The sequence below is a fragment of the Sporomusa sp. GT1 genome, from assembly GCF_014634905.1.
GTDB lineage: Bacteria > Bacillota > Negativicutes > Sporomusales > Sporomusaceae > Sporomusa > Sporomusa sphaeroides.
Genome location: NZ_BMBX01000003.1, coordinates 287,649 through 345,319, shown reverse-complemented (window position 1 = coordinate 345,319; position 57,671 = coordinate 287,649). Strand labels below are relative to the sequence as shown.

The 57,671-nt window shown below is 45.1% G+C and carries 66 protein-coding genes and 1 other RNA gene (2 of these 67 cut by a window edge); 64 read left to right on the top strand and 3 right to left on the bottom strand.

Annotation, left to right across the window (positions count from 1 at the left end; translation table 11 throughout):
- From GT1_RS07345 to GT1_RS07280, 14 genes are all read left to right on the top strand, one after another.
- Positions 1-9, top strand: the end of a protein-coding gene (locus GT1_RS07345; RefSeq protein WP_188398146.1) for a DUF456 family protein. The gene continues 432 nt to the left of window position 1, outside the view; 9 of the gene's 441 nt are visible here — the last part of the coding sequence; its start codon lies off the left edge, out of view; the stop codon is at positions 7-9.
- Positions 10-230: 221 nt separating this feature from the next.
- Positions 231-548 carry a lipopolysaccharide assembly LapA domain-containing protein gene (locus GT1_RS07340; protein WP_188398145.1) on the top strand — a complete coding sequence of 106 codons (318 nt, stop codon included), beginning with the start codon at positions 231-233 and terminating at the stop codon, positions 546-548.
- 85 nt (positions 549-633) lie between these two features.
- Positions 634-2,685 (top strand): single-stranded-DNA-specific exonuclease RecJ, encoded by a 2,052-nt coding sequence (gene recJ, locus GT1_RS07335; RefSeq protein WP_188398144.1) that lies wholly within the window; start codon positions 634-636, stop codon positions 2,683-2,685.
- 20 nt (positions 2,686-2,705) lie between these two features.
- On the top strand, positions 2,706-3,218 hold the full coding sequence (locus GT1_RS07330) for an adenine phosphoribosyltransferase (RefSeq protein WP_075755559.1): 513 nt from the start codon (positions 2,706-2,708) through the stop codon (positions 3,216-3,218).
- Positions 3,219-3,262: 44 nt separating this feature from the next.
- A complete protein-coding gene (locus tag GT1_RS07325) occupies positions 3,263-5,476 on the top strand; it encodes a bifunctional (p)ppGpp synthetase/guanosine-3',5'-bis(diphosphate) 3'-pyrophosphohydrolase (RefSeq protein ID WP_075755560.1) in 2,214 nt (737 codons plus the stop codon).
- A gap of 10 nt (positions 5,477-5,486) precedes the next feature.
- A complete protein-coding gene (dtd, locus tag GT1_RS07320) occupies positions 5,487-5,936 on the top strand; it encodes a D-aminoacyl-tRNA deacylase (protein ID WP_188398143.1) in 450 nt (149 codons plus the stop codon).
- A gap of 146 nt (positions 5,937-6,082) precedes the next feature.
- Complete coding sequence (locus GT1_RS07315; RefSeq protein WP_188398142.1) at positions 6,083-6,703, top strand: MBL fold metallo-hydrolase; 621 nt, start codon at positions 6,083-6,085, stop codon at positions 6,701-6,703.
- Positions 6,704-6,730: 27 nt separating this feature from the next.
- Positions 6,731-7,180: a Fur family transcriptional regulator gene (locus GT1_RS07310; protein ID WP_075755563.1), complete on the top strand. Its 450-nt coding sequence runs from the start codon at positions 6,731-6,733 to the stop codon at positions 7,178-7,180.
- Complete coding sequence (hemZ, locus tag GT1_RS07305; protein ID WP_223226101.1) at positions 7,170-8,768, top strand: coproporphyrinogen dehydrogenase HemZ; 1,599 nt, start codon at positions 7,170-7,172, stop codon at positions 8,766-8,768. Before GT1_RS07310 ends, hemZ begins: the two co-directional genes overlap by 11 nt.
- A complete protein-coding gene (hisS, locus tag GT1_RS07300; RefSeq protein WP_188398141.1) occupies positions 8,762-10,027 on the top strand; it encodes a histidine--tRNA ligase in 1,266 nt (421 codons plus the stop codon). The genes hemZ and hisS overlap by 7 nt, the downstream gene beginning before the upstream one ends.
- A 35-nt stretch (positions 10,028-10,062) precedes the next feature.
- Complete coding sequence (aspS, locus tag GT1_RS07295; RefSeq protein WP_075756048.1) at positions 10,063-11,850, top strand: aspartate--tRNA ligase; 1,788 nt, start codon at positions 10,063-10,065, stop codon at positions 11,848-11,850.
- A gap of 80 nt (positions 11,851-11,930) precedes the next feature.
- Positions 11,931-12,108: non-coding RNA, 6S RNA (gene ssrS / locus GT1_RS07290), on the top strand.
- 177 nt (positions 12,109-12,285) lie between these two features.
- Positions 12,286-13,317: a low-specificity L-threonine aldolase gene (ltaE, locus tag GT1_RS07285; protein WP_188398140.1), complete on the top strand. Its 1,032-nt coding sequence runs from the start codon at positions 12,286-12,288 to the stop codon at positions 13,315-13,317.
- A gap of 4 nt (positions 13,318-13,321) precedes the next feature.
- Positions 13,322-14,647, top strand: a complete 1,326-nt coding sequence (locus tag GT1_RS07280) for a replication-associated recombination protein A (RefSeq protein WP_223226100.1) — start codon at positions 13,322-13,324, stop codon at positions 14,645-14,647.
- Between the two features lie 144 nt (positions 14,648-14,791).
- Here GT1_RS07280 and GT1_RS07275 read toward each other — a convergent pair whose 3' ends face one another.
- Positions 14,792-15,409 (bottom strand): acetate uptake transporter, encoded by a 618-nt coding sequence (locus GT1_RS07275; protein WP_188398139.1) that lies wholly within the window; start codon positions 15,407-15,409, stop codon positions 14,792-14,794.
- 307 nt (positions 15,410-15,716) lie between these two features.
- Between GT1_RS07275 and GT1_RS07270 the strand changes: the two genes are divergently transcribed.
- The 47 genes from GT1_RS07270 to GT1_RS07045 all read left to right on the top strand — a co-directional run bounded on the left by GT1_RS07270 (position 15,717) and on the right by GT1_RS07045 (position 53,951).
- A complete protein-coding gene (locus tag GT1_RS07270; protein WP_075756049.1) occupies positions 15,717-16,151 on the top strand; it encodes an Rrf2 family transcriptional regulator in 435 nt (144 codons plus the stop codon).
- Position 16,152: 1 nt separating this feature from the next.
- Positions 16,153-17,364 carry a cysteine desulfurase NifS gene (gene nifS / locus GT1_RS07265; RefSeq protein ID WP_075755569.1) on the top strand — a complete coding sequence of 404 codons (1,212 nt, stop codon included), beginning with the start codon at positions 16,153-16,155 and terminating at the stop codon, positions 17,362-17,364.
- A 24-nt stretch (positions 17,365-17,388) separates the two neighbouring features.
- A complete protein-coding gene (gene nifU, locus GT1_RS07260) occupies positions 17,389-17,760 on the top strand; it encodes a Fe-S cluster assembly scaffold protein NifU (RefSeq protein WP_075755570.1) in 372 nt (123 codons plus the stop codon).
- 7 nt (positions 17,761-17,767) lie between these two features.
- On the top strand, positions 17,768-18,862 hold the full coding sequence (gene mnmA, locus GT1_RS07255) for a tRNA 2-thiouridine(34) synthase MnmA (protein WP_188398138.1): 1,095 nt from the start codon (positions 17,768-17,770) through the stop codon (positions 18,860-18,862).
- A 66-nt stretch (positions 18,863-18,928) separates the two neighbouring features.
- The gene (locus GT1_RS07250) at positions 18,929-19,444 is read left to right on the top strand and encodes a PRC-barrel domain-containing protein (RefSeq protein WP_188398137.1); all 516 of its coding nucleotides are present in this window, start codon (positions 18,929-18,931) and stop codon (positions 19,442-19,444) included.
- Positions 19,445-19,455: 11 nt separating this feature from the next.
- Positions 19,456-19,653 (top strand): hypothetical protein, encoded by a 198-nt coding sequence (locus GT1_RS07245; RefSeq protein ID WP_075755573.1) that lies wholly within the window; start codon positions 19,456-19,458, stop codon positions 19,651-19,653.
- Positions 19,654-19,732: 79 nt separating this feature from the next.
- Positions 19,733-19,855 carry a hypothetical protein gene (locus GT1_RS22515; protein ID WP_255430415.1) on the top strand — a complete coding sequence of 41 codons (123 nt, stop codon included), beginning with the start codon at positions 19,733-19,735 and terminating at the stop codon, positions 19,853-19,855.
- A 60-nt stretch (positions 19,856-19,915) separates the two neighbouring features.
- Complete coding sequence (locus GT1_RS07240) at positions 19,916-20,941, top strand: AI-2E family transporter (RefSeq protein ID WP_188398136.1); 1,026 nt, start codon at positions 19,916-19,918, stop codon at positions 20,939-20,941.
- A gap of 110 nt (positions 20,942-21,051) precedes the next feature.
- Entirely contained in the window at positions 21,052-23,670 is a 2,619-nt protein-coding gene (alaS, locus tag GT1_RS07235; RefSeq protein ID WP_188398135.1) for an alanine--tRNA ligase, read from the top strand.
- Positions 23,671-23,816: 146 nt separating this feature from the next.
- Entirely contained in the window at positions 23,817-24,074 is a 258-nt protein-coding gene (locus GT1_RS07230) for an IreB family regulatory phosphoprotein (RefSeq protein ID WP_075755577.1), read from the top strand.
- Complete coding sequence (locus GT1_RS07225) at positions 24,075-25,022, top strand: aldo/keto reductase (RefSeq protein ID WP_188398134.1); 948 nt, start codon at positions 24,075-24,077, stop codon at positions 25,020-25,022.
- A gap of 37 nt (positions 25,023-25,059) precedes the next feature.
- The gene (gene ruvX / locus GT1_RS07220) at positions 25,060-25,494 is read left to right on the top strand and encodes a Holliday junction resolvase RuvX (RefSeq protein WP_075755579.1); all 435 of its coding nucleotides are present in this window, start codon (positions 25,060-25,062) and stop codon (positions 25,492-25,494) included.
- Between the two features lie 67 nt (positions 25,495-25,561).
- Positions 25,562-25,900 (top strand): DUF1292 domain-containing protein, encoded by a 339-nt coding sequence (locus tag GT1_RS07215; protein WP_075755580.1) that lies wholly within the window; start codon positions 25,562-25,564, stop codon positions 25,898-25,900.
- A 101-nt stretch (positions 25,901-26,001) separates the two neighbouring features.
- Positions 26,002-27,015 (top strand): endolytic transglycosylase MltG, encoded by a 1,014-nt coding sequence (gene mltG / locus GT1_RS07210; RefSeq protein ID WP_223226099.1) that lies wholly within the window; start codon positions 26,002-26,004, stop codon positions 27,013-27,015.
- 1 nt (position 27,016) lies between these two features.
- On the top strand, positions 27,017-27,628 hold the full coding sequence (locus GT1_RS07205) for an O-methyltransferase (protein WP_223226098.1): 612 nt from the start codon (positions 27,017-27,019) through the stop codon (positions 27,626-27,628).
- Positions 27,625-28,860: a U32 family peptidase gene (locus GT1_RS07200; protein ID WP_188398133.1), complete on the top strand. Its 1,236-nt coding sequence runs from the start codon at positions 27,625-27,627 to the stop codon at positions 28,858-28,860. The genes GT1_RS07205 and GT1_RS07200 overlap by 4 nt, the downstream gene beginning before the upstream one ends.
- Complete coding sequence (locus tag GT1_RS07195; protein WP_188398132.1) at positions 28,857-29,072, top strand: DUF4911 domain-containing protein; 216 nt, start codon at positions 28,857-28,859, stop codon at positions 29,070-29,072. The genes GT1_RS07200 and GT1_RS07195 overlap by 4 nt, the downstream gene beginning before the upstream one ends.
- A 61-nt stretch (positions 29,073-29,133) precedes the next feature.
- Positions 29,134-30,807: a penicillin-binding protein 2 gene (locus GT1_RS07190; protein ID WP_188398131.1), complete on the top strand. Its 1,674-nt coding sequence runs from the start codon at positions 29,134-29,136 to the stop codon at positions 30,805-30,807.
- Positions 30,808-30,956: 149 nt separating this feature from the next.
- A complete protein-coding gene (aroQ, locus tag GT1_RS07185) occupies positions 30,957-31,415 on the top strand; it encodes a type II 3-dehydroquinate dehydratase (RefSeq protein ID WP_188398130.1) in 459 nt (152 codons plus the stop codon).
- Entirely contained in the window at positions 31,415-32,482 is a 1,068-nt protein-coding gene (locus GT1_RS07180; RefSeq protein ID WP_349305842.1) for an aminopeptidase P family protein, read from the top strand. Before aroQ ends, GT1_RS07180 begins: the two co-directional genes overlap by 1 nt.
- A 23-nt stretch (positions 32,483-32,505) precedes the next feature.
- The gene (gene efp, locus GT1_RS07175; protein ID WP_188398128.1) at positions 32,506-33,063 is read left to right on the top strand and encodes an elongation factor P; all 558 of its coding nucleotides are present in this window, start codon (positions 32,506-32,508) and stop codon (positions 33,061-33,063) included.
- Positions 33,064-33,336: 273 nt separating this feature from the next.
- Positions 33,337-33,819, top strand: coding sequence for a CD1247 N-terminal domain-containing protein (locus GT1_RS07170; protein ID WP_188398127.1), 483 nt, complete (start codon positions 33,337-33,339; stop codon positions 33,817-33,819).
- Between the two features lie 184 nt (positions 33,820-34,003).
- Positions 34,004-35,005, top strand: coding sequence for a stage III sporulation protein AA (gene spoIIIAA, locus GT1_RS07165; RefSeq protein ID WP_188398126.1), 1,002 nt, complete (start codon positions 34,004-34,006; stop codon positions 35,003-35,005).
- The gene (gene spoIIIAB / locus GT1_RS07160) at positions 34,996-35,511 is read left to right on the top strand and encodes a stage III sporulation protein SpoIIIAB (RefSeq protein ID WP_188398125.1); all 516 of its coding nucleotides are present in this window, start codon (positions 34,996-34,998) and stop codon (positions 35,509-35,511) included. Before spoIIIAA ends, spoIIIAB begins: the two co-directional genes overlap by 10 nt.
- 33 nt (positions 35,512-35,544) lie before the next feature.
- A complete protein-coding gene (gene spoIIIAC, locus GT1_RS07155; RefSeq protein WP_223226097.1) occupies positions 35,545-35,745 on the top strand; it encodes a stage III sporulation protein AC in 201 nt (66 codons plus the stop codon).
- Positions 35,746-35,762: 17 nt separating this feature from the next.
- Positions 35,763-36,149 (top strand): stage III sporulation protein AD, encoded by a 387-nt coding sequence (gene spoIIIAD / locus GT1_RS07150; protein ID WP_075755591.1) that lies wholly within the window; start codon positions 35,763-35,765, stop codon positions 36,147-36,149.
- A gap of 12 nt (positions 36,150-36,161) precedes the next feature.
- A complete protein-coding gene (gene spoIIIAE / locus GT1_RS07145) occupies positions 36,162-37,322 on the top strand; it encodes a stage III sporulation protein AE (protein WP_188398124.1) in 1,161 nt (386 codons plus the stop codon).
- A gap of 4 nt (positions 37,323-37,326) precedes the next feature.
- Positions 37,327-37,965, top strand: a complete 639-nt coding sequence (gene spoIIIAF / locus GT1_RS07140; RefSeq protein ID WP_083945469.1) for a stage III sporulation protein AF — start codon at positions 37,327-37,329, stop codon at positions 37,963-37,965.
- 14 nt (positions 37,966-37,979) lie between these two features.
- Positions 37,980-38,594 carry a hypothetical protein gene (locus tag GT1_RS07135; RefSeq protein WP_075755595.1) on the top strand — a complete coding sequence of 205 codons (615 nt, stop codon included), beginning with the start codon at positions 37,980-37,982 and terminating at the stop codon, positions 38,592-38,594.
- Between the two features lie 10 nt (positions 38,595-38,604).
- A complete protein-coding gene (locus GT1_RS07130; RefSeq protein ID WP_109298194.1) occupies positions 38,605-39,147 on the top strand; it encodes a SpoIIIAH-like family protein in 543 nt (180 codons plus the stop codon).
- A 302-nt stretch (positions 39,148-39,449) separates the two neighbouring features.
- Entirely contained in the window at positions 39,450-39,845 is a 396-nt protein-coding gene (locus GT1_RS07125; protein ID WP_075755596.1) for an Asp23/Gls24 family envelope stress response protein, read from the top strand.
- A gap of 190 nt (positions 39,846-40,035) precedes the next feature.
- The gene (gene amaP, locus GT1_RS07120; RefSeq protein WP_075755597.1) at positions 40,036-40,575 is read left to right on the top strand and encodes an alkaline shock response membrane anchor protein AmaP; all 540 of its coding nucleotides are present in this window, start codon (positions 40,036-40,038) and stop codon (positions 40,573-40,575) included.
- 2 nt (positions 40,576-40,577) lie between these two features.
- The gene (locus GT1_RS07115) at positions 40,578-40,814 is read left to right on the top strand and encodes a DUF2273 domain-containing protein (protein ID WP_223226096.1); all 237 of its coding nucleotides are present in this window, start codon (positions 40,578-40,580) and stop codon (positions 40,812-40,814) included.
- 22 nt (positions 40,815-40,836) lie between these two features.
- Entirely contained in the window at positions 40,837-41,256 is a 420-nt protein-coding gene (gene nusB / locus GT1_RS07110) for a transcription antitermination factor NusB (protein WP_075755599.1), read from the top strand.
- Positions 41,253-42,215 (top strand): O-sialoglycoprotein endopeptidase, encoded by a 963-nt coding sequence (locus GT1_RS07105; RefSeq protein WP_188398123.1) that lies wholly within the window; start codon positions 41,253-41,255, stop codon positions 42,213-42,215. The genes nusB and GT1_RS07105 overlap by 4 nt, the downstream gene beginning before the upstream one ends.
- Before the next feature lie 194 nt (positions 42,216-42,409).
- A complete protein-coding gene (gene xseA, locus GT1_RS07100; protein WP_188398122.1) occupies positions 42,410-43,624 on the top strand; it encodes an exodeoxyribonuclease VII large subunit in 1,215 nt (404 codons plus the stop codon).
- Positions 43,614-43,868, top strand: coding sequence for an exodeoxyribonuclease VII small subunit (gene xseB, locus GT1_RS07095; RefSeq protein ID WP_075755602.1), 255 nt, complete (start codon positions 43,614-43,616; stop codon positions 43,866-43,868). The genes xseA and xseB overlap by 11 nt, the downstream gene beginning before the upstream one ends.
- Before the next feature lie 2 nt (positions 43,869-43,870).
- Positions 43,871-44,758 carry a polyprenyl synthetase family protein gene (locus GT1_RS07090; RefSeq protein ID WP_188398121.1) on the top strand — a complete coding sequence of 296 codons (888 nt, stop codon included), beginning with the start codon at positions 43,871-43,873 and terminating at the stop codon, positions 44,756-44,758.
- A gap of 10 nt (positions 44,759-44,768) precedes the next feature.
- Positions 44,769-45,227, top strand: coding sequence for a divergent PAP2 family protein (locus GT1_RS07085; RefSeq protein ID WP_188398120.1), 459 nt, complete (start codon positions 44,769-44,771; stop codon positions 45,225-45,227).
- Between the two features lie 107 nt (positions 45,228-45,334).
- On the top strand, positions 45,335-47,227 hold the full coding sequence (gene dxs / locus GT1_RS07080) for a 1-deoxy-D-xylulose-5-phosphate synthase (RefSeq protein WP_188398180.1): 1,893 nt from the start codon (positions 45,335-45,337) through the stop codon (positions 47,225-47,227).
- Positions 47,224-48,042 (top strand): TlyA family RNA methyltransferase, encoded by an 819-nt coding sequence (locus GT1_RS07075; RefSeq protein WP_188398119.1) that lies wholly within the window; start codon positions 47,224-47,226, stop codon positions 48,040-48,042. Before dxs ends, GT1_RS07075 begins: the two co-directional genes overlap by 4 nt.
- 14 nt (positions 48,043-48,056) lie before the next feature.
- A complete protein-coding gene (locus tag GT1_RS07070; RefSeq protein WP_188398118.1) occupies positions 48,057-48,926 on the top strand; it encodes an NAD(+)/NADH kinase in 870 nt (289 codons plus the stop codon).
- A complete protein-coding gene (locus GT1_RS07065) occupies positions 48,913-49,488 on the top strand; it encodes a class I SAM-dependent methyltransferase (protein ID WP_188398179.1) in 576 nt (191 codons plus the stop codon). The genes GT1_RS07070 and GT1_RS07065 overlap by 14 nt, the downstream gene beginning before the upstream one ends.
- The gene (gene argR / locus GT1_RS07060; RefSeq protein ID WP_075755609.1) at positions 49,485-49,946 is read left to right on the top strand and encodes an arginine repressor; all 462 of its coding nucleotides are present in this window, start codon (positions 49,485-49,487) and stop codon (positions 49,944-49,946) included. Before GT1_RS07065 ends, argR begins: the two co-directional genes overlap by 4 nt.
- Before the next feature lie 22 nt (positions 49,947-49,968).
- Complete coding sequence (gene recN / locus GT1_RS07055) at positions 49,969-51,678, top strand: DNA repair protein RecN (protein WP_188398117.1); 1,710 nt, start codon at positions 49,969-49,971, stop codon at positions 51,676-51,678.
- A 182-nt stretch (positions 51,679-51,860) separates the two neighbouring features.
- On the top strand, positions 51,861-53,276 hold the full coding sequence (gene spoIVB / locus GT1_RS07050; RefSeq protein ID WP_308507629.1) for a SpoIVB peptidase: 1,416 nt from the start codon (positions 51,861-51,863) through the stop codon (positions 53,274-53,276).
- A gap of 93 nt (positions 53,277-53,369) precedes the next feature.
- A complete protein-coding gene (locus GT1_RS07045) occupies positions 53,370-53,951 on the top strand; it encodes an AAA family ATPase (protein ID WP_188398115.1) in 582 nt (193 codons plus the stop codon).
- A gap of 35 nt (positions 53,952-53,986) precedes the next feature.
- On the opposite strand, the gene GT1_RS07040 is transcribed toward GT1_RS07045, so the two are convergent.
- Together GT1_RS07040 and GT1_RS07035 are read right to left on the bottom strand one after the other, a co-directional pair.
- Positions 53,987-55,510, bottom strand: coding sequence for a recombinase family protein (locus tag GT1_RS07040; protein WP_188398114.1), 1,524 nt, complete (start codon positions 55,508-55,510; stop codon positions 53,987-53,989).
- Positions 55,511-55,531: 21 nt separating this feature from the next.
- The gene (locus GT1_RS07035) at positions 55,532-55,690 is read right to left on the bottom strand and encodes a hypothetical protein (RefSeq protein ID WP_188398113.1); all 159 of its coding nucleotides are present in this window, start codon (positions 55,688-55,690) and stop codon (positions 55,532-55,534) included.
- Positions 55,691-56,003: 313 nt separating this feature from the next.
- On the opposite strand from GT1_RS07035, the gene GT1_RS07030 reads away from it, so the two are divergent.
- From GT1_RS07030 to GT1_RS07020, 3 genes are all read left to right on the top strand, one after another.
- A complete protein-coding gene (locus GT1_RS07030) occupies positions 56,004-56,516 on the top strand; it encodes a hypothetical protein (protein WP_188398112.1) in 513 nt (170 codons plus the stop codon).
- Between the two features lie 203 nt (positions 56,517-56,719).
- Positions 56,720-57,124 carry an AAA family ATPase gene (locus GT1_RS07025; protein ID WP_188398111.1) on the top strand — a complete coding sequence of 135 codons (405 nt, stop codon included), beginning with the start codon at positions 56,720-56,722 and terminating at the stop codon, positions 57,122-57,124.
- On the top strand, positions 57,109-57,671 hold the 5' portion of the coding sequence (locus tag GT1_RS07020; protein ID WP_075755614.1) for a GTPase. It continues 43 nt past the right edge of the window; only the first 563 of its 606 coding nucleotides appear in the window; its start codon is at positions 57,109-57,111; its stop codon lies off the right edge, out of view. The genes GT1_RS07025 and GT1_RS07020 overlap by 16 nt, the downstream gene beginning before the upstream one ends.

Below are 57,671 nucleotides of genomic sequence, written 5' to 3'. Positions count from 1 at the left end.
TTACCCTAACAGAAAGTATAACTTTCTTAAGAGCAGGATAAACATCGGCTTCTGTCGTCGCCAAAGGTTTGGCGCAGGGCCATGTTTTCTTTATAACTCACATCCCAAAGGACTCAACAGGCGGTTGCCTGTTTTTGCTTTTATTTGCCGAAATCGCTAATTTTAAAAGGAATATTCAAGTTTTTGCGAGAATACTACCGTTAAGATATATTTGTGGATGGTGATAAAATATGATGAATTTATTATTTGCTTTTGTGTTCGCCTTATTGGTTGCCGTTTTTGCTGTGCAAAATTCGCTGCCGGTGACTGTAAGCTTTTTAATGTGGAGTTTTCAAACCTCGCTGGTTATCATTATTTTGGGAGCAGCTACCTTTGGTGCGATGACTATTCTGTCACTTTCATTGCTGGTACAGTTCAAGCTTAGACGCACCATCACTAAGTTAAACGAAACACAGCGGCAATTAGAAGCGGAAAATCATGAACTAAAAGCTAAGCAGGAAATCCAGCAGGAAACTCCTCAGGAGATCCAGCCGCAAAATCAGCAATAATTGCTAAGAACAGGCAAAGTTGCAAAATGTTACACTGTATACTACAATTATCTAATATAGCATTACGGAGGTCTGCAAACTTTATATGGCTAGGCTGCAAAAGGCATGGAGGTTATTTCCAGTTAAGGGTGAACTGGCAAGTGAACTCAGCCGGAAACTTAATATATCCAGGCATATTGCACAGGCGCTAATAAATCGTGGCATTACAGACGAGCAGAAGGCTGTTGAATTTTTATATGCCGGTATGGAACATATTGCGGACCCATATTTACTCAAAGATATGGGACCTGCTGCCCTGAGAATTGCTCATGCGCTGGAAGCCCGGGAGAAAATTACGATCTACGGCGACTATGATGTAGATGGAATTACTGCCTGTGCAATTTTATACAAAACCTTAAGCCGGCTGGAGGCTAATGTTGAATTTTACATTCCAGACAGGCAAAGCGAAGGCTATGGCCTTAATATCGCCGCGTTAAACAATCTGAAACAGACAGGAACCACCTTAGTGATTACCGTTGACTGCGGCATCAGTGCCATAAAAGAAATTGAGGCTGTACAAGGGCAGCTGGATATAATCGTAACCGACCATCACCAGCCGCCACAGCAGCTGCCGCCGGCGTTAGCCATTATCAATCCTAAACAGCCTGGCTGTGCCTATCCGGAAAAAAATTTAGCCGGAGTTGGTGTTGCCTTCAAGCTGTGTCAAGCTTTATGGCAGCATTATCATGGAACTGGTAATAGTTTTTTCGATTATATAGAGATTGTGGCCATTGGCACAATTGCCGATATTGTCCCGCTTACCGGAGAAAACCGGATATTGGTCAAGCTGGGACTAAACCGGCTGCTTACTACCGATAACCCGGGGATAAAGGCATTGGTGGAAGTGTGTGGCCTGACAGGCAAAGGTATTGATAGTGGCAGTGTGGGGTTTGTCATTGCCCCCCGGCTTAATGCCGTAGGGCGTGTCAGTCAGGCCGCCACCGGGGTAGAACTGCTGCTTACCAATGACTCCGAGTATGCGCGCGAACTTGCAAACCTGTTAGACGAAGAAAACTCTGCCCGCCAAGCCATCGAAAAATTAATACTGGCTAAGGCTGAAGAACAGCTTGAAGCCATAGAGTTAAGTACTGCCAAGGTGTTAGTGCTGGCTGGTGAAAATTGGCATTCCGGAGTTATTGGCATTGTAGCTTCGCGTTTGGTAGAAAAATATTATAAACCGGTAATTATGATTAGTATCCAGGAGGGTTATGGCAAAGGCTCCTGCCGCAGTATACCGGCGTTTGATATTTATACAGCTTTGTCGCGCTGTTCTGATATACTAACTCAGTTTGGCGGTCATCACCAGGCTGCCGGGCTGACAATTCCGGCTGAAAATATCCCGCTGCTCAGGGAACGGTTACAGGCTATTGCGACAGAAACATTGTCAGCAGCAGATTATGTACCGATTCTTACTATTGATTCGGTTCTGGCGCTGGAAGAAGTCAATGCTGCCTTTATCGAGCAATTAGCCTGCCTTGAACCATATGGCTTTGCCAATCCGAGTCCGCTCTTTGCCTGCCGGAATGTTAAGCTGAGGGAAAAGCGGCTTGTCGGACAACAAAGCCGGCATTTGAAACTTACCTTGGAGCATACGTCAGTTAATGATGTCATTGCCTGGAATATGGGGGAATTATCAGATAATCTTACTTGTAATGAAACCATAGATATGGTATTTGTCCCTAAGTATAATGAATGGCAAGGTCACAAAAAATTGCAGCTTACAGCGCGGGATGTTCGCCAATCGCTTGACCGGCAGACACAGGCAAAACTAAATGCAATTGCGCCTGACCGCGATTGTGTAAGTCAGGTATATTTGACGTTAAAACGATACAATAGGTCTGGTTTGCATGATTTGTCCCTTCGGAATATTTCGGATAATATTTTCAGCAACTATAAAGAAACTTTATCTGAACGGGTTATTGACTTATCGCTAGCCATTTTGGGGGAGCTAAAATTACTAACCCGGGAATTCGTTGAGCAGGATGTGTTTAGGATTCATCTTCAGCCTGCGCCGACGACCAGGCTTGAACTGACAGATTCACCTACATTTAGGGAAAGCATAAGACTGCGTGAAGAGTTCTTGAATCAGCATATTTAGTTTGAGGGGGTTCATCCATAATGGATCTACAGGAAAAAATTCGCAATATACCCGATTTTCCTCAACCGGGAATTCAATTTAAAGATATTACCACTTTGCTCAAAGACGGAAAAGCCTTCCGCTTAGCTATCGATAGACTGGCTGAGCCTTATAAACAGCAACCGATTGATATTGTTATCGGTCCTGAGGCAAGAGGATTTGCGGTTGGTGCTCCTGTCGCTTATGTCTTGGGAGCCGGTTTTGTGCCTGTTCGTAAACCAGGCAAACTGCCGGCAGAAATTGTAAGCTATGAGTATTCTTTAGAGTATGGTAAAGGTTCTTTGGAAATTCATAAAGATGCTATTGTACCAGGGAGCCGGGTACTAATTGTTGACGATTTGCTGGCAACAGGCGGTACTACTCTGGCAACCATTAAAATGGTAGAACAATTAGGTGGTACGATTGTAGGTCTGGCTTTTCTGGTCGAATTATCTTTCTTAAATGGCCGTCAAGTGTTGACCGGTTATGATATTGGTTCACTGATTCAGTATTAACAGTAATAAATCCGGTTGTCTGTAGCAGCAGTAAGAGGTGAGACATGGGTAACGATGCACAAGGAAAAAGGACTATAAAGCCTACGCTTGAAAATATACTTGCCAAGATCAAAGTTTACCAGCCTGATGCGCCGTTGCCGCTGGTTGAAAAAGCCTATCAAATGGCTCATGATGCACATGAAGGGCAGCTTAGGGTATCTGGAGACGAATACATATGTCACCCATTGGGAGTTGCCAATATCCTGGCCGATTTGCAGATTGATGCCATAACCATCAGTGCCAGTTTGCTGCATGATGTGGTGGAAGATACGGATATTACGCTTGAACTGCTGGAAAAAGAGTTTGGTAAAGAAATCGCCATGCTGGTCGATGGGGTTACTAAATTAAGCCGTATTGAGTATAAATCCAAAGAAGAACATCAAATGGAGAACTATCGCAAGATGTTCCTGGCGATGGCCAAAGATATCCGGGTGGTTTTGATAAAACTTGCCGACAGAATGCATAATATGCGAACCCTTAAATATATGGCGCCGTATAAGCAGCAGGAAATATCGCGTGAAACGCTGGAGATTTTTGCGCCGCTCGCCCACCGGCTGGGGATTTCTAATGTTAAATGGGAACTGGAAGATTTGGCCTTTAGATTTCTGGAGCCGGAAAAGTATTACAGGCTTGTTGAACAGGTAAAACAAAAGCGCAAAGAACGGGAAGAGATTATCACAGACGCCATTGCGCTTATGAACGAACGGCTTGACGGTGTTGGCATTAAAGCCGAAATCCAAGGCAGGCCCAAACATTTTTACAGTATTTATAAAAAAATGAAAAAAAGCCATAAGCAGGATGTCAGTGAAATTTATGACTTATCAGCTATTCGTATTGTTGTTGATACGGTAAAAGACTGTTATGGAGCCTTGGGCATTGTCCATACATTATGGAAGCCTCTGCCTGGCAGATTTAAAGACTATATTGCTATGCCTAAGTCCAATGGCTATCAGTCGCTGCACACGACAGTTATCGGTCAATCCGGACAACCGCTGGAAATCCAGATTCGTACCCTGGAGATGCACCGTATTTCCGAATATGGTATTGCTGCTCATTGGCGTTATAAAGAAGGCGGTAAGGCAGCAGCTAAGGACTCTGATCAAAAACTAGCCTGGTTAAGGCAGCTTTTGGAATGGCACCGTGATTTAAGAGATCCGCGTGAATTTATTGAAACGGTGAAATTGGATGTTTTTGCCGACGAGGTATTTGTATTTACTCCCAAGGGCGATGTCGTTGATTTGCCTGCCGGTTCAGTACCCATTGATTTTGCTTATCGTATTCATACCGATGTAGGCCACCGGTGTGTTGGCGCTAAAATCAACGGTAAAATTGTACCGCTGGAATATAAGCTCACCAATGGTGATATTGTAGAGATTATTACTGCCAAGCAGACGAATGGTCCCAGCCGGGATTGGCTGAACGTAGTTGGTGCATCAGAAACCCGCAATAAAATCAGGCAATGGTTTAAAAAAGAAAAACGGGAAGAAAACATTGCCAAAGGCCGGGAAATGATTGAACGGGAGACCAAGAAGCTTGGCTACGAATGGCGCGATCTGATAAAGGGTGACCGTTTGAGTGAAGCGGCAAAAAAATTAAATATTTCCAGTGAAGAAGATTTATTTGAAGGCTTGGGTTATGGCGGAGTTACTTTGCATGGGGTTATGACCAAACTGATTGAGGCCTATAAAAAAGAATTAAAAAGCACCACCCCTCCTGATGTTTCGGCTATGCTGGCCGGTCTCAAACCCAAACGGCAGAAAAATAAATCCGGTCATGGTATTTTGGTCAAAGGCGAGTCAGGGCTGATGGTCAGGTTGGCGCGGTGTTGCAATCCGCTTCCGGGTGATTTGATTGTAGGCTATATTACCAGAGGCCGGGGTGTATCGGTGCATCGTGCCGATTGCCCCAATATCCACAACAATCCGGAAGAATATGAGCGCATGATTGAGGTCAGCTGGGATATTACCGGTGATACATTATACAAAGTTTCGATTGAAATTACCGGTACCGATCGTCCTAATTTGCTGTCAGATATTATGATGATTGCCTCAGATTCCAAAATAAATGTGTCTTCCCTTAATGCCCGCGTGCAAAAAAATAAAACTGCGGTTATTAATATGGATATTGATATCGGCAATCTGAGCCAGCTGGAACATATCATGACTAAAATACGACGAGTTCAGGATGTATATAGTGTGCATCGTATGACCCAACTGTAGGAGGAGTCTGATGAGGGCTGTTGTTCAATTGACCGATAATGCCAGTGTAACAGTCGATGATCAGGAGATTGCCGCTGCCGGCACAGGCCTGACTGTTTTTCTGGGGGTAGGACAGGAGGATACCGAGCTGGATGCTAACTACCTTGCGGAAAAAATTGTAAATTTACGAATTTTTCCTGATGAAGCGGGAAAAATGAATTTATCCCTTAAGGATATAAAGGGAGAACTATTGGTAGTTTCTCAATTTACCCTGTATGGTGATTGCCGCAAGGGACGCCGGCCGAGCTTTGATACCGCTGCGCCGCCTAGAGCAGCTATAGCCCTTTACGAATACTTCGTAACACTATGCCGGGATATGGGGGTTTCGGTAGCTTGTGGCAAGTTTCAGGCTGAGATGATTGTCCGCTTGACTAACCATGGGCCGGTAACCATGCTGTTAGACAGCAAACGGCTGTTTTAAGCATATATTCGCAGCAAGGAATTTTGCAGTCGCAGGCGGGTGGTGTATTGACAACGCTTTGCCACTGGCGGTTTGGCGTGTGCTTTTGCCAACATCCTACCCGCCTGCAAAATAGTTAGCAGGTTATATATAGGAGCGTGATTTAAGTGAAAGTGATTCAGATGGGAGTAGGGCATTTAGGAACAAATTGTTATATCCTCTATTGTGAACAAACCTCAAAAGCCGCGGTGATTGATCCTGGTGGCAGTGCCGAAGCAATTATTGCCGAGATTAATAAGGCAGGGCTTAAAGTGGAATATATTATTAATACTCACGGGCATGCGGATCATGTTGCTGCCAATGATGCCGTTAAACAGGCTACCGGTGCAAAAGTCTTAATTCATTATGAAGATGCAGAGATGTTGACAAGCGCCGAGCGTAACCTGTCAATATATATCGGCGGTGGTATGGTCTGTCAGAGTGCTGACAGATTGCTAAGCCATAATGACACGATTAGTATTGGGAATATTGAGTTAAAGGTGCTGCACACTCCTGGCCATACCCCCGGGGGCATCTGTCTCTTGACCGATTCACTGCTGGTAGCGGGAGATACCTTATTTGCAGGGTCAATTGGACGGACTGATTTCCCCGGTGGCTCTTACAGTCAGTTAATTCACAGTATCAAAGAAAATCTTATGCCACTCGCCGATGATGTCAGGGTACTGCCAGGACACGGTCCGGAAACCACAATTGGCTGGGAACGTACCCATAATTCCTTTATTCAATAAATGAATTAATAAAGGCAGGTAAAATGTATGACGATTGATTTATCTAATTTGCGCCAAATGTTTAGAGAGCGCGAGTATAAGCTTACGCCGCAGCGGCAGATTATTTTGCAGGTATTTATTGATAACCGTGATAAGCATTTAAGTGCTGAAGATGTTCACAATATTGTGCGACAGCAGTCCAATGATATCGGTTTGGCGACAGTATACCGTACCCTTGAACTGCTTAGTGAACTCGATATTCTGCAAAAGATGGACTTCGGCGATGGACGCAGCCGGTATGAGATGAATGAAACCAGCACGCCGCACCACCACCATCATCTTATTTGTCTCTATTGTGGTAAGGTTATTGAGTTTGAGGACGATCTTCTGGATGATCTTGAGAATAAAATCTCTAAAAACAGTAACTTTACTATTGTCGACCATCAGGTAAAGTTTTATGGATACTGCGGGGAGTGCCGCGAAAAACGTGAAGAGTAAAGAGTTCTTTTATACTGCTACTGGTGCGGAATTTGACGTGTTAGCTGCGGTGCGTGACATCATGGCCTTATTTAAGGTGACATATGCAGGAGGCTGGCCGGAAGGAGCCGCACTAACCAAACTTGGCGGCTCCAGTTTCCTGGTAGCGGTTGCTGTCAGCCCTGCAGGCGCTGAAGTAGCCGTAAAGGTAACTGTAAGCAGCTGTGATTCAGACGGTAATTCTCAATCGCAAAGCGCGTGCCAGACTCGTCCGGTGCCGCCGGCAGGCGGTAAAAATGCCGGCGGGGAAGATGTGACAGGCGTTGCCAGGCATCTGGTACGCCTTACTTTGCTGTTGCTTATGCGTAAGATAACAGCAAAGAATCCAGCTCCCTGGGGAATATTACGCGGTGTACGTCCGACAAAAATTGCTCACCGGCTGTTGGACCAGGGCGAAAGTTGCCATAACATTATTAGCAGACTGGTGGAAGATTACGGCATAGAACCGGCAAAGGCTGAACTGATCACAGGTATTGCCATTCATCAGCGGCCGATGCTTGCCAGACCAGGTCATCTTGCCGATGGTAAAAAAATAAGTATCTACATAGGTATACCCTATTGTCCATCGAGATGTTTGTACTGCTCATTTCCGGCATATGTGCTGCCTGAGCGCCGAGAACAGCTTGATGCTTTTTTACGGGCAATTACTAAAGACATCCAAAGTACTGCTAAACTGGTAGCCAAATATGGCCTGACAGTGGAAAGCATCTATGTTGGTGGTGGAACTCCTACAAGTTTAACAGCCACTGATCTTAATAATCTGTTGCAGTTGATCAAGTGTGCTTTTTGGGGAGCAGAGACTAAAGAATGGACAGTGGAAGCCGGTCGGCCTGACAGTGTTAATGATGAGAAAATTGATGTTTTTCGCCATAACGGGGTAAACAGGGTTAGCATAAATCCACAAACTATGCAAAATAAAACTTTAAAACAGATTGGACGGCGGCATAGTGTTCAGGATATAATAGACATATTCGGGAAAATTCGCCGCGCGGCGATTCCAGTTATCAATATGGACGTAATCGCCGGTCTTCCCGGTGAAACGGCTGCTGATATGGATGATACCATGCGGCAAATCGTTGCACTTAATCCTGAAAATATTACGATACATACATTAGCTTTAAAGCGGGGCTCTATCCTGAAGGAATCCCTGAATTCCGGTATAATCAACGAACAAGTGTTGCCTAATGAGGAAACAACCCAGTCAATGCTGCAGCTTGCGACTCAATATACTGCCAGTATGGATATGCATCCTTACTACTTGTACCGGCAGAAGTATATGACCGGAAATTTTGAGAATGTTGGTTATGCTAAGCCGGGAACAGACTGCATTTATAATATTCAAATTATGGAAGAACGGCAAACCATCATTGGCATCGGGCCTGCTGCCGGTACTAAAGCGGTAAGCCACCAGGGTGTTTGGCGGCTTCAGAGCTGTTATAATGCGAAAGATGTTTTTGCATACATTGCAAATTTAGATAATTACTTATGTGAAAGAAATACCTTGCTTTCAAGACTGTATGGCGACCATAAGGAGGATTCATTATGCTAACAAGCGGACCGAGGGGAACAAAAGATATATTGCCTGACAGTAGCGGATACTGGCAGTATATAGAACAAGTAATCCGTGAAGTGTGCCATAATTTTGCCTATCAAGAGATTCGTACCCCGATTTTTGAGCATACTGAACTTTTTTTGCGCGGCATCGGCGAGACGACCGATATTGTTGAGAAAGAGATGTATACCTTTACTGACAGAGGTAGACGCAGCCTCACTTTGCGTCCTGAAAATACCGCAGCCGTAGTCAGGTCTTATTTAGAACATAAGCTATACGCCGGACCACAGCCGACAAAACTCTATTATATTGGGCCGATGTTTCGCTATGACCGGCCGCAAGCCGGCCGTTACCGTCAATTTCATCAATTCGGCGTTGAGGCTTTGAGCGCACCGGGGCCGGCCATTGATGCCGAAATTATCAGCCTGGCAGTCGAGTTTCTCAACAAATTAGGACTCAACGATTTAAAACTACTCATTAACTCGGTCGGTTGTCCGGCATGCCGTCCTGTTTACCGCAGCAGGCTGCAGGAGTTTTTCCGCGACAAATTATCGCATGTATGCCCAGATTGCCAGTCGCGCTATGACCGTAATCCTATGCGTATTTTGGACTGTAAGAACGAAGCCTGTACCGTGCAATCTCAGGGTGCGCCGCACATGGCAGACTGTTTGTGCGAGGAGTGCGGCAGCCATTTTACCGGCTTACAGGCATTGCTGACAGCTGCAGGCATTAGTTTTGTGCTTAATCCCCGGTTAGTGCGCGGGCTTGACTACTATACTAAAACCGCCTTTGAAATTCAATATGCGCCGTTGGGGGCACAGAGTGCGGTGTGTGGCGGCGGACGTTATGACGGCTTGATTGCCGAATGCGGTGGACAACCTACACCCGGTATTGGTTTTGCCATAGGGATGGAGCGGGTGCTGCTGGCTCTGGAAAAACAGGAATTACTGCCGTCAGTAACCAATGCCATTGAGGTCTTTGTTGCCCCGCTGGGGCAGGAAACACAGGCAGCTGCCTTTGAAATTTTGACAGAACTGCGCCGGGCAGGTATTGCCGCCGATATGGATTTTATGAACCGCAGTCTAAAGGCACAAATGAAGTATGCTAACAAGTATCCGGCCAGGTTTGTGGCACTTATCGGTGAAGATGAACTGGCACAAAATAAAGTAATGTTAAAAAATATGGAAGCAGGCAGTCAGGAATTAATTGACAAGGCTGACTTGATTTCGATGATTACAGAGGGGATGGAGAAGTAATGGCACAAATAGAAACAGCTCATGAAACAATTGTGATTGATACAATGCAGGGGTTAAAACGTACCCATGCCTGCAACGATTTAAATGAGGATCACACCGGACGGGAAGTCACCCTGTGTGGTTGGGTCTCAAGACGCCGTGACCATGGCGGGTTGATTTTTATCGATTTACGTGACCGCTCAGGCATTGTTCAGGTAGTATTTTCCCCTGATGTTGACAAAGACGCTTTTGTTAAAGCCGAGATGGTTAGGAACGAATATGTTTTAGCTGTACGCGGCGTGGTTAAAGCTCGTTCGGAAGCTACTGTCAATCCTAATATGGCTACAGGTACTATTGAAGTATATGGCAATGAACTAAAAATCCTAAATACAGCAAAAACCCCGCCTTTTTATATTCAAAATGGTATTGAGGTAGACGAATTGCTGCGTTTACGGCACAGATATCTTGACTTGCGGCGTCCTGAAATGCAACAGGATTTGATGCTCAGACACCGGGTAACAAAATCCATGCGGGATTTTCTTGATAAACATAATTTTGTTGAGATTGAAACTCCCATTCTCACCAAAAGCACCCCGGAAGGTGCGAGAGATTATTTGGTGCCAAGCCGGGTGAATCCGGGCAAATTTTATGCTTTGCCCCAATCTCCGCAAATCTACAAGCAGTTATTAATGGTTGCCGGCATGGAACGTTACTTCCAGATTGCCCGTTGTTTCCGTGATGAAGATCTGAGAGCTGACCGTCAGCCGGAGTTTACGCAGCTCGATATTGAAATGTCATTTATTGAACGGGAAGATATCCTGTCCCTGATGGAAAAGCTGATTGCCTACATCTTTAAAGAAGGTGTCGGTGCCGATGTACCTACACCCTTTGTCCGTTTAAGCTATGACGAGGCTATGGCCCGTTATGGTTCAGACAAACCTGACCTTCGTTTTGGCATGGAGCTGATTGATCTGTCCGGTATCTTTAAGGACTCCGGGTTTAAGGTGTTTGATGCGGTATTAGCTAACGGCGGACAAGTTAAGGCGATTAATGTTAAAGGCTACGCTAATGCACCCCGGCGTGAGCTTGATGGTCTGGTAGACTATGTTGCTACCTATGGAGCCAAGGGGTTAGCCTGGATTTCCTATACCACTGAGGGTCTGAAATCACCAATTACTAAATTCTTCAGTGAGGAAACCATCCAACAAATGACTGAGGCCGCTCAGGCTGAAACCGGTGACTTGTTGTTGTTTGTTGCCGATAAACCTAGTGTGGTGGCAGCCGCATTAGGACAGCTCAGACTGGAGATGGCCCGTCGTTTAAACTTAATTGATCCCGATAAGCTTTCTTTCCTGTGGGTTATTGATTTCCCCATGTTTGAATACGACGAAGAAGACAAGCGCTGGGTTGCCATGCACCATCCGTTTACCTCGCCGCGTGATGAAGATGTTCAGTATCTGGGCAGCGAACCTGGCAAAATTAGAGCCAAAGCTTATGATATGGTGCTTAACGGTATCGAACTTGGCGGCGGCAGCATCAGGATTTATAATCGCAGCCTGCAGGAAAAAGTTTTCACAGGCATCGGTTTAACACCTGAAGAAGCTGTGGAGAAATTTGGTTTTCTGCTTGAAGCCTTTGAATATGGCACTCCGCCCCATGGTGGCATTGCTTTTGGTCTGGACCGTTTGGTTATGCTTATGGCCAAACGCGCTTCTATCCGGGATGTCATTGCTTTCCCCAAAACCCAAAGTGCTTCCGATATGATGATGCAGGCACCGGCAGAAGTCGGGCAGCGGCAGCTTAAAGAACTATATATAAAATCTGAGGTTGTTACCAAAAAATAAGCTGGAAAAATATTCTACAGCTGCTACTCTTGCAATTGTTTGACTTATTTGATAATATTAAAGCGAACAAAGGAAGCAGCTCAACCCTGCTGTGCACGTGTAAAGTCTATGTTTTGAGCCAACACATTGACTTAGGGAGCCAGGCTCTGATTATAGCGTGTATGCCCAGGATACAAGGGACACATAAAGTAGTCAGGCGAGCACCCACCTGCCGAGGGCAGGTTCAAAACACAGGCGATACGGCATAGTGGGGATTGGGTATGCCAACTGAATTGATTTACAATGGATTATCCCTCTCAGGTATATGAGGCGGGATAATCCATTTTCTTTTAAAGTAGTAGTAGCCTTTGCCAGGAATTTTCACATTTAGACAGAATAGTAATCAGATACCTTATATGTAGAATATAGCAACATATTTTGATGGGAGTGAAAGTTTTGCGATTAGTCGATTTACGAAGTGATACCGTAACCATGCCGACAGCGGCAATGCGCGAGGCAATGTACCGGGCAGAGGTAGGCGACGATGTATATGGGGAAGACCCCACGGTAAATAGGCTGGAAGAACTGGGGGCCCGGATGACCGGCAAAGAAGCCAGTTTGTTTGTTGCCAGTGGCACGATGGGCAACCAATTAGCGATATTAGCCCATACACAACGGGGGGATGAAATTTTATGTGAAGCAGAGTCTCATATCTTTTTCTATGAAGTGGGAGGGTTAGCTGTTTTGGCTGGCGTTCAGGCAAAAACACTTGCCGGTCACCGGGGCATTTTAACGCCAGAGGTTGTGCAACCGGCGATTCGCCCTCAGGATATTCATCAGCCACGCTCTTCGCTAATCTGTTTAGAGAATACGCATAATCGGGCCGGCGGCAAGTGTTACCCTATTGAAACCCTTGCCGGCATCTATACACTGGCTCAAGCACATACTATACCTGTTCATATGGATGGTGCCAGAATATTTAATGCAGCTGCCAGGCAGCAGGTTGCTGTGGAAAAACTTACTGCATATGCGGACTCGGTCATGTTTTGCTTGTCCAAAGGTTTAGGCGCTCCTGTTGGTTCCTTATTGGCAGGTTCAAGGGATTTCGTGGAAACCTGCCGCCGCTATCGCAAGATGCTTGGCGGTGGCATGAGGCAAGCCGGTATTATTGCGGCTGCCGGTATTGTTGCGCTTTCCACCATGGTGGAGAGATTGGAGCAAGATCATGCACATGCCCGGATGCTGGCCGATGCTGTTGCTAATATGGGGATAGGCTTTGATGCAAGCGATGTTGAAACTAATATTGTAGTTATCGATACCATGCAGAGTGGGAAAACTGCCGCTGAGTTATCTGCATGTTTTGCTGGACAAGGAATTAAAATCAGTCAGTTTGGTAATCACAAAATTCGTATGGTAACCCACTATGGAATTACCAGGGATGATATTCAATATACCATTGATACAATGGCACGCATAATAAAAGGGTGATATTGTGGAGCTGTTTTCTCAAAACTTATTTGACCCCAAGCCGAAGGACAGCAGGCCGCTCGCTGTAAGAATGCGTCCCCAAACACTGGAAGAATATATTGGGCAGGAAGAAGTCATTGGTCAGGGAAAATTTTTGCGGCGAATGATCGAGTCTGATAATATTCCGTCAATGATTCTCTATGGACCGCCGGGAACAGGTAAAACAACACTTGCTCACATTATTGCGCAAACCACCGGCAGCCAGTTTGAAAAATTAAATGCCGTTGCCGCCGGTACAGCCGATATTCGAAAAGTAGTGGAAAGTGCGCAAGAACGGCTTAGGCTCCATCAGCGGCGAACCATATTGTTTGTGGATGAAATTCACAGATTTAACAAAGGACAGCAGGATGTCCTGCTGCCATATGTTGAAAATGGAACCGTTATTTTAATTGGAGCAACTACTGAAAATCCATATTTTGAAGTAAACTCGCCGCTTCTGTCCCGCATGCGGGTAATTCGGCTCACACGGCTTAATGAGCAGGGGATTATTCAGATCATACAACAAGCCCTGACTGACAGTGAACGAGGACTCGGCCAGGAAGGAATAAGCTGTGACAACGCTGTGCTGGCGAAAATTGCCACAATTGCCGGTGGTGATGCACGAACGGCGCTCAACATACTTGAACAGGCAGCCGCCATGTTTGGGCCGGATCAGGCCCGGATACTCACTCCGGAGATTATTGAAACAGTCGCCGGCGAAAAATTGCAAGCCTATGATAAAAAAGGCGACAACCATTATGATGTCGTGTCAGCCTTTATAAAAAGCATACGGGGTTCAGACCCTGACGGGGCACTGCATTATCTTGCAAGAATGCTCGAAGCTGGCGAAGATGTTAAGTTTATCGCCAGGCGCCTGGTTATTAGTGCGGCTGAAGATATCGGTAATGCTGATCCGCAGGCAATTGTCGTAGCTATGGCTGTGGCTCAAGCGGTGCAGTTTATCGGTATGCCTGAAGGCCGGATTCCGTTGGCCCAAGCAGTGACATATTTGGCCTGTGCGCCCAAAAGCAATGCAGCCTATGTGGCTATTGACGAAGCCATCACCGATGTACGGAAGATGGATTGCGGTCCGGTTCCCCAGCATCTTCGCGACAGTAATTATGGCGGCGCTCATAAGCTTGGCAGCGGCAAGGGCTATCTTTATCCTCACAACTATGACGGCGGCTTTGTTGAGCAGCAATACCTGCCAGATAAGCTAAAAAACAAGATATACTATCAGCCTACCTGCCATGGTTTTGAAACAGGTTTTGCTGAAAGACTTGGGCATATCCGCAAAAAGAATCCCAACTAAAAGAAAAATGGCCCCCCAAGGGAGCCATTTTCTTGATTCATAGACTGTATAAATTTTACGTACTGAGACAAGCACCGGCGCGAGCGTTCGATTATGCATAACGGTCGTCCCGCGCCGGCGGTTTTCATAGTATGATTAAGTTGATTATTTAAAAATACCGAACGGTTTGCCAACAGGAAGAAAGGGTTTGCCGAAATGAACATTAAGAGTAACAGCAGCGCTGCCATAAAAACCGAACAAAGCAATTAAGAGTTCAGACCAGGCAGCCAGCACATGCCAGCCATGGCCGAAACCAAAGGCGTCTGCTGCCAGGCCAATAAACAGAAAATCAATAAGAAAGAATATAATGAAAAGAACTTTATTGGTTTCCATAGCGCCGATGGTCATAAACACACTAAAGATAAGGAACCCAAGGAAGGCAACTCCCAACTGAGCACCGTCAACATTGGCAGCTAGTACTGGTCCGAAAGCTCCCATTTTAATCAGCCAACTGGTAGCCACCGCAAGCCAGAACAGACCATATGCGCCAAAAGCTGTTGCGCCAAAGGTGTTATTGTGCTTGAAATCATTAAAGCAAGCAATCAATTGAGCAATGGCACCCAAAAAAATAGCCCAGGGAACAACAAAAGAAAGTCCTGTAGTCCAGCCCAGTTTTTGGGTAGAGGCTACGAAAGTAACCATTGCTAACCCAAATAGGCCCAGCCCGCCCGGATCGGCTGTGACGATTTTTACCGATTGTGTGTTGCTCGTATTGAGACTCATGAAAAACCTCCTAATATATACTATGTTTAAAAAATAACATAGTCAGAATAGCTTGTCAATCCGGTAAAATTTTAATTTAATTGAGATTTTTTTTAGCGTCAAGTTTTACGTGCTGTAAGGATATAAATGGCAACTGAAACTGCTAAAATACAGCTTGAACTGACGCATAGAGCGTTATAGATGACGAATACTAAAAAAATTAACAGTTTCGCCTTTGACAATTATCCATAATTTTGCTATATTAAAAAATGTAAAAGCAAGAAAACCTATCATAATACTCGGAAAAGCCGGGCTGGGAGAGGTTGCAGTGAAGTTATCAACGAAAGGGAGATATGGCGTAGCGGCTATGTATGATTTGGCACTTCACTATGGACAAGGCGCCATTTCACTTAAAAGCGTAGCTCAGCGTCAAGGAATATCCGAACATTATCTGGAACAGTTAATGGGTACACTAAGGAAGGCCGGATATGTAAAAAGCGTCCGGGGAGCCCAAGGCGGTTATGCATTGACTAAAGATCCCGCAGAAATTTCGGTTGGTGATGTAATCCGCACGATGGAAGGGCCAATTGCCCCGGTTGACTGTTTGCTGGCTGATGATGCAAGCAGAACCTTCTGTGAACGGGTTGATATATGTGTGACCCGCGGTGTTTGGGCTAAGGTAAGAGACAGCATTACTTCTGTGATAGATTCAATTACGCTCGCAGACTTATGCAATGAAGAAAAGGGACAAGGAGATGAGTAGCATGAAACGTATTTACTTTGACCATTCGGCCACGACTCCCGTTGACCGGGAAGTTGCTGAATTGATGCTGGAATATATGACCGACAAATTCGGCAATGCATCCAGCGTCCATGCTTTTGGCCGGGAAGCCCGCAAAGCGATGGAGGATGCCCGGGAAAAGGTGGCCGCCTTGATTAACGCTGAACCAAGGGAAATTTTCTTTACCAGCGGCGGCACAGAAGGGGATAACTTAGCCATTAAGGGTGTGGCTTATGCCAACCGCAAGAAAGGAAATCATATAATTACTACAGGTATTGAGCATCACGCTATTTTTCATACCTGCGAATACCTTGAAAAACAGGGCTTTACTGTTACCTATCTGCCGGTTGACGAAAATGCCATGATTAGCCTGGAAGACTTAAAAAATGCCATAACAGACAAGACCATACTTATTAGTGTTATGTTCGCCAATAATGAAGTTGGAACAATTCAACCAATCAAAGAAATCGGACAACTTGCACGGGAAAAGGGAATTTATTTTCATACCGATGCCGTACAGGTTGCCGGCAATTATCCTATTGATGTAAAAGAATTAAATATAGATATGCTGACCTTGTCAGGTCATAAATTCTATGCCAGCAAGGGCGTTGGTGCCCTCTATATCCGCCGTGGTGTAAGAGTTGAGGAAATTCAGCATGGTGGCGGTCATGAACGTAATATGCGGGCCGGTACCGAAAATGTACCAGGAATTGTCGGATTAGGGAAAGCAGCAGAAATCGCTAAACAGGATATGGATAAGAAGGTCGCTTATGTTACCGGCTTGCGCGACAAGCTTATTGCCGGCGTTATGGAGAAGATTCCCCATGTAAAGCTAAATGGTCATCCGGAAATGAGAATGCCGGGCAATGCTAACTTCAGCTTCCTGTTCATCGAAGGGGAGTCATTGCTCTTGAATCTTGATATGAAAGGAATTGCGGCTTCCAGCGGTTCTGCCTGCACTTCCGGTTCTTTAGATCCCTCGCATGTCCTCTTAGCTATGGGTCTAAGCCACGAAGTAGCGCATGGTTCACTTAGAGTTACACTGGGTAAGGGAAATACAGAGGCAGATGTCAACTACTTCCTGGACGTTGTACCGGAAATTGTGGAACGGCTGCGCAGCATGTCGCCATTATATGGAAGCGCGGCTGAATTTAAGCCGTCTAATCCTTGCTCTAGTTGCCATCATCATCACTAATTGAAGGTTGAGGAGAGGATACTAATGTATAATGACAAAGTTATGGACCATTTCTCCAATCCCCGTAATGTCGGCGAAATAAAAGACGCTGCCGGTGTTGGTGAAGTGGGTAATGCCAAATGTGGCGATATTATGCGGATTTATCTGCAGGTGGAAAACGACATAATTACCGATGTTAAGTTTAAAACCTTCGGCTGCGGCGCGGCTATCGCTACCAGCAGTATGGTAACAGAGATGGTTAAAGGCAAAACCCTGGATGAAGCCTTGACAATCTCCAACCAAGCGGTGGCTGAGGCATTAGGTGGTTTGCCTCCGGCAAAAATGCACTGTTCTAATTTGGCAGCCGATGCGCTGCATGAAGCTATAAAGGACTACATTGCTAAAAAAGGAAAGTGATTTATGAATGGCTGACAAGCCCAGAGTGGTTGTAGCCATGAGCGGAGGGGTGGACAGTTCTTTAACTGCCGCCCTTCTTGTTCATCAAGGCTATGATGTAATCGGCGCGACAATGCAAATATGGGAAAAAGATCAGGGGAGTGATGATCCTGACAGTAGAGGCTGTTGTTCCCTATCAGCGGTTGATGACGCCAGACGGGTTGCCAATAAACTCGGCATTCCCTATTATGTATTAAACTTTCGGGATATGTTTCAGGAAACTGTTGTTAAGTATTTTATGGCAGAGTATTCCGCAGGCAGAACCCCTAATCCCTGTATTGCCTGCAACCGTTATGTCAAATTTGAAGGTCTGCTGACTAAAGCGCTGGCTTTGGGGGCAGAGTATGTGGCCACCGGCCATTATGCTCAGATTCGCTATGATGAAAACCGGCAGCGTTATATTCTGCAAAAGGGGGTAGACCCTGCTAAAGATCAGTCCTATGCCTTATATCACCTGAATCAGCATACTTTAAGCCATTTTTTAATGCCTTTAGGCAGTTTTACAAAAACCGAGACAAGAAAACTGGCTAAAGAGCTGGAGTTGTCGGTTGCCGATAAACCGGACAGCCAGGAAATTTGTTTTGTGCCTAATGATGACTATAAAGCTTTCCTGAAAGAACGGATACCTGAATCACTCAGACCGGGAAATATTATTGATACTACCGGCAAAGTGTTAGGCAAACATCAGGGGGTGCAGCTTTATACCGTCGGGCAGCGCAAAGGTCTTGGCTTAGCGGTCGGCAAACCTTTGTATGTGGTGGCGGTTGATGCAGAGCGTAATGAAGTGATTGTCGGCTCAGACCAGGATGTTTTTGCATCCGAACTTGTTGCTGATGATCTCAATTTTATTACTATCGATAACCTGGACAAGCCACTTGTTGCCGACGCCAAAATTCGTTATAGTGCAATGCCGGCGAAAGCCACGGTAACACCAATCGGCAATGGACAAGTGCATGTAAGGTTTGCTGTGGCGCAACGCGCCATAACGCCCGGGCAATCAGTAGTATTTTACCATGATGATATTGTTGTCGGTGGCGGCATTATTACAAAAGTAGTGAAATAGCAGTACGGATGCTATAAACAGTCTGAATTCTGGTTATACTAATACTACCATCTGCTCAGGAGGCCTATGATGCAAAAATTACGTGAAATATTTGGCCTGCCGGTGCTTATTACCGGGACCGGCACGCAGATTGGCGAGGTAAAAGAAGTAATTGTAGACTTGGAGCAGGCTGTTGTTCGTGGTATTGTCCTTGCTGGCGCTAATTGGTTTACTAACGACCAGGGTATATTGTTTGAAGATTTATCCAGGGTAGGCAGTGCCGCCGTTATGGTCAGGGCTGCTTATGCAGTGAGGGACTTAACACCGGCTATGATGCCGGGAACGGTCTACCATTTGAATGATTTACTGGATAAGCCGATTTATACTGATGCCGGATTAAGTTTAGGCATATTGGTTGACGCTCTTTTTGACTCTGCTACCGGTGAAATAAAGGCTTATGAAGTTTCTGAAGGCCTTATCACTGATTTGTTGTATGGCCGCAAAGTTATGCCGCTGCCTGAGGCACAAGTTGTTAGTCAGGAACGTGTGATAGTTCCTGACACTATGACCAATCTTCTTATACCTGAATCAAAAGAGGTGTGAGGTGGATTTGCATGACAACTTGTCCGGTATGCGGACGACATGGAATAGGTAAAGTGGGTGCCGACCAGTACTACTGCTGGGACTGTTGTGTGGAGTTTATGGTCCGGAACCAAGACGTAAAAATTTTTAATGTTGAGGCTGACGGCACTTTGACTCTATATGAGGATTTGCTGCAGGGTACTGTAAATCTAGAGGTACAAAAGGGGTGATATGATGCGCAGCAATTTTTGGCAAGGGTTGATCTTCGGTGGATTTCTAGGAACCGTACTCGGCGCTATCATAGGTCCCATGGCCAAACCACAGAAAAAACCGCTGCTTGAGCGCAGTACCGACACCGTTACCGACACCACCCGGGAGTTGATGCGGGGTGCGCGCCGGGCACGCCGGCGACTGATGAAAAAACTGGATTAGTATTCAGTAATAGGGAGGCCTTGTGGTCTCCTTTTTCTTATTCAACTACAGGAGGAAAATATGCAGCTCACCAAAAAGCATTTCCGGCTTATTCTTGTACTATTATTTTTATCGGCAATTGTATATTTTCTCTGGCTTGTCCGCAGCAGCCTCTATCCATTCTTAATTGCTTTATTTTTAGTATATCTGCTTAATCCGGGCGTATGTTATCTGGAAAATAAAGGTCTGTCACGCGGCTGGTCTATTGCCCTGCTGTATGTTGTTGTATTTGCTGTTTTTGTTCTGGGAACAACTCGTCTTGTGCCTATTTTTGTCAATGATCTGGAAAATTTCGCCAAAGAATTACCGCATATTTTTAAAAAAGGTGAGGAACTGCTTTATCTTATTCAGAGTCAATATCAAAATTCAGTTATACCATATTCCATGCGTGTTGCTATTGATGATTCCATGTTGGCGTTGCAACAGGCGGGCCAGTCTTTTGCCCGTGAATTGGCCGGCAGTATTATGGGCTTGCTTTCCCATGTAATCGGGCTGGCTATTACGCCGATACTGGCTTATTATTTCCTGCGCGATGGGCACTCAATCAAAGAAGGCATCTTTCGGTTGGTTCCGTGCCATTGGCGGAATGAACTAACCCAGGCTCTTAAGGACATTGATACCGTGTTAAGCGGAATCATTCGCGGCCAGCTTACCGTAGCCCTAATTGTCGGTGTACTAGTGAGCTCCGGCTTATATTTGTTTCATGTTCCTTTTGCCCTGTTAATAGGTATTGCCGCCGGATTGCTTGATATTATTCCGTATTTTGGTGCATTTATTGGAGCCGCTCCGGCCGTAACACTGGCATTGCTGGAATCACCCGTATTGGCCCTGAAGGTAGCAATATTATTTTTGGTTATCCACCAATTGGAAGGTAGTGTTATTGCCCCGAAGATATTAGGAGAGAGTGTGGGGCTGCATCCGCTTACTGTAATCTTTTTTTTGTTTGCCGGCGGAGAATTATTTGGGATTATTGGCATGCTGCTGGGCGTACCGGTGGCGGCAGTGGGAAAAGTACTTGTTAAACATAGTATTAAGTTATTGTTGTAGTTTTTCCTGAAATAAACCCTGTTAACACCAAATATTGACACTAAATCTTAAACTGTAGTATAATTCCAGCAGAATAATGGATTAAATTTAGCACATTGGAGCTGATTGATTTGAAACAACTAACCGGAAACGAACTGAGAAAACTGTTTCTGGATTTCTTTGCAAGTAAAGATCATCTGATTCAGTCAAGTTATTCACTCATTCCTGAGAATGATCCGTCCCTGCTGTTAATCGGTGCAGGGATGGCTCCATTTAAACCCTTTTTTACCGGCAAAATGAAACCGCCGCATACCCGGATTTCTACAAGCCAAAAATGTGTTCGTACCGGTGATATTGAAAACGTAGGCAGGACTGCGCGCCATCATACTTTTTTTGAAATGCTTGGCAATTTTTCTTTCGGTGATTATTTTAAAAAAGAAGCCATTGCCTGGGCCTGGGAATTTCTGACCGAGAAGTTGGAATTGCCCCAAGACAAGCTCTGGATTACCATACATACCGGTGATGATGAAGCTTTTGACATCTGGCATAATGATATTAAAATCCCGGCAGACCGCATTATCCGGCTGGAAGAGAATTTCTGGGAGATTGGCCCAGGACCCTGTGGTCCCTGTTCGGAAATCCATATTGATTTAGGTGAAGAGCGGGGATGCGGCAAGCCTGGCTGTGCAGTAGGCTGTGATTGTGACCGTTATTTAGAAATTTGGAATTTGGTCTTTACTCAGTTTGACCGGGATGAAAACGGCAATTATACGCCGCTTGCCAAGAAGAATATTGATACCGGCGCCGGCCTGGAGCGGATAGCTTCAGTGCTGCAACATAAACGTTCAAATTTTGAAACCGATTTATTATATCCCATTATCGACTATGCGGCGAATGTGGCTGGTGTTACCTATGGACAATCTGCTAAAAATGATGTGTCACTAAAAGTAATTGCCGACCATGGCCGCAGCATGACGGTTATGATTGCCGACGGTGTATTACCTTCCAATGAAGGCCGCGGCTATGTTCTGCGCAGGATTTTGCGGCGGGCTGTCCGCCATGCCCGCCTGCTGGGGATTGAAAAACCGTTCCTCACAGATATTGTTGATGTGGTTTCCCGTATTTTCGCTGAGGCCTATCCGGATATTAGCGACAAAAAAGCATATCTGAAAAAAGTAATTCAATTAGAAGAAGAACGTTTCCATACCACCCTTACTCAGGGGATTGAATTATTAAATAAACATATCCAGGAGCTGACCCAAGCCGGCAAAACTACCCTTGACGGCACAACCGCCTTTAAGCTGTACGATACCTTTGGCTTCCCGTGGGAGCTTACGGAAGAGATTTTGAGCGAACATAACATGACTTTGGATAAGCAAGGTTTTAACCAGGCCATGAATGAACAACGCGAACGGGCCCGTGCTGCACGGCAGGATAATGAAGAGCAGGTTGTTATTCCTGATTTATCAGATTTGGTGACAGAAGAGCTTAGTTATAAACCTGATGCCGAAACTGCCAAAGTCGTCCTGCTGTTTAAAGCAGGTAAAATTGTTGAAGAAGCCTTTGACGGGGATGAAATTGCCGTTATTTTAGATGTTACGCCTTTTTACGCCGAAGGTGGCGGTCAGGTGGGAGATACCGGCCTGATTACCGGTTTACTGGGTAAAATCGAAGTAAACAATACCCGCAAGCTGCCTGATGGAACGATTTACCATATTGGTCAGGTGAGTGAAGGTTCAATCAAAACCGGTGAAACGGCTGATTTAACCGTAGATTTTGCCAGACGCCGGCATATTGCCCGTAATCATACTGCCACTCATCTGCTGCATGCTGCTTTAAAACAAGTGTTGGGCGGACATGTTAATCAGGCCGGTTCCTCTGTTGATGACAGTCGTCTGCGTTTTGACTTTACGCATTTTGCGCCTGTAACCGCCGAACAGCTTGCTGAAGTTGAGGAAATTGTAAATGATGTCATTTTGAATAACACCAGTGTTGGCATTATTGAGACTACTCAGGATGTAGCCAAGGAAATGGGAGCAATGGCTCTGTTTGGTGAAAAATACGGTGAGCAGGTACGGGTTGTCATGGTAGACAGCTTTAGTAAAGAACTGTGTGGCGGTACGCATGTTGACGTTACTGCCGAAATTGGCCTGTTTAAAATTATCAGCGAGGCAGGCATTGGTGCCGGGATGCGCCGGATTGAGGCTGTTACCGGTTATGGGGCACATGAATACCTCAAGGTTCAAACCGGCCTTATCAAGGAAGCGTCAGCCTTGCTTAAGACCCGGCCGGAAGAAATGGTAACCCGGCTTGAGGGTCTCAACGGACGTGTCCGTGATTTAGAAAAAGAAGTAAGTGCACTGCAGACAAAATTGGCTAAGAACGAGGTACAAGACCTGTTAGCCGCTATTAAAGATATTAATGGAGTGCAGGTTGTTATCGGGCAAGTGGTTGCTGCCGACATGGAAAATTTGCGTGCAACCGGCGACATGGTGCGTGACCGTTTACAATCCGGTGTAGTTGTGCTGGGTGCTGTTAACGGCGATAAGGTTAATTTTATTGCGATGGCAACTGCCGATTGTGTAAAAAAAGGTATCCATGCCGGCAATATCATTAAGGAAACAGCCAAAGCGGCTGGCGGCGGCGGCGGCGGGCGGCCTGACATGGCTCAAGCCGGTGGCAAGCAGCCGGAAAAAATCGGTGAAGCACTGCAGATTGCCGAACAAATTATTAAAACACAAATAAAATAGGTCGTACTCTACCAAAAAAGACCGGTTTACAGGCAGGCTTTGAGGCCTGCCTGTAAAAATTTTAATAAACTAACAGGAAAAATATAGTGAGAAGTAGAATATATAGGTTAATGCTTTGCCGATAATATAAGGGAGGAGGAGGCTTTATGACCAACACATCCCAAGAGACCATGATGTTTAAAGTACATAATGATGAAACCAATGCAGCGGAAGTAATCCTGACTACGGTTTACCAGTCATTAAGGGAAAAAGGCTACAATCCGATAAATCAATTGGTTGGATATTTGCTATCCGGTGACCCAACGTACATAACCAGCCATAATAATGCGCGCAGTTTAATTCGCAAGCTGGAACGTGATGAAATTATTGAGGAGTTAGTCCGAGCCTATCTTAAAAACAAGTAAATGGATTATCAGGTACTTGGCCAAACCGGTCTTAAGGTGTCAAAACTATGTTTTGGCGGACTCACTATTGGCCCCTTGCAGTCAAACCGCCCGCTTGCCGAGGGGGCTGCCGTTATGAGAGCAGCGTTTGATGCAGGGGTCAATTTTGTTGATACTGCCGAATTATATGGTACATATCCTTATATTCGGAAAGCCATGGCTGATGGCGGGAAAGATATAATTATTGCGTCCAAATCTTATGCCTATACTTATGAGGCTATGCGGACAAGCGTGGAAACTGCTTGCCGCGAAATTGGCCGTGATTATATTGATATATTTCTACTGCATGAACAGTCTTCCAGAATGACGCTCAAAGGTCATGCGGACGCGCTGGCGTACTTGTGTGATGCCAAACGTCAGGGAATAATCAGGGCAACCGGTGTGTCAACCCATACCATTGACGTTGTGCGGGCCGCTGCCCTCATTGAGGAAATAGATATAATTCATCCCATAATCAACATAAAAGGAATTGGCATTACGGACGGGACTGCCGGCGAAATGCTGGAAGCCATCCGCTTTGCGGTAGACTGTGGCAAAGGCATCTATGCGATGAAAGCATTGGGCGGGGGACACTTAAATGCCATTGCTGCGCAGGCTTTTGCCTGGATACTGGCTCAGTCAGGCATTACTTCCATTGCTGTCGGTATGCAGACAATCGATGAAGTGCTGCTGAATACAGCCATATTTTCCGGTAAAAATCCTGACAGTCAGCTCTGGGACAAAGTGATAGCAGCACCCAGAAGACTGCTGGTGGAAGATTGGTGCGTCGGTTGCGGCCAGTGTGCCTCGCGCTGTCCGGCAGGGGCATTAGCCGTTGTTGAGGGCAAAATCAGAGCCGATTACGCCCGGTGTATCTTATGCGGTTATTGCGGCGCCTATTGTCCGGATTTCTGTTTAAAAGTAATTTAATAAAAATATCTATTTTGCTATATATTTTGGAGGATATATGCGTATACTAGCACTTGACGTTGGGGACAAAACCATAGGTGTGGCTGTTTGTGACGAACTCAAACTGACAGCACAAGGGGTGGAGGTTGTCAGGCGAACGACGCCGTCCCGGGACTTTGCCAGGCTGAAAGAACTGATTAACCAGTATCAAGTGGGATTGGTTGTTATCGGTTTGCCCAAAAATATGAATGGTACTATCGGTCCCCGGGGTGAACTCGTAAAACAGTTCGCTCAGGACATGCTGCAAACTATTCCGGATGTGGAAGCTGCCTTTTGGGATGAACGCCTGTCAACCGTAGCGGCGGAAAAGTCATTGATAGCGGCTGATGTCAGCCGGGCCAAACGCCGTCAGGTTATTGATAAAATGGCTGCTGTATTTATACTGCAGGGCTATCTTGACAGTTTGCCCCGCACAACAGCAAGAGAGCCATAGGTTTCCTTGACAGGATATGTTTTCTAGGATACAATTACATTGCGTATGAGTAAAATGAGGTGAAGAAATGGCTGACAATGAAAAAGATGATATCATGGAGTTTGAAGACGAACCGGTAGTAGTCATGACTGACGAAGAAGGCAACGAATACTATTATCGCGAAGATATGATTGTTCCTGTTGGTGACAAGCGTTTCGCTATACTGGTACCCATCGACGTTGAAGAAGAAGGCGGCGAAGACAGCTGTAGCTGCGGTTGTGGCTGTGATGAAGAAACCGATGTGTTTATTGCCCGGATTGATGTTGATGAAGATGGCGAAGAAATTTACGTAGATCCAACAGATGAAGAGTTTGAAGCAGTTCGCCAGGCTTATGAAGAATTAGTTTTTGAAGACGAGGAAGAATAAAAATAAAGAAGCCGAACAGGCTTCTTTTTTTATTGTTTGTCTACCTTGGCATTATATATTATAATATAATAGCTTCAGATTACAGGAACGGGAGATAGTTAATGATTATGCTGAAAAATTTGATGTCTACAACAACTATGGTCAGCATACTGGTAATAACACTTGTTGGTTTTAGCGCTATGCTTGGCTGGACGTTTGCTCAACCGGCCGGTACTGCCGGTGAACCGGTTGTTTTTACTGTTAAACCAGGCACTCCGACCAAAGTAATTGCAGATGAACTGGAAAACAGAGACTTAATTAAAAATGCGTTCGTCTTTCGGATTGCTGCTAAGCTTCGAGGTGTGGAAAACTCGCTGCAGGCTGGAGAATATGCGATTAGCCCGGTAATGCCAGTGAACCAAATGCTTGATATGATGTCACAAGGTCAAACCGCCTATCAGCAAATTACTATTCCGGAAGGATATACCGTTGATCAGATTGCCGGGCTATTGGCTGAGAAAAAAATAGCTGATCCGGAAAAGTTTAAAGCTTTGGCTAAAACCTTTTCCCCCTATCCGTATATGCAAGCTAACCCTAATACAAAATATAGTGCCGAAGGATTTATTTTTCCTGACACATACCGGTTTGCCAAGGGAATCAGTGAGGAAGAAATGCTGGCCCTGATGGTCAAACAATTTGATGCCAAACTAACACCTGATCTCAGGCAGCAGGCAGCCCAACTGGGGCTTTCTGTCCGTGAGGTCATTATCCTGGCTTCACTGGTAGAAAAAGAAGCTAAACTGAGTGAAGAACAGCCGGTAATTGCCGGTGTATTTTCAAATAGAATGAGGAAAGACATGCCGCTGCAATCCTGTGCCACCATTCAGTATATTTTGGGGTATCCGAAGGCTGAACTTACCATTCAGGATACACAAATCGATTCCCCGTATAACACCTACCAGAGTATGGGATTGCCGCCAGGACCTATTGCCAATCCGGGCAGTGCAGCCATTAAAGCGGTACTTTTTGCTGAGAAGACCGATTATTTGTATTTTGTTGCCGATAAACAGGGCAAGCATCACTTTAGTAAGACTTATGAAGAACATTTGAGCGCAATCAGTCAGGTGCAGATTTAGTATGGACAAGCAACAGCAGATCTTAATTACCATGCAGGACTACGCCAATATTCATATGGTACCAATTATCAGCCGGGAAGGTGGCCGCTTGCTGCAGGAAGTGACTGCCGCTGCCAAACCGGTATCGATTTTGGAAATCGGGACAGCCATTGGCTATTCCACGCTCTTATTGGCGGCTGCAATGGCACCGAATGGTAAGATCACAACCATTGAGCAAGATGGAGCCCGGCTCGAAATTGCCAGCAATTTTTTGGCTCAGGCGGGCAAGCTTGAGCAGGTTAGCATGATTGCCGGTGATGCCGGCGAGGTTTTACCGGCATTAACCGGCAGTTTTGATTTGGTATTTATTGATGCAGCCAAGGGGCAATATCTTGACTACTTGCATAAAGTTATGGATAAACTGCTTCCAGGAGCTGTTATTATTGCCGATAATGTTCTCTTTAGAGGCTGGGTTCTTGATGACAGTAATGCACCCAGGCGTTTTCGCACAATTATTAAACGGCTTAAGGCGTACCTTGACTTTGTAACTAAAGATAAGCGGTTCAAGACGGTAGTGCATCACACTGGTGATGGTATGGCCGTATCGCATTATCAGGGAAGGGCGAATATATGAAAATACCGGAGTTGTTAGCCCCAGCGGGGAATTTAGAAAAACTAAAGATGGCGCTCCTTTATGGCGCAGATGCTGTGTATATGGGCGGAAAAGCATTTGGCCTGCGGGCCTTCAGCGATAATTTTGAAGAACATGAGCTTAAACAAGGCATTGCTTTTGCTCACAGTCTGAGCAAAAAAGCCTATATCACGATTAACATTTTTCCTCATAATGATGATCTGGCTGCTTTGCCTGATTACATACGCGCTGTTGCTGCTATGGGCGCTGATGCTATCATTGTCTCAGATCTTGGCGTCTTTCGCATAGCCCGCCAAGTCGCGCCGGCGCTGCCTATTCATATCAGCACACAGGCTAACAGCACAAACTGGTCGACCGTTCAGTTTTGGCAAGAGCTTGGCGCAGCACGGGTAGTGCTGGCAAGAGAACTTTCACTGGCCGATATCAGACTTATTCGGGAAAAGGCAGCTGTTGAACTGGAAGCTTTTGTTCATGGTGCGATGTGTATGTCTTATTCGGGGCGCTGTCTGATAAGCAATTATCTAACAGGACGCGACGCTAACCGGGGGCAATGTGCGCAGCCTTGCCGCTGGAAATATCATGTTATGGAAGAAAGCAGGCCGGGAGTTTATCTGCCTGTGGTGGAAGATGAACGCGGTACCTATATCTTCAATTCCAAAGACTTATGTCTTATTACTCATTTGCCTGAGTTAATTGACAGTGGCTTAGATAGCTTTAAAATTGAAGGCCGCATGAAAAGTGTTCATTATGTTGCTACCGTTATCAAGGTTTATCGGGAAGCCATTGATGCTTATGTCAGTGCAGGCGGTACTTTTCACCTTAAGCAGGAATGGCTGGAAGAACTGCAAAAAGTATCGCACCGGGAATATACAACCGGCTTTTATTTTAATAAAACTACCGAACAGGATCAGATTTATACTTCGTCCAGCTATTTGCAAACCCATGATTTTATCGGACTTGTCAAAGAATATGATCCGGCAACAGGCAGGGCTGTTGTTGAGCAGCGCAACAATATGAAGGTTGGGGAAAAGATTGAAATTATGCAGCCTGGCAGAGAAAATTTCGTTCAGACCATTCGGGCGATGTTTGATGCCGAAGGCCATGCTATCGATGTAGCGCCTCACCCGCAGCAAATTATAACCATGCCGGTAGACAAACCAGTGGTGCCTTACGCTATGCTAAGACGTCCTGAGGCCAAGCGGGGGTCTGAATGAAAGACACGATAAAACCGATCTGCATTCAGGTTGAACCCAAAGATGTAAATTTTGTTAACCGAATCATGGAAGGATATGAATATCTGGGGGTTGTCAGTACTTTGGACCGGAAGGCCGGAATTTTGATAATCCGGGCAACCCCGGATACGGCTGGCGATGTCCGTGAAATACTGGCCCATCTGCCGATTGAGGTTCAATATGTTGAAGCCTGAATAACCTTTTACGTTAATAAGCCATACTATGCCTATATGTTTCATACAGAAAGGCGGCAGTATGGCTTATTCCAATAGACGCATTTATCAATTGTTATTGTTTTTTTTGGTGGCAGCAGGTTTCTTAGTTCTGCGCCTGTTCTACCTTCAGATTATTCACGGTCCGCAGTTAGCGCTGGAAGGGCTGAGTATTCGTGTGCAGGAACTGCCGGTAGAAGTTGCCAGAGGCGAGATATTGGATTGTAACCGTTTACCGTTAACCAGCACTTCGCAACAATATAATGTTATCGTGTTTCCCGGGCAAATTGAGCATAAAACAGGACAGGCATTACATAAACTGGATACCATTATCGACTTGCCGCAGGCGCAGCTTGATATGGCGCTGCGCCGCCGCCTAAGCACCAGCCAATATCCTTTTCGGCTGGCTAAAGATATCGGTTATGATACTGCTCGGAAGATCAACGAAATGCAGATACCAGGGGTTGTGGCTGTTGCTGAAAAAGTTCGCTATGGTCATGGTGTATTGGCTTCTCATGTGGTTGGTTATATCAATGCGGCAGATAACAAAGGGGTCAGCGGCATTGAGGGGATGTATGATGAATTATTACATGGCAGCCAGCCGGAATATGTGGCTGCACTTGTAGATGCCGGCCAGCAGCTTATTCCCGGCCTGGGCTATAAACGGATGAAACTTACTGTCGGCAACAGAGAAACCAATATTATTTTAACCATTGACAAACATATTCAGCAAAAAGTTGAAAAAGTTATGGATCATACTATGGTTAAGGGTGCTGTGGTAGTTATGCGCCCCTATACAGGCGAGGTGCTGGCTATGGCTTCACGGCCGGCTTTTGATGCGAATAATCTGAGCCATTATTTGGATCAAAGCAGTGCTCCGCTCTTAAACCGGGCAATTTCAGCCTACCAGCCCGGATCGGTGTTTAAATTGGTAGTAGCCGCAGCTGCATTGGAAAACAAGACCGTGCGCATGGATGACAGCTTTTTTGATCAAGGCTTCATTGATGTGAATAATGTCCGGTTCCAGGGCTGGGATTACGAACAAGGGCCCAAAGGCCGGCTGACGCTTACGGAAGCCATGGCCCATTCCAGTAATCCGGTATTTATTGAAATAGCTTTAAAACTGGGAGCTGACAAGCTTATTACTATGGCCCAAAAGCTTGGGTACGGTTCCCGGACCAAGCTGGATTTTTGGGGTGAAAGTAAAGGTAATTTGCCGGAGAGTGATCAGTTATATCCGGGTGATTTAGCCAATTTAGCCATTGGCCAGGGCTTTTGTGAAGCTACGCCGGTACAGTTGGCTCAAATGACGGCAACCATTGTCAACGACGGCATCAAAGTGGAGCCATATATTGTAAGCATGTTTGCCAGTCCTGACGGTGCAATTGTAAAAAAATTTCAACCCAGTTCGGCGGTGCGGGTAATGTCACGGCAAACGGCCGAAAGATTGCGGACAATGATGGCAGCTGTTACTCAATATGGAACCGGCCAGGCTGCTTATGTAGAAGGGGCTGGTTCGGCCGGTAAAACAGGTTCGGCTGAAACCGGACGAATCAGTTCAACCGGTAAAGGGATTAACCACGCTTGGTTTGCCGGGTTTACACCCCTTGATCGGCCGCAATATGTCATAGTTATATTTGTCGAAGAAGGCATGTCAGGCAGCAATGTTGCTGCTCCCATTTTTCGGGAAATAGCTGCAGCTGTTTTGAAGCAGTAACACGGCTGGCAGGAAGGGAATACCTTCATCGTTTTTTGTAGTCAAAATAAAAAATATATGCTAAAATGTAAAAGCTGGTACATACATAACCATTTTTTTGAATAAATTGTAATTGCTAGCTAAGGAAGACAAGTGCTGGAGATGATGGATTGAGAGCAGATACAGAAAAAATATTGGTTTTGCACGGACCCAATCTGAATTTGCTGGGAAAGCGTGAGCCGGATATATACGGTGCGACTACACTTGAAGATATTAATGCAATGCTGCAGGAAAGGGCAGAAGGATTGGGTTTGGAACTGACTGTCATTCAGACAAACCATGAAGGCGTCATGATTGATGCCATTCAGCAGGCTCAGGGCCAGTATGCCTGTATTATTATCAATCCGGCGGCCTTTACCCATTATAGCATTGCTGTGAGGGACGCACTGGCAGCAGTAAGTGTTCCTGCTATTGAAGTGCATTTATCGAATATCTATCGCCGGGAAGAATTCCGCCATCATTCGGTTGTTTCACCAATAGCTGTTGGCCAAATAGCAGGATTTGGTGCAAATAGCTACCTGTTGGCGCTGGAAGCAGCAGCAGGTTTACTAGGAGCAGATAAACAATGATCGAGCAGCGGCTGGCAAGATTATATGCAATGATGGACACAGGCGGGGTTGATGGCATTATTGTCACCAAACCGGAGAATCGTCATTATTTTAGTGGTTTTACCGGATCGGCGGGTGTACTGCTGATCAGCCGGCAAACACAAAAGGTATTGACTGATTTTAGGTATATTGAACAAGCAAACCAGCAAGCGCCGTTATACCAAGTTGTCCGGCACGGAGCGTCCCTCTTTGAGACGCTGGCAGAGCATTGCCGGGACATGGGAATGGTGCGTGTTGGTTTTGAAAGTGATTTTGTGACATGGGAATTTTATCAAAAACTGGCAGAGCGTCTGACGGCCATAGAGCTTAGGCCTGTTACACTTGATGCCTTACGCATGGTTAAAGATCAATCAGAACTGGAACTGCTCACCAAAGCGGTTGAGATTGCCGATTTTGCCTTTGACCAAACCCTCAAGATAATTAAACCGGGAATTACAGAATTAGAGGTTGCGTTAGAGCTGGAATACCAAATGCGCAAGCTTGGTGCTGAAAAACCGGCGTTTGATACGATTGTGGCTTCCGGAGCGAGAGGTGCGCTGCCGCATGGGAGGGCTACCAATAAAGTCATCGAAGCCGGGGATTTTATAACTATGGATTTTGGCGCAGTTTATCAGGGATATCATTCTGACATGACGCGGACGGTTGTGGCAGGACGGGCGACTGATAAACAGCGCGAAATATATAATATTGTATTAGAGGCCCAATTGGCGGGTGTGAATGCCGTGAAGGCCGGAAAAAGAGGCAAGGAAATCGATGCCGTTTCCAGACAGATAATTGCTGATGCCGGCTATAGTGAATACTTTGGGCATGGTTTGGGCCATGGGGTGGGGCTGTTTATCCATGAAGAGCCCCGATTGTCGCCGTTAGGGGAAGTCGTCTTGGCAGAAGGCATGGTGGTGTCTGTTGAGCCGGGAATTTATCTTCCGGACTGGGGCGGCGTACGGATTGAAGATTTAGTTGCAGTTTCTGCTGCCGGCTGTACAATTCTTACTGCCAGTAGCAAGGATTTAATAGAAATAGCTAATTGATTGAACTATGGGGAGGCTTATCAATGATTTCAGTAAATGATTTTCGTACCGGTGTAACAGTGGAAATTGATGGCGATGTCTGGCAGGTTGTTGACTTTCAACACGTAAAACCAGGCAAAGGAGCTGCATTTGTTCGGGCCAAATTAAAAAATGGCCGTACCGGTGCTGTTGTTGAGCGGACGTTCAATGCCGGCGAAAAATTACCCAAAGCACATGTTGATCGTCGTGAAATGCAATTCCTGTATGAAAGCGACGGAATGTTCAATTTAATGGATAATGAAACTTTTGAACAGATTGAATTATCGGCTGAACAAATGGGTGATGCGCGTAAATTCTTAAAAGAAAATATGAATATTGCCGTATTATTCTTCCAAGGTAATGTAATTGGCATGGATTTACCTATGTCGGTTGAACTTACTGTTGTTGAAACAGACCCCGGTATTCGCGGCGATACCGCCACCGGTGGTACCAAACCGGCTAAGCTGGAAACCGGCCATGTTGTTCGTGTGCCGCTGTTTATCAATGTCGGTGAGGTTTTGAGAATAGATACCCGTTCCGGCGATTATATCGAGCGGGCATAACAGCTAAATAACTGTAAGGCATAAAACCCCCTGGTGCTGCATCCGGTGATGTTATGAAGTATAGCGCCGAGCATTTTTGTTGTCAGGCGCGGCGGAGGAGCCGCGCATATCGGACATATGTAAGGCGACGACAACAAAGTCTGGCGGCAAAAAGGCCGGTGATATACTTCATGTTATTGCCGGATGCAGCACTAAGTTATGTTTTAATAAGCATTGGACATACTACTAGTAGCCAATGAATAGTAGAACATAGCTAAAGGGGGTTAAGTTTTTATGAGAAATCTTAAGGAAAAAGTCGCCTATTTACATGGATTAACTCAAGGACTTAATGTTAACGAACATTCATCTGAGGGCAAAGTTTTGCTCAATATTATTGATGTACTTGATTCTTTCGCTGATGAAGTCCGTAATGTCAACCTGGCGCAAAGAGAACTCGAAGATTATGTGGAGTCTATTGACGAAGATCTGACTGACCTTGAAGAAGAAGTATATGAAGAAGATTTTGACAATGAAGATGATGATGATTACGACGATGAGATGTATGAAGACGTCTTTGAAGACGATATGGTTGAAGTGGCTTGCCCGGATTGTCATGAATTGGTTACTTTTGAATCCGAGATATTAGATGATGTGGAGGATATTGAGGTTACCTGCCCGTATTGTGGCGGTGTCGTTTATGACAACACCCTGGATATTACGGCAAGTCATATGCATGATACAAAAGATTCCGGCCATATTATGCATCCAGGTATATAAATATATTTCGCTTTAGCCTCATCCCGGGAAAACTCCCGGGATTTATTTTTTTGCAAAATTGCCAGTGGTTCGCATAAGTCATGTTCTTCTTTTTTGGTATATATTTTTTTCCCCGACATATCTATGTAAAGAAACCAGGTGCAAGACAAGTTACCATATCAGTAGTTATGAGGATGAAAAAATAATGAAAAACAGGAAAAGCATTTTACAACAGGAGATTTGTCCGGTCTTGCCTTCCCATATTGCCAGTTTGTTACTGCAGCTGCCTGACAACATTATCAATGAGATCACCGAAATCCGTATCAGGGTCAATCAGCCTTTACTGCTGGTCTTAGACAACAGCGATATTATGGTTCCTCAGGCAGGTAAAACGGCTGCGTCAGAGGCCTATTGCTGCAACAGCCAGGATTTGTCCCGTATATTTCAACTGTTATGCAAGAATTCCGTCTATGCTTTTGAAGAAGAAGTGAGTCAAGGATATTTGACCATTCCTGGCGGTCACCGGGTTGGTTTGGCTGGACAGGCAACAGTTTTTGCCGGGGTCATTAAAACAATCAAGTGTATCAGCTCGCTAAATTTCCGGTTGGCCAAAGCTATTCCGGGCTGTGCCGACAGTATTCTGCCTTATATGGTAGACCGGGAATGCGGGAGGATAGTAAATACCTTGCTCATTTCACCGCCACGGTGTGGTAAAACCACCATCCTGCGCGACCTAATCAGACAGTTAAGTACAGGTAAGCCGTCACTCGGTATTGCCGGAGTACAAATTGGTGTGGTGGATGAACGTTCCGAAATTGCCGCCTGTCAAAACGGAATTCCCAGTGTCGATTTAGGTCCGCGTGTTGATGTGCTTGATACCTGCCCCAAAGCAAGCGGGATGCTTATGCTGATCCGTTCAATGGCTCCTCAGGTAGTAGCAACAGATGAATTGGGACGGCAGGAAGACGTAATTGCGGTAAGGGAAGCCATTTGTGCCGGTGTAACAGTGGTTGCTACCGTTCATAGCCGGACAGTTAATGAGCTGTATGGGCGTCCGTACATTGGCGAATTACTGGCACAAAAGCTTTTTGACAGGTATGTCGTCCTTAGCAGCCGCTTAGGGCCAGGTACTATTGAAGAAATATTCGATTCACGCCAAGAAAAAGTTTTATATACTTGTCCGGATGAGGTGGGAATATGTGGTTGAAGATACTAGGCAGTTTGCTGGTCATCATTGCCAGCGTTTCTCTGGGGTTTATGTTAGCGGCACAGTATGCCGAACGTCCGCGGCAAATTCGCCAAATAATCAGTTGTTTGGCGGCGCTAAAGTCTCATATTAATTATACGGCAATCCCCTTACCGGCAGCCTTAGTTCAGTCTACCGGCGGTATTACCGGGCCTGTAGCCGAATTGTTTCAAGCCATGGCATTATTACTGGCAGATAACGGCTTAACACCACAGGCGGCATTGAATCAGGCCCTTAAAGACTCAAATAAGCTAGTATTACATAACCCTGAAAGGGAAGTTCTGTCAGTGTTTAGCGCCAACTTAGGCGGTATGAACCGGGAAGAACAACATAAATCGCTTGATTTGGCCCAGGAACAATTATCACGGATTCAATATGAAGCCGAAAGACTATGTGAACAGAATGTTAAAATGTATCGCTATCTCGGTATCTGCGGCGGGTTGGCAGTAGTCATAGTTCTGGTATAACCAAACCATATCTTTAGTAGTAAAAGGAGGGTAATGATGGGGCTGGATATTCTATTTAAAATTGCCGGGGTAGGTATCTTGATATCGGTTTTCCACACTGCGTTAAAACAGGCAGGCAAGGAAGACATGGCTCATCTATGTACACTTGCCGGTTTTGCCATGGTGTTATTATGGGTGGTACAACTATTAGGCCGCTTGTTTAACACCGTCCAGGACGTATTTAAGCTGTTCTAAGGGGTGTTGTAAGCGTCATGGAAATCATTCAAATCATTGGGCTTGGATTTATCGTTACCTTGCTAATCTTAGTAATAAAACAGCAACGTCCTGAGCTTGCCGTACAGCTCGGCTTGACGCTGTCGGCTATTATCTTTTTAATGGTGCTAAGCAAACTGAATGTTGTACTTGATTTATTTCGTGACTTAGCAGAAAAAGCCAATATTAGCCAGATGTATTTAAATACCATCCTCAAAATTATTGGTATTGCTTATGTGACCGAATTTGGTGCCCAAGTATGTCGTGACGCTGGTGAAGGAGCAGTCGCCGGCAAGATTGAATTTGCCGGCAAGATATTGGTTATGGTTATGGCCGTACCAATTATCGCCTTGGTACTGGATACCATTGTAAGACTCATTCCTTAAGGTGGAGTGTGTGTGAAGAAAATAATAATAATAGTGTTACTGCTTGTTTTGTATAGCAATATGGCCTGGGCAGCACCTGAGGAAAATCAGGCAATTCCGTTTGAATTGCTGGAGGAATCATCAGTCAATCAGGTAAATCACTTTATTCAGACCGTTAATAAGGAATTGCATGAAGATATCCCGCTCTTGACTACCGATGTAATTAAAGATATTGCCAGTAAGGGATTTTCTATTGACTGGCAGGCGGTAGGTAATAAATTTATTGCCTACCTGTTTAAGGAATTAGCAACCAATATCCATCTTATGGGTAAACTTTTGTTTTTGGCTGTTTTGTGTGCTTTATTACAGAATTTGCAAAATTCATTTGAGCAATCCTCCATTTCACTGTTATCCTATAGTGTCTGCTTTATTTTCCTGTGTGTCATTGCCTTAAGTGCTTTTTATCAAGGACTCTCCCTTGCGCGGGAAACCGTAGGTAATATAGTTGGCTTTATGGAGGCACTGCTGCCGCTGCTGCTGTCTCTGCTAGCCGGAGTTGGTGCTTTGACCTCGGCAGCATTGTTTACCCCGTTAATGCTATTTGTGGTTAGTGCAACCAGTGTGGTGGTTAAAGATATCATCTTACCTTTGTTATTTTTAACTGCAGTTTTAGAATGTGTCAACTATCTCTCCGGCAAATACAAACTCAGTAATTTGACCAGTGTGCTGAAACAGGCCGGTATGATGGTACTGGGCTTAGTACTTGTAGTATTTATTGGCATAGTAAGTATTCAGGGCGTCGCCGGCAGTGTTGCCGACGGGCTGACCTTGCGGACGGCAAAATATGCAACAGCCACCTTTATCCCGGTAGTGGGTAAAATGTTTGCCGATACGGTTGAATTAGTTATGGGGGCATCCCTGGTATTAAAAAATGCGGTAGGCATCTTTGGTGTATTGACAATTGCATTGCTTTGTGCGCTGCCTGTCATCAAACTTATCTCCCTGGTAGTAGTAATTAAAATTGCCGGAGCACTGATCCAGCCCATGGGTGATGAGAATATGGCTAAATGTCTTGATGCTATGGGTAATAACCTGTTATTGGTATTCGGTGCGTTACTCACCGTTGTTCTCATGTTGTTTTTGGTAATTACTATGATTATCGGTGCCGGCAGTGTTGCCATGATGCTCCGATAGGCTTATGGCAGGTGATGGTATGATTGATTCTATTACGGTTTGGGTCAAGGGTATAGTATTTGTCGTACTATTTGCCTCTTTTCTGGAACTGTTGCTGCCTAGCAATAGTATGCAGCGATTTGTGCGCGTGATTATGGGCTTGTTTATTATGCTTACTATTTTACAACCCGTTATTGAGATTATGGAGAATAAGTGGACCAAAGACCTGCAGCCGGCATTAGCAACCCGGTCCGAGAGCCGTCCGGATGATATTTTACACGCAGCCAATCATGTTGTCGATAAAAGGGAACAATTAGCCCGTGATATCTACAAACGGGATTTGGCCAAGCAAATTAGGGCAACAGTACTGGCTATTGACGGGGTTGCTGACGCCAAAGTGACAGTAGACTTAGATAGCACCGACGAGCAAGGCAGCAAAGGTAAAAGTATCGGGAGGATTAAAAATGTAGTGATTTATATTGAACCGGGAATTACTGCCGATGAACGAAAGATTGAAAAAATAACCGTTGGTGGTCCGGCTATCCGCGAAACATCAAAAAAACCGGAACAATTATCTACAGCAGTAACTGACAAGGTTAAACGGACAGTGTCTGAGCTATATCAGCTTAAGACCGGTCAAATTGGGGTTAAACGCTTACATTAAGGAGGTTACATGGTATGACTGCATTAAAAATATCTCTTAAAGAATGGCTGGCAGGAGTAAAAAAAACTATACCCAGTCAAATTGTAAAAGCCGGAGCGGTAAATGCCAGACTGATCTGGCTGGGACTACTCGGAGTTATGCTGCTGGTTGTTGGTGGAGTTTATGAGCCATTTAGCGCGCCTGCACCCGCAGTGCCCTTAGAAACACCTAAGACTACTCCGGCTGTAAGTCGCAGTTATGAAGAAGCTCTTGAAAGTAAACTTGCCAATCTTCTGGCCCAGGTCAGAGGAGCCGGTTCCGTTTCGGTAAGTATTATCCTTGAAACCGGCGGTATGCAGGAGCATGCCAAAAACATTACCAAAGAAACTAAAACCGTACAGGAAAAAGATAATACAGGTGGTCTGCGTACGACAACAGAAATTAAAGAGACAGAGCAAGTATTGTTAAGCAGGGAAAATGGTGCCGACAAAGCGGTAATGGTACGGGAATTTAAACCGGTAATTAAGGGGGTTCTGGTCGTGGCCGAAGGTGCATATGATTCAACCGTAAAAGCCAACCTTACCAAAGCTGTCGAATCAGGTTTGGGGATTCCATCCTATAAAATTACAGTTATGCCCCAAAGAAAGTGAGGTGAGAGGGATGAAAATAATATCGGTATTTTCTGTGAACAGGCTGGGGAAGATGGCTATTTTTGTAGTAGTAATAGGTATTTTTTCCCTGCTGCTCAGTGGTGCCTGGAATTATATTCAGGATACGTATCAGGTCAGGGCTGACAGATCGAATGCTATGCAAGTTACCAGGCCAATACTATCAGAGCAAGTCGTACCTGTTATGGCTCCGGATTTTTTTACCGAATACCGGTTAGAACGGGATAAAATCAGGAGTGAAAGGTCAGACCTTTTGCGGGAGATTATTAAAAATGCTGCAGCTGAAGATACTAAGCATCAGGCGCAAGAAACCATTTTAAAAATGACTCTGGAAAAACAGCGTGAGGCTGAGATGGAAAATTTAATTAAAGCAAAAGGGTTTACCGACGCCCTTGTATTTATTAGTGACAATTCAGTAAGCGCAGTAGTAAAGACCACGGCGCTTACCCAGGAAGAAGTTGTGCAAGTGGCAGAAGTGATCAGCCGCCTTGCCGGAGTTAAGCCTGAAGATATAACGGTTAGTGCCAAACCCTGAGTGGAGTTGTAGCTTTGCTTACTTTTTCGCATCATCTTTATAAAAGCTCAGCACAAGTTGTGTTTTCTTTATTGCTTAAATTGTAAAAATGGAAAAAGCTTGGTATAATAATATAAATATAATACCTGTATGCAGTAAGGCAGCATTAACTTTAGGGCGGGGTTTTTACTCCAGCTAAGGTTAATCGCCCAACTTCCAGGGATCCTCCTAAACTCCTATTTAAAGCAAATGGGAGTCTTAGAGCGGGTTGGTCATCAGATAATTTGGTATTTAGATTCAGGATTTTGAGGGGGAGGATTAGAATGGATAATCGACAGGAAAGAACAGAACAAACTGATGTAGGTTCGATTCGGATAGCTGATGAAGTGGTTGGCATTATTGCCGGACTGGCAGCAACCGAAGTACCCGGTGTTGCCGGCATGAGCGCCGGTTTGGTGGGTGGCATTGCCGAAATGCTGGGTAAGAAAAATCTCTCTAAAGGTGTTAAGGTTGAAGTTGGAGAGAAGGAAGCCGCGGTAGATTTATATATAATTGTTGAATATGGTGTACGTATACCTGATGTTGCACTGCGAGTCCAGGAGAATGTTAAACGGGGAATTGAGTCAATGACCGGTCTGGATGTTGTTGAAGTCAATATTCATGTTCAAGGCGTAGGCTTTGCTCAGGACGTTAAAGAAGACGATATTAGGGTAAGATAAAGAAAACACGGCTTGCGCCGAGCCTTTGGCGACAGCGCAAACCGATGTTGCCCTTATCCTGCTTTTAAGAAAGTTATACTTTCTGTTAGGATAAAGAAAACACGGTAAACCAGTAGTCCGCCAAGTTTCAAACCATGGGATGGATTTGGGCTTGGCGGGACTGCCAGGTAAGGCAAAGAAAGGAGACGCTATGGGGATCATTGACCGCATTATGTTATCTATTTACACATTTTTCTTGGCGTTTTTATCGGTTGTCGTTATTCTCCTGTCTTTACGCCTTATTCCTTTGGAATTGGCGTGGACAAGTCTTGCTTATGTGTATGGTCAATGGGAAGCTTCGCTGGTTGGCGCTGTTTTTTTTCTCGTAAGCATCAGACTGCTGTTAGCCGGTCTCCGTTCCCGCAGAGTGAAAAATACCATTGTTCATCATAATGACATGGGAGATGTGCATATTTCTCTTATGGCTGTGGAAAATCTGGTGGAGAAAGTTGCCAGACATATTCGCGGTGTACGTGACATTAAAGTAGATGTTTCAATGGCCCATGAGAACATTATTGTTCGGATGAAAGTCAAAATCAGTCCGGAAAGTCATGTGCCGACCGTAGCTGCGGAGATTCAAAACCGTGTTCATGAATATGTAAAAAATACCGTGGGCATAGAATTAGCTGATGTTCAGGTTATGGTCGAAACCATTAGCAATGACTTCAAAACGAAACAGCGTGTTGAATAGGGGTGGCAGCATTGAACTCCAAATTGTTGGCAGAAATCTGGCAGAACCATAGCGGAAAAATGATTGGTGTTCTAGTGGGATTTGTCATCGGTATTCTCATCTTAATTTTTGGCTTTTTCCAGACATTATTTGTTGCTTTATGCGCTGCGGCCGGCTATGTAGTTGGCAAGCGAATTGATCAAAAAGAAGACATTATGGAAATATTGGACAAACTGCTGCCACCGGGTTACAACCGGTAGCCGCTTTGGAAAGAGGGACATTATGAGTCGCAGAAAGGCCCGTGAAATGGCTGTTCAAGCATTATTTCAACTTGATTTTAACGCCGGTGTTACCAGTGAAGAGGCACTTACCGCCGTCTTTAGCGAGCGTGAGGGAGCAATTAGCGAAACTACCAAAAGCTACGCAAAATCATTGGTGGAAGGCACCCAGAGCAACTTAGCCGCAATTGATAATTATATATCTGACCTATCACGGGAATGGAAAATTGACCGTATGGCCGGAGTCGACCGCAATATCGCCCGGATGGCTATTTATGAAATGAAATATAGTGAAGAACGCCTCCAGCCAGGTGTTGCTATTAACGAAGCCGTAGAACTGGCAAAAACTTTTGGAACCGAAGACTCAAGCCGTTTTATTAACGGAATTTTAGGGTCAATTGTAAAAAATAAGCAGTTATCATGAAGTATGTATTGGGAATAGACACTAGTTGCTATACTACTTCTGTTGCTATATTAGATGAGCAGGGAACGCCGGTTGCCGATTGCCGGCGCATTCTGGAGGTAAAAGCAGGTTCACGGGGACTTCAGCAGTCTGAAATGGTATTTCAGCATACACGTAATCTGCCGGATCTCTTTGCCCAGGCCTGTTTACCTATCGGGAAACCTGTGAATTTCAGCGCTGTCGGAGTGTCGGCTTTCCCCCGGCCTTTGCCGGACTCCTATATGCCGGCTTTTCTGGTGGGAGAAGGATATGCGAAAGTGCTGGCTCTTAGTCAGGCTGTGCCCCTGCAGCGTATTAGTCATCAGGAAAACCATATTTTTGCCGGAATACGTTCAGCCGGCGGGCCTAAAACCGGCAGTTTTTTAGCTGTGCATCTATCTGGCGGAACAACCGAGATTGTTCGGGTATCACCTGCTGTATGTCCGTCTGCTGCCGGGCGGCTGAATATTGAAATTCTGGGTGGCAGTCTGGATATTCATGCAGGACAACTGGTTGATCGTATTGGCGTTCTGCTGGGCTTGACCTTTCCGGCCGGTCCTCAACTGGAGGCTTTGGCAGCCGCAGCCGGCGAGCCGGCTATCCATATCCCGGTGACTGTTCGTGGTGCCTCGGTTAGTTTTGCCGGGCCTGAGACCTATGTTCGCAGGCTGGTAGGCCAGGGCGCAGACAAAAGGGTAATTGCCGCCGGTGTTGAACTGTGTATTGCCCGTGCGGTCACTGCCATGATAAAATATGCTGTTGCCAATACCGGTTTAAACGATGTACTGCTTGTTGGCGGAGTAATGGCAAATAAGTGTATCCGGCAATATCTTGTCACCCAATTGGCAGACACCAATATAGCTCAATTATATTTTCCTGATATTATATATAGTCCGGACAATGCTACCGGGGCTGCTTATTTTGCTTTAAATTGCCGGTAGCTGCTCATGAATCCACCAATGCACTTTCCTGTGCATTGGATCAAAAAGTATATGCCAGGAAGTGGCACCCTGGTACAAAATTCTTTACCCAGACTTATGTCTGTTTTTTTTTACAATTATAAGTTATTATTATTAACAGTATGGTAACAGCTGTTACCATACAATAAATAAATTTGATGCCAGGTGGAATACAAATGAGTAATATATATACCGTTAGCGACCTGACAAAATATATCAAAAACTTGCTTGACCGGGATACCAGACTGATGTCAGTGTTTATCAAAGGTGAACTGTCTAATTTTAAAGCCCATTATTCAGGCCATTGTTATTTCACGCTTAAAGATGCCGGGTCCCAAATTAAAGGCGTCATGTTTAAAAGCCGCGCGCAATTTTTGAAATTTGAGCCGCGTGACGGACTTAAAGTTGTGGCCTATGGTCAGGTAACCGTGTTTGAACGGGACGGGCAATATCAACTCTATGCCGATCAGTTAATACCGGACGGGGTGGGGGAGCTGAGTCTTGCCTTCAATCAATTGAAAGAAAAATTGGCTGCAGAAGGACTCTTTGACGAAAGCCGCAAGCAACAACTGCCACTCATTCCGCAGGCTATTGGCGTAATAACGTCACCCACCGGAGCGGCGCTTAGAGACATTATCACGGTAGCCAAACGCCGTCACCCCGGCATACCGCTTATTTTGTATCCTGTGCAGGTTCAGGGGCTGGAAGCTCCCGGACAAATAGTAGAAGCAATCCGCGCGTTTAATCGTTTGCAGAATGTAGAGGTTATCATTGCCGGCCGGGGTGGTGGCTCCATTGAGGAGCTATGGGCGTTCAATGACGAACAAGTGGTGCGGGCCATTGCCGCATCAAGTATTCCCATAGTGTCGGCAGTCGGACACCAAACCGATTATACTTTGGCTGATTTTGCCGCCGACTGCCGGGCAGCAACCCCTTCCCAGGCGGCCGAAATGGTTGTTCCCGACGTTTATGAGTTGAAAAGGTATATCCAAACGCTGCAAACCATGCTGGAAAATACTATGCGGACATATATTAAACAAAGGCGGCAAGCCGTCTGTCAGTTGCGGGATAACAGAGTATTTACTCAACCGGAAAAATTGCTTGCCGAGCACCGTCAGCTGGTTGATTCCTATGTAGAACGGTTGGAACAGGCAGCGCGTAATAGTATCCTGACAAAACAGCAGCAGTTGAAACTACATGCGGAAAAATTAGCGGTATTAAACCCGCTTGCGGTACTTGCCCGCGGTTTCAGCCTGACGCGTACCCCGGCGGGACAAGTTATCAGTGCTGCCAATCAGGTAAAACCGGGACAACAATTAGAAATTATTTTAAATCATGGACGGCTTGAGGTTGAAGTCGCCTGTGTAAGGGAGAGCAAAGATGGCTACTAAAAGTAATAAGCAAAATAATGTATGTTTTGAAGATGCTCTTGGAAAATTAGAAGTAATTGTAAAAGAGTTGGAAGCAGGTGAATTGCCCCTGGAAGAAGCTTTGGATAAGTTCAGCCAAGGCATGTCCTATGCCAAGCTATGTTTTGAGCGCCTCAGCGCGGCCGAAAAGCAGGTTGATAAAATTCTGCAGCAGGAACAAGGGCGGTTAGTTGAGCAGCCACTTAATTTAGCGGAGGGGAATTAATTATGGGAAAAGCCACACTTGCCGAATATTGTCAGGTTAAAATCAGCCTGATAGATGAAGCCCTTTCGCAATATCTTCCTGCTGAAACCTATCCACCCATTATATACGAAGCGATGCGTTACAGCCTGTTTGCCGGCGGCAAGCGGCTCAGGCCGATCATGCTTATGGCAGCCGCTGATGCTGTTGGCGGCGATGGTAATGATTTTTTGCCGGTGGCTTGCGCTCTCGAGATGATACACACTTATTCGCTGGTTCACGATGATTTGCCAGCTATGGATAATGACGATTACCGTCGCGGCAAACTTACTAATCACAAGATATATGGCGAAGGTATGGCGATTTTAGCCGGCGATGGCTTGCTAACAGCCGCTTTTGCCATGATGGTTTCGCAAACCAAAGTTGATCCGGCTGTTTTGGTTACCGTGGTCGGTGAAATCGCAGCCGCTGCCGGTGCTGCCGGTATGATCGGCGGTCAAGCCGTTGATCTCATTTCTGAGGGGAAAACCATTGATGCCGCTACTTTGGAATTTATGCATCAGGCTAAAACCGGAGCTCTGTTCAAAGCGGCCCTGAGGGCCGGAGCTATGTTAGCCGGAGGCAGTAAAGCGCAAATTGATGCCCTATCGCAGTATGCTGAACAATTTGGTTTGGCGTTTCAAATTACCGATGATATTCTTGATGTGGTTGGTACTCAGGAAAAAATCGGCAAGCCTGTGGGCAGTGACATAAGAAATCATAAAGCAACATATGTCACCTTGCATACCTTGGACGGGGCTAAACAACTGGCACAGCAGGCAGTGGACAATGCACTGACAAGTTTGGACAAATTTGGCCCGGAGGCCAATATGCTGCGTGAACTGGTAATTTACTTAATAACTCGAGAAGCCTGAGGTGTAGACAATGGCCGAATTCCTGGCTGGAATAGGAAAAAACGTTATTTTAATGACAGCTATAACCGCCTGGTTTACGGCACAAGTGCTAAAAACGATAACAGCATATTGGCGGCATGGTGCTTTTAATGCCGAGCGCCTTGTCGGAGCCGGCGGCATGCCCAGCTCTCACACTGCGCTGGTAGTAAGTTTAGCCGTCGGGCTTGCACTCAGGGAAGGGCTTGAATCAGACTTGTTTGCCGTTTCAGTAATCTTAGCCGGCATAGTCATGTATGATGCTGCCGGGGTGCGCCGGGCGGCAGGCAAACAGGCCAAGGTTATCAACAAACTGGTACGTGAAATGCGGGTTGAGCATACAGTCCGGGAAACCAGGCTTAAAGAACTGTTAGGGCATACGCCGCTTGAGGTTTTGGGCGGAGCTGTGCACGGTTCTGTTATTGCCTATGCGTTTTATATATTTTATAGATGAATGTTGATTAGATATGCTATAATATGTTTGGTAAAGATAACTACCATTAGGTGTCATTTGACAAAATTGACTTGTTTGACGCCAGTAAGGGAAAGCGGGGAACCAGTTTGAGTAAACTGCTTAACGGTATTAATGGGCCACAAGATCTTAAACACCTGTCTGTGCTCCAATTAGAAAAGCTCGCCGGGGAAATCCGCGAGCTTCTTATACATACGGTAGCGAACAATGGTGGACATCTGGCCCCCAATTTAGGGGTTGTCGAACTAACGTTGGCGCTCCATAAAATGTTTGACAGCCCCAGAGACAAATTTATCTGGGATGTCGGACATCAGGCATATGTACATAAAATTTTAACAGGCCGGCGGGAAACCTTCTCCACCTTACGGACAAGCGGGGGGATTTGCGGATTTCCTAAACGGAGTGAAAGCCAGCACGACGCTTTTGGTTCCGGACATTCCAGCACCTCGATATCTGCTGCTCTCGGAATTGCGCTGGCCCGCGACATGTCGGGTGCAAAAGGCAATGTGGTTGCCATTATCGGGGACGGCTCGCTGACAGGCGGACAAGCATATGAAGCACTTAACCATGCAGGGCATCTGGCGATAAATCTCACAGTGATTCTGAATGATAACGAAATGTCTATTGCCAAAAATGTTGGCGCCATGTCCGAATATTTGGCTAAAATGCGCACAGCGCCGACCTACTCAAAAGTTAAGCATGATATTGAGTATCTACTAAGGCGGATTCCGGCTATTGGCGATAGTGTGGCCAATACTGCTGAACGGGTAAAAGACAGTTTGAAATATTTGTTAGTTCCCGGCATGTTGTTTGAAGAATTGGGATTCACTTATTTTGGCCCCATTGATGGTCATAACATTCCCTTGCTTTTGGATGTGCTGGATAAAACGAAAAGTGTTAAAGGGCCTGTGCTGATCCATTTATTAACCCAGAAAGGCAAGGGGTATGCGCCGGCCGAACGCAATGCCGATAAGTTTCATGGTGTCGGTCCTTTCTGTATTGAGACAGGCGAAATTCAAAAGAATGCAACCAGCGCACCATCCTATACCCAGGTATTTGGCGATACTATCGTCAAATTGGCGGAACAAAACCCTGATATTGTTGCAATAACCGCCGCCATGCCTGACGGTACAGGTCTTAAAAAATTTGCCGCAACCTTTCCTAAGCGTTTTTTTGATGTGGGTATTGCCGAGCAGCATGCCATTACTTTGGCCGCCGGTATGGCTACCCAGGGAAAACGTCCTGTTGTCGCAATATACTCTACTTTTATCCAGCGTGCTTATGACCAGATTCTCCATGACGTATGCCTGCAGAATCTGCCGGTTATCTTTATGCTGGACAGGGCCGGTATTGTTGGCGAAGATGGGCCAACCCATCATGGTGTTTTCGATTATTCCTTATTACGGCATATTCCCAATATGGTAATCATGACTCCTAAGGATGAAGACGAACTTCGTCATATGCTGTATACTGCCACCGAACTAAATGCGCCGGTTGCTATTCGATATCCGCGCGGTAACGGCGTCGGGGTTAAGCTGCAAGACTGTTTTACTAAGCTGGAAACAGGTAAGGCTGAACAATTAATTTCGGGGAAAGATGTGGTTTTACTGGCCACAGGCGCTATGGTTGAACCATGTAAAAGTGCGGCAGCGATATTAGCCGGGAAAGAAATTTCCGCCAGTGTAATCAATGCCAGATATATAAAACCGTTGGACGAGCAGGCTATCCGTCAATTGGCGCGTGACACCGGGATTATTGTCACTGTTGAAGATAATATGTTAGCCGGAGGGTTTGGCTCGGCTGTGCTTGAGTATATAAACTCACAGAACCTTAACTGGGTTAAAGTATTACGTCTGGGACTGCCTGATAAGTTCATTGAGCATGGCCAGCGAGGTCAGCTGTTAACTCAGCATGGCCTGGATGATCAAGGCATAGCCACTAGTGTTGAAACCTTTATCCGGCAGTTTGGAGCGCGCAAATGACAGGACAACGGACAAAAGAGCGTCTTGATGTATTATTAGTGGAACAGGGATTGGCTGCAAGCCGTGAACGGGCTAAAGCCTATATTATGGCCGGAATTGTTACTGTTGACGGCCAAAAAACAGACAAAGCCGGAACCGTTGTCCCCGTTGCCGCTCATATTGCCGTTCATGGCGACAGTATTGGTTATGTCAGTCGGGGCGGCCTTAAGCTTGCCAAGGCGCTGACATATTTTAATCTGGATCTGACCGGCAAGGTTATGGCTGATGTTGGCGCATCAACCGGAGGCTTTACCGATTGTGCTCTTAAGAATGGCGCCGCGAAAGTCTATGCGATTGACGTCGGTTACGGACAGCTTGCCTGGTCGTTACGGACAGATGACCGGGTGGTCAATATGGAGCGAACCAATATTCGCAATATAAAGCCTGAAGATTTAGCTGAACCATTGGACTTTGTTTCCATAGACGTTGCCTTTATCTCGCTGGATAAAGTATTGCCGGTAGTAAAAACACTGCTTACCTCCCAGGGGGCAGTAATAGCACTCATCAAACCGCAATTTGAAGCAGGGCGGGATAAGGTGGGGAAAAAAGGTGTAGTGCGAGATCCGGCCATCCATCGTGAAGTTATTAACAATATAGTAAACATTTCCAGGCAATTGGCACTATCGCCATTAGGACTTACTTATTCACCGGTAAAAGGCCCGGAAGGCAATATCGAGTACTTATTATATCTTGCTAATGCAGCCGGTGAATCAATAGTGGATGAACCAACAATCGCTGCTGTAGTTGCTGATGCCCATGCCAATTTAACCGGATAATGGAGGATATAGGTTTGTTGACTGTAGGCTTGTTTCCCAACACGAAAAAACAGAGTATTGGTACAGTGTTGGGCTGGATTATACAATATTTTAAAGAACGCAATATTCAAGTGGTTATGCCGGAAGATGCGGCATTAGAGCTTAAATGCTCCCACTTGGCCGGTAAACTGGAATGTGTTAGAAAGGACATTACGTTTGGCATTACTTTAGGAGGTGACGGAACACTCTTAAACACTGCCAGAGAAATTGCACCTTTTGGTATCCCGGTTTGCGGGGTAAATATGGGAAACCTGGGCTTTTTAACAGAGATTGAGCTGCCTGATTTAAGCACTGCATTAGAGAGACTGGTTAAAGGTGACTATTATATAGAGGAACGGCTCATGTTAGATGCTGTTGTCATTCGTGATGGCAGTCCCATTTACATTTCGCCGGCGCTAAATGACATTGTTATTGCCAAAGGCGGCTTCTCCCGCATGATAAAACTAAAATTATATATTGATGAAGAGCTTACCGCCGACTATCCTGCAGATGGGCTTATTATTGCTACTTCTACCGGCTCAACCGGTTACTCATTATCTTCCGGCGGACCTATTGTCAATCCGAAGCTGAAAGTAATTGTTATTACCCCAATCTGTCCGCATACACTTCATTCCCGGGCTCTGGTTATCTCCGAACGGGAAGAGATAAAAGTACGGATGCAGGCTACCCATGACGATATTGTGCTTACCGTAGATGGGCAATCGGTTTATAGCCTATTGCCCAATGATACCGTAGTTGTCCGGCGGTCGCCGTTCCGGGCGCGCTTTATCAAATTTACCGGCAAAAGCTATTACGAAACTCTGCGGACCAAATTAAGGAGAGGCGACCGTGATGGCAGTTGCTAATGCGGTACTAATGGCTCACCGGCTTATGCGCCCCAAGCTGAGAGCCGCCAGCCTGGTAGTTGATGCTACCGCCGGCAACGGCAGGGATACCTTATTTTTAGCTGAAAATACTGCCCATACGGCTGTTGTTTGGGCATTTGATATTCAGCAGCAGGCATTGACTAAAACCAAGCAGCTGCTTACCAAGCAGTTGCTGATTGACAAAGTCAGACTAGTGTTGGACAGTCATGCCAATATTCTGAGCTATCTACACCAGCCGGTAGATGCTGTTATGTTTAATCTGGGCTATTTACCGGGAGGCGACCGGCAAATAAATACTTGTCCTGATACTACCATAAAGGCCATCACTCACAGCTTGCAGCTGCTTGCGGTGGGGGGACTGATGACTATTGCTGCCTATCCCGGTTATGAGCACGGCAGACAGGAATGCCAGTCTGTACAGGAATACCTGGCAAGCTTAAAACAAGAGACATTTGCCATTGCTTGCTGGTCAATGGTAAATCAAAGAAACAACCCACCTGTTTTGTATATAATCGAAAAGATGAAGGAGCAAACAGATTGAAGACGTTACGTCATTCAAAGATTAAAGAAATTGTCGAGCGTTATGTAATTGAAACCCAAGAGGATTTAGCTGACGCGCTTAGCAAACAAGGCATTGATATTACACAAGCCACTGTTTCCCGCGACATAAAAGAACTCATGTTAATTAAAGTACCGACAGGCGACGGGCGGTATCGTTATGCTTTTCCGCCTGAGCAAAATATTGTTTTGTCGCAAGCCCGTATGGAGCGCACTTTTCATGATTCAATAGTCACTATTGATTATAGCCAGAATATTGTTGTTCTGCGGACACTGCCGGGCACCGCTCAGGCAGTCGCCTATACTATTGACTATGTAAAGTGGCCTGAAATTATCGGCACAGTGGCCGGTGATGATACCATCTTCGTACTGGTAAAGCCTGTTGAAGCTGTTCCGCAAGTCATAGCAAAATTCCAATCGCTGATGGGGCGGGGAATGTAGCGTGTTTTGAGGGGAGATACATATGCTGAAATCACTGACTGTCGTCAATTTTGCGCTTATTGACAGAGCTCATATTGAATTTGTCCCTGGCCTAACCATTTTGACAGGGGAAACCGGAGCAGGCAAATCTATTTTAATTGATGCATTATCAGCTATCATTGGTGGCAAAGCTTCGTCAGATTCTATCCGTACCGGGGCTGATGACTTCCGGGTGGAAGCGGTATTCGATATAGCTGGTATTCATTCCCTGGATAGCATCCTTGATGAGCAAGGGATTGTGCCGGAAGATGATGGAAGCTTGATTATCGCCAGACGTTTGACCAGACATGGGAAAAATTCCATTCATGTCAACGGCTGTCAGGTAACCCTGGCTATTCTCCGGAAAATTGGCGAAAAACTTGTTGATATGCATGGGCAGCATGAGAACCAGGCCTTGTTAAAACCTGAGGTTCATTTGGCTCTTACTGATACTTTTGCCGCCGATATCAAGCCCAAATTAGATGAATACCGCCAAACTTACAAAACGTGGCTAAAACTTAAAACAGAGCTTACCGGGCTTACACAAGATTCGCGGGAACGCTTGCAGCGTGAAGAAATGCTAGCCTGGCAAACCCAGGAGATTGCTGCCGCCGCTCTGGTTTCCGGTGAAGAAGAAAAACTGGAAAGTCAAGTCAAGGTTTTGGCTAACGCCGAAAAAATTACCAAGGCCATATCGCGTTCCTATATGCTGTTAAGCCAGGGAAATAAAGGCTTTAGCGGCATAGTTTCCTGTCTGGCCGATATCAAACAGGAGCTTGAATTGGCTGCACGCTATGATCAGGCTATTGAGCAGCAATTAGCTGTTGTAACCGAATCGCTGTACCAACTGGAAGAAACAATGAGTGAATTAAGAAATTACCAGGAAAATATAGACTTTAACCCAGCTAAACTGGCTAAGTTGGAAGACCGTCTTGACATAATTTATAAACTTAAGAAAAAGTACGGAGCAACGGTTGACGACATATTGCAATACTATGAGCAGGCCAGCAATGAGTTGGCTGCCATAACTAATTATGATGAACGGCTTAGTCAGCTTGAACAGGAAGAACACAGCCTCTCGCTTAAGGTGGAGCAATTGGCTGACGAGCTTGACAGTCGGCGCCGGGCAGCTGGTCTGGAGCTGGCAAAGCAAATATCAGTCCATTTAGCTGATTTAGGTATGCCAAAAGCACAATTACTGGTTGCGGTTAAGCGAAACCAGCAATATACTGCCAATGGTGCCAATGACGTATATTTCCTGTTTTCGGCAAATCCGGGTGAAGAGCCTAAGGTATTGCATAAAATTGCGTCAGGCGGCGAATTATCACGGATAGCGTTAGCCATCAAAACAGTATGCTCCGAACGGGATGAAACCGCTACTATGGTTTTTGACGAAGTTGATGCCGGTATTGGTGGACAGACAGCCCAAAAAGTAGCTGAGAAAATTGCCAGAATTGCTGCTTTTGACAAACAAGTATTGTGTATAACTCATCTGCCGCAAATTGCTTCCATGGCCGACTGTCATATTTATATCGAAAAAATTGTTGAAGAGGAACGAACAAGAACACAGGTTACTACCCTTAATCCGGACGCTCAAATTACCGAATTGGCCAGAATGGCATCTGGTGAAATAACAAAATTATCCATGGATAATGCAGCTCAAATGCTCGAAAATTCTAAGAAAAAAAAAGAAAACTGGAAAAATAAAGCGTAAGCGCAAGCTTGCGCTATTTTTATTGAAAAAATGCCGCAAATTCAGCTGCCAAGGCAATAAATAGCAATAACTCCGGAATAATCCTCTTTGCATTCGGGAAATTCTAAGTTTGCAGCCGGTTGAAAACAAAAAAATGAGGTGAAGGTAAAGTGGAAATTTTGGGAAGAATGTAATAGGGAGTGATGGAAGAAAACATGACAAGATTTAATCGTTTACTGAGCAGCAGGTTAATTTTGGCAATGTTGATTATCAGCACAATCTTTGCATTTTGTTTTTCTCCCCAATTCCGGAATATTTACGGTCTTCCCATGCATATTAGGGTCATTGAGGGTGAGACAGCGCTGTTTGATGTAAATTTTCCACTTACCGTCAGGGTTAAGCAGGATGGTGGCAGCATTCGTATACAAGCACCGGAGTTATTGCCAACAATGGCGTTATCCCGGCCGGTCTCGCTCGAACCTGTCAAGCTTGGGCAATCGACTATAGAGTTTAAATTATTCGGTATAATACCGTTTCGAACCGTCAAAGTAGATGTATTGCCACCCATAAAACTTGTTCCCGGAGGGCATTCCATCGGCGTGGTGCTTCGTTCCCAAGGAGTTATCGTGGTTGGTAACTCACCCATATTAACCATGCAGGGGCAATATGTTACTCCGGCAAAAGACGCTGGCATTGCCGTAGGTGATGTAATTATCAGCATTAACGGAACACCTGTGCAAAGTGATGCCCAAGTAGCCGAAATTATTGACGAGAGCGGTAAAAACAAACGAAATATTGATGTTTTGCTTAAACGTACCGAAGGTCAGCAACATGTTACTGTATCGCCAGTACTATGTCATGATACCAAACGTTACCGCATTGGTTTATTTGTACGGGATAGTGCGGCAGGAGTCGGGACATTGTCTTTTTATGAATCAGAGTCAAAAATCTACGGCGCTTTAGGGCACATAATTACAGACAGTGATACTAATCAGCCCATAGATTGCGAACAGGGTAAAATTGTACTTGCCACAGTATCAGGCATTCAGCATGGAAAAAGAGGTCATCCGGGAGAAAAAATAGGTGTTTTCATTGAAGAAGATCACTTGCTAGGCAATATTAGCAAGAATACCCAGTTCGGAATTTATGGTGAATTGAATGCACGACTCGTAAATGAAAAATATCCTGAAGCTATCCCGGTGGCGTCTATGAGCCAGATTCAGCTGGGTCCTGCTGAAATGCTGACAGTGGTTGACGGACAAACCATTGAGCAATTTGCCATTGAAATTCAAAAAATTAATTTGCAGGAAGCTCCTGAAAGCAAGGGCTTGGTTGTTAAAGTTACTGACCAACGACTGATAGAAAAGACCGGGGGGATTGTGCAGGGCATGAGCGGCAGCCCTATCATTCAAAACGGTAAACTTGTAGGTGCAATAACTCATGTATTTGTTCATGATCCAACCAGCGGTTATGGTTGTTTTGTGGATTGGATGCTGATGGAAAGCGGGATAATTCCTAAAAATGAACGCCAGTCTGCCAGAAAATTATTTAGTTTTCTGGCAGACTTTTGTGTTCCTGCCAGTAATCACCTTTTGCTGCTCATAACGTATACTATATAGCACGAAGCCCAGTATGTCTGCGCCCGAAAGCGTAGAAGGAAAGTTCCATGAAGTCATTATGATTTTGGTATAGACGGGTAGTGGGGTGAGAGTATGGCTTATCTATGCCCTGAAGAAGTATTAGCTGCTATTGGAACAGGGGAATTATCACCAATAGAAGCATTTAAAAAACTGCGTGAAATTGAAACTAGTACTGGCGGTGATTTTGCCAGTGCTCAGTCCAATGTAGAGGAACGGATTGAAAAAATTCTCCGTGAGCTTGATAATCTTATCGGCTTATCTGAGGTAAAAAAGCTGGTCAGAGAGATATACGCATTTATTGAAATTCAAAAACGCCGGGAAAAAGAGCATTTAAATACTGAACCGTTGGTACTGCACATGATTTTCAAAGGTAACCCCGGTACAGGCAAAACTACAGTGGCCAGGATTATGGGCAAGGTATTCCGGGAAATGGGAGTATTGTCACGCGGGCATCTTATTGAAGTGGAACGGGCAGATCTGGTTGGCGAATATATTGGTCATACCGCCCAAAAGACAAGAGAACAACTCAAAAAAGCTTATGGGGGTATCTTGTTTATTGACGAAGCCTATTCATTAGCCAGAGGCGGTGAGAAGGATTTTGGCAAAGAAGCCATCGACTGTATGGTGAAACCGTGGAAGCAAAGCAGCAGATGAACCGGCGCTAATGCGTTATATAGAGCGTGCAGGATTCATTTTAATTTGAGCATAACATTGATTTCAGGCCGGCTGCCACGGCCGCGGGTATTATCTATTCGTTCAACAATAATGCTGTCGATTATGGCTCGTAAGGCGGCCTTTTTTTCAGTTACAGTGAACTCGGTTTCCTGTATTTTAAGGTCAATTTTTTCAATAACTTCGTTTAGCGAAGGAGTCTGAGGGATAGCAGCTAATTCAGTTTCATAGGATTTTTTCAGGTGTAAAATGCTGCTGAGTTGCTGCCTGATGTCTTGTAATTGAGTTTCGACTTCCACCTCTGACAATATCTTTTGGCGAAACCAGCGAAGCACGGCAGTTTTTTGCTTTGTCAGCTCCTTTTCAGCTTTGGTTAGTTGCTCTAATGCCATTTCATATTTCTGAAGGTCTTTATGACCGGCAAATTCCTGAATATATTCGCCGATCTTAACCGGATTATAATAGTGTTCCAGCAAATACTTGAACACATAGGTATCTAGTACTTCGGTAGGAATCTGCCTGGCTATACAGGGGTTCCGGCCGGAACAAGCATAGGATGTACTTTTCCGGCTAATGCAGGCATAATAACTATGCTCTTTGCCGCCGGAACGGGAGATTACCATGGCTCGCCCGCATTTCGCACAGCTGACAAGACTCTGTAAGAGATAATTGTGCTTTAGATTGCGTTTGGCAAGGTTCTTATTTTCCCGGAGCTGCTGTTGTGCGGCCTGCCAGGTCATTTCATCAATAATTGCCGGAACAAATACAGGTATCCACTCCGACTCCGGCCGCAGAGTTCGTCTTTTCTGTTTCAAGCCGATTTTTTCATAGCGATATTTCATGGAGTACAAAACACCTTTATACAGAGTATTGGTCAGTATCCTATGTACGCTGGAAACAATCCAGGCGTTTTTAGTGCGGGGAGAAGGGATACCCCGGGCATTAAGCTCTTTGCAGATTTTGGCTGTCCCCATTTTTTCTTTAACCATAAAGTCAAAGATCAAACAGACTATTTCTGCCTCTGTCTTATTAATAACATAAGTGCTTTTTTGGGGATCAAAGGTGTAACCAAATGGTTTAGTATCACTAATCACCAGCCCTTTAGCTGCTTTGCCGCGTTTACCGCGCATGGTACGCTCTTTGATTTTTTCCTTTTCAAGTTCTGCCAATAAACCGCGGATCCCAAACATAAACTTACCGTCTGCCGATTGGTCGTAATTTACTACTACAAACTTCAGTTCAGCACCAGACTTGTCAATTTCTTCGGCAATGATCAACTGATGCAGTAAATTTCTTGCCATCCTGTCCGGGTCATAGAAGATAACTGCAGCAAACTGCTTAGCTTTTACCGCTGCACGTAAGCGGGTAAGGGCCGGACGTTCGATAAACTCTGCCGAATAGCCGTCATCAACGAACTCTTCCACCGTAACAGCACACAGTTCATCGGCATATTTTCGGCAAGCTTCAAGCTGAGTCTCGATGGAGTAGCCTTTTTCTGCCTGTTGATCGGTTGAGACACGGGCGTAAATAGCTACTTTCATTTTTTCACCCCTTGCCTGCGGCTACTCAGCTTGGGGCAACTGAAGGCGTTGCAGCAACCCTGCAACAAGCGGCGACATAAATAACTTACTATACTCATCATGCTTAGTAGGATTTTCATTTACTATTATTATTTTAATAGCGGCGTTTATCGCTTTTTTCGATGTATCATGCTCTCTCATAGTCATCACCTCAGTTAATCCTATGCCAGAGCTGGTTGTCTGCTTGCCAGGATTTTAGCCGTACCCATCAGCAATGCAAAGGAAGAGGTTGATATGAAATGAATTTAGACTCATAATTTTATTGTGAGTCTAAATTCATTATGGTATAATAAACTCATAAAACAAAGGTGAGTTTATTGAATTTGCTGGATCAACTACTCACAATTTATATGTGAGTAGTTGATTATAAAGTATACTTAACTTCAGGTTGGGTTTTAACCCAATCTGCGAAGCTAAGTCATCGGGTAAAGTTTAATTGGTGAGGTAGTTGACAATGCATATTGAAATACGGAAAAACGGGACGTTTTATTTGAAGGACAGCGTTTACAACCGTGAAACAAAACTTCCGAAAAACACATCAATTTATTTAGGGTCAAATCCCATACAGGCAAAAAGTAAGCTTAAAACACTTACTGATGATTTGGTGCTGCTTGAACAAATACCTAATACCTTTTTGTACGAGATAGAGCTTGATAAAGCCATCAAAAATCTGCAAAAACTGAATAATTTGCAGACCGCCGGTATAGGCCGGCTTATTAAAGAGTATTTACATGAGCTCCTACAGGCCAAACAATTTATTAGTAAAGCAAGGGAGGGAGTCCTTGCTCCCACTAGCGATTGCCCGGATTGCCGTTTCAAAAATGCAAACCATTGTGACCATTTTAATCAAAATTTTATAACAGGAAACATTAAATATAGAGATAAGTCTTTACGCTGTCCGGCATATGAACTTGGACAAACAAAGTCTCCTATTGGTTCAATTAAGCTGCCCCGTGATTTCAGATAGCATCATTACAAATATTTCCTGGAAATATTTGTAATGATGGCGTTGTTTATGAAGCTCATCCTTTAAAGACCCGGCACGGACGCCTGTCATATGGTAACTCCCATAACCCTCCGGCAATGGCCGGAGGGTTACTTTTTGGGCGATGCCAAAAGTAAAACATATCTTTTTTTATGCCTGTTTGTATCCTGAGTCTCGTGAAAACTATGGAAGATCATAAAGATGAGATTATTCTTATCTTAGCCGGTTATCAGCAAGAAATGGAAAAATTTATGCAGACTAATCCGGGACTGCATTCCCGGTTTCCGATTCACATTGATTTTCCCGATTACAATAGACAGGAATTGCTGCAAATTGCCGAACAGTTATGTGCAAAACGCCAGTATCAGCTTACTGTTCAGGCAAAAAGTGCGTTATTACATTCGCTGAATCCGCCGGCAAACAATAGTGATGATAAATTCGGCAATGCACGCACGGTAAGGAACATTATTGAGAAAGCGATAAGGCGGCAGGCTGTGCGCCTTATCAGTAAGCATTCTACCACCAGAGAAGAATTGATGGTCATAGAACCATGGGATATTACGGGGGTGGAGCCATGCGAGAATGTGTAATTATTGGTCGGCCTAATTCAGGCAAAACTATGTTTGCCCTTAATTTTGCCGGCTATCTTGGCGCCAAAAGTGTTGATGTAACTTTTCGCACCTACGATGATTTAATGACCTGCCGGCATTTTTCGCTCGAAGAAGGGAAGCGGGAATTATGCGGTATGGCCCTACATAAAACGCGATCTTTGCAATCCGTGGTTTTACGGATGACAGTAGGCAAGACGGCGGTAAATTTTAAACTTACTGATACTTGTGGCGTTAGTGAACAAATACACCAGGATGGAACCATTCGTAAAGGGATGGCGCAGACCATTGCCTTACTGCGTTCTGCCGACCTTATTTTGCATATGGTAGATTTATCTCTTATCGGCAAAAATCTTATAAATAATACGTCTACTATTGACCATGAGTTTTATAACTATGGTATTGTTCGCAAATCATATTTGTTGCTAGGCAACAAATATGATTTGCATTCAGCTAAAGACAACTTAGTGCATTTGACAGCCGCTTTTCCTAAGGCTACAGTTATTCCCATATCTGCACTGTATAGTCA

Bases quoted from the DNA above. Each gene is read 5' to 3' on its own strand.
- spoIVB (WP_308507629.1), top strand. From the start codon at position 51,861: ATGGAAGAAAACATGACAAGATTTAATCGTTTACTGAGCAGCAGGTTA.
- mnmA (WP_188398138.1), top strand. From the start codon at position 17,768: ATGGCTGACAAGCCCAGAGTGGTTGTAGCCATGAGCGGAGGGGTGGAC.
- GT1_RS07245 (WP_075755573.1), top strand. From the start codon at position 19,456: ATGACAACTTGTCCGGTATGCGGACGACATGGAATAGGTAAAGTGGGT.
- GT1_RS07125 (WP_075755596.1), top strand. From the start codon at position 39,450: ATGGATAATCGACAGGAAAGAACAGAACAAACTGATGTAGGTTCGATT.
- xseB (WP_075755602.1), top strand. From the start codon at position 43,614: ATGGCTACTAAAAGTAATAAGCAAAATAATGTATGTTTTGAAGATGCT.
- GT1_RS07135 (WP_075755595.1), top strand. From the start codon at position 37,980: ATGACTGCATTAAAAATATCTCTTAAAGAATGGCTGGCAGGAGTAAAA.
- ruvX (WP_075755579.1), top strand. From the start codon at position 25,060: ATGCGTATACTAGCACTTGACGTTGGGGACAAAACCATAGGTGTGGCT.
- GT1_RS07225 (WP_188398134.1), top strand. From the start codon at position 24,075: ATGGATTATCAGGTACTTGGCCAAACCGGTCTTAAGGTGTCAAAACTA.
- GT1_RS07105 (WP_188398123.1), top strand. From the start codon at position 41,253: ATGAAGTATGTATTGGGAATAGACACTAGTTGCTATACTACTTCTGTT.
- GT1_RS07090 (WP_188398121.1), top strand. From the start codon at position 43,871: ATGGGAAAAGCCACACTTGCCGAATATTGTCAGGTTAAAATCAGCCTG.
- GT1_RS07040 (WP_188398114.1), bottom strand. From the start codon at position 55,510: ATGAAAGTAGCTATTTACGCCCGTGTCTCAACCGATCAACAGGCAGAA.
- GT1_RS07030 (WP_188398112.1), top strand. From the start codon at position 56,004: ATGCATATTGAAATACGGAAAAACGGGACGTTTTATTTGAAGGACAGC.
- spoIIIAB (WP_188398125.1), top strand. From the start codon at position 34,996: ATGTGGTTGAAGATACTAGGCAGTTTGCTGGTCATCATTGCCAGCGTT.
- GT1_RS07340 (WP_188398145.1), top strand. From the start codon at position 231: ATGATGAATTTATTATTTGCTTTTGTGTTCGCCTTATTGGTTGCCGTT.
- GT1_RS07065 (WP_188398179.1), top strand. From the start codon at position 48,913: ATGGCAGTTGCTAATGCGGTACTAATGGCTCACCGGCTTATGCGCCCC.
- spoIIIAF (WP_083945469.1), top strand. From the start codon at position 37,327: ATGGCAGGTGATGGTATGATTGATTCTATTACGGTTTGGGTCAAGGGT.
- GT1_RS07200 (WP_188398133.1), top strand. From the start codon at position 27,625: ATGAAAATACCGGAGTTGTTAGCCCCAGCGGGGAATTTAGAAAAACTA.
- GT1_RS07085 (WP_188398120.1), top strand. From the start codon at position 44,769: ATGGCCGAATTCCTGGCTGGAATAGGAAAAAACGTTATTTTAATGACA.
- GT1_RS07170 (WP_188398127.1), top strand. From the start codon at position 33,337: ATGAGAAATCTTAAGGAAAAAGTCGCCTATTTACATGGATTAACTCAA.
- spoIIIAA (WP_188398126.1), top strand. From the start codon at position 34,004: ATGAAAAACAGGAAAAGCATTTTACAACAGGAGATTTGTCCGGTCTTG.
- xseA (WP_188398122.1), top strand. From the start codon at position 42,410: ATGAGTAATATATATACCGTTAGCGACCTGACAAAATATATCAAAAAC.
- GT1_RS07240 (WP_188398136.1), top strand. From the start codon at position 19,916: ATGCAGCTCACCAAAAAGCATTTCCGGCTTATTCTTGTACTATTATTT.
- dtd (WP_188398143.1), top strand. From the start codon at position 5,487: ATGAGGGCTGTTGTTCAATTGACCGATAATGCCAGTGTAACAGTCGAT.
- nifU (WP_075755570.1), top strand. From the start codon at position 17,389: ATGTATAATGACAAAGTTATGGACCATTTCTCCAATCCCCGTAATGTC.
- GT1_RS07025 (WP_188398111.1), top strand. From the start codon at position 56,720: ATGGAAGATCATAAAGATGAGATTATTCTTATCTTAGCCGGTTATCAG.
- GT1_RS07035 (WP_188398113.1), bottom strand. From the start codon at position 55,690: ATGAGAGAGCATGATACATCGAAAAAAGCGATAAACGCCGCTATTAAA.
- GT1_RS07330 (WP_075755559.1), top strand. From the start codon at position 2,706: ATGGATCTACAGGAAAAAATTCGCAATATACCCGATTTTCCTCAACCG.
- GT1_RS07205 (WP_223226098.1), top strand. From the start codon at position 27,017: ATGGACAAGCAACAGCAGATCTTAATTACCATGCAGGACTACGCCAAT.
- efp (WP_188398128.1), top strand. From the start codon at position 32,506: ATGATTTCAGTAAATGATTTTCGTACCGGTGTAACAGTGGAAATTGAT.
- GT1_RS07075 (WP_188398119.1), top strand. From the start codon at position 47,224: ATGACAGGACAACGGACAAAAGAGCGTCTTGATGTATTATTAGTGGAA.
- GT1_RS07310 (WP_075755563.1), top strand. From the start codon at position 6,731: ATGACGATTGATTTATCTAATTTGCGCCAAATGTTTAGAGAGCGCGAG.
- GT1_RS07275 (WP_188398139.1), bottom strand. From the start codon at position 15,409: ATGAGTCTCAATACGAGCAACACACAATCGGTAAAAATCGTCACAGCC.
- GT1_RS07190 (WP_188398131.1), top strand. From the start codon at position 29,134: ATGGCTTATTCCAATAGACGCATTTATCAATTGTTATTGTTTTTTTTG.
- GT1_RS07130 (WP_109298194.1), top strand. From the start codon at position 38,605: ATGAAAATAATATCGGTATTTTCTGTGAACAGGCTGGGGAAGATGGCT.
- nusB (WP_075755599.1), top strand. From the start codon at position 40,837: ATGAGTCGCAGAAAGGCCCGTGAAATGGCTGTTCAAGCATTATTTCAA.
- amaP (WP_075755597.1), top strand. From the start codon at position 40,036: ATGGGGATCATTGACCGCATTATGTTATCTATTTACACATTTTTCTTG.
- spoIIIAD (WP_075755591.1), top strand. From the start codon at position 35,763: ATGGAAATCATTCAAATCATTGGGCTTGGATTTATCGTTACCTTGCTA.
- nifS (WP_075755569.1), top strand. From the start codon at position 16,153: ATGAAACGTATTTACTTTGACCATTCGGCCACGACTCCCGTTGACCGG.
- recJ (WP_188398144.1), top strand. From the start codon at position 634: ATGGCTAGGCTGCAAAAGGCATGGAGGTTATTTCCAGTTAAGGGTGAA.
- GT1_RS07230 (WP_075755577.1), top strand. From the start codon at position 23,817: ATGACCAACACATCCCAAGAGACCATGATGTTTAAAGTACATAATGAT.
- GT1_RS07045 (WP_188398115.1), top strand. From the start codon at position 53,370: ATGGCTTATCTATGCCCTGAAGAAGTATTAGCTGCTATTGGAACAGGG.
- GT1_RS07215 (WP_075755580.1), top strand. From the start codon at position 25,562: ATGGCTGACAATGAAAAAGATGATATCATGGAGTTTGAAGACGAACCG.
- mltG (WP_223226099.1), top strand. From the start codon at position 26,002: ATGATTATGCTGAAAAATTTGATGTCTACAACAACTATGGTCAGCATA.
- recN (WP_188398117.1), top strand. From the start codon at position 49,969: ATGCTGAAATCACTGACTGTCGTCAATTTTGCGCTTATTGACAGAGCT.
- GT1_RS07195 (WP_188398132.1), top strand. From the start codon at position 28,857: ATGAAAGACACGATAAAACCGATCTGCATTCAGGTTGAACCCAAAGAT.
- spoIIIAC (WP_223226097.1), top strand. From the start codon at position 35,545: ATGATGGGGCTGGATATTCTATTTAAAATTGCCGGGGTAGGTATCTTG.
- GT1_RS07325 (WP_075755560.1), top strand. From the start codon at position 3,263: ATGGGTAACGATGCACAAGGAAAAAGGACTATAAAGCCTACGCTTGAA.
- GT1_RS22515 (WP_255430415.1), top strand. From the start codon at position 19,733: ATGGCCAAACCACAGAAAAAACCGCTGCTTGAGCGCAGTACCGACACC.
- hisS (WP_188398141.1), top strand. From the start codon at position 8,762: ATGCTAACAAGCGGACCGAGGGGAACAAAAGATATATTGCCTGACAGT.
- GT1_RS07250 (WP_188398137.1), top strand. From the start codon at position 18,929: ATGATGCAAAAATTACGTGAAATATTTGGCCTGCCGGTGCTTATTACC.